The organism is Uniformispora flossi (assembly GCF_049534875.1).
GTDB lineage: Bacteria > Actinomycetota > Actinomycetes > Streptomycetales > Streptomycetaceae > Yinghuangia > Yinghuangia aomiensis.
Genome location: NZ_JBMULZ010000003.1, coordinates 170,060 through 225,449 on the forward strand (window position 1 = coordinate 170,060; position 55,390 = coordinate 225,449).

The 55,390-nt window shown below is 70.8% G+C and carries 55 protein-coding genes (1 of these 55 only partly in view); 24 read left to right on the forward strand and 31 right to left on the reverse strand.

Going from position 1 to position 55,390, the window contains the following annotated elements; all coding sequences use genetic code 11:
- The 4 genes from ACPA54_RS07910 to ACPA54_RS07925 form a co-directional block, all read left to right on the forward strand.
- Window positions 1-72, forward strand: partial view of an acyl-CoA dehydrogenase gene (locus ACPA54_RS07910; RefSeq protein ID WP_423527965.1) — the final stretch only. The gene continues 1,116 nt to the left of window position 1, outside the view; 72 of the gene's 1,188 nt are visible here — the last part of the coding sequence; the start codon falls outside the window, past its left edge; its stop codon occupies window positions 70-72.
- Window positions 72-1,058, forward strand: coding sequence for an acyl-CoA dehydrogenase family protein (locus tag ACPA54_RS07915; RefSeq protein WP_345678545.1), 987 nt, complete (start codon window positions 72-74; stop codon window positions 1,056-1,058). The genes ACPA54_RS07910 and ACPA54_RS07915 overlap by 1 nt, the downstream gene beginning before the upstream one ends.
- Before the next feature lie 251 nt (window positions 1,059-1,309).
- Window positions 1,310-3,397: an outer membrane protein assembly factor BamB family protein gene (locus tag ACPA54_RS07920; protein WP_423527966.1), complete on the forward strand. Its 2,088-nt coding sequence runs from the start codon at window positions 1,310-1,312 to the stop codon at window positions 3,395-3,397.
- Complete coding sequence (locus ACPA54_RS07925) at window positions 3,397-4,029, forward strand: LysE family translocator (protein WP_423527967.1); 633 nt, start codon at window positions 3,397-3,399, stop codon at window positions 4,027-4,029. Before ACPA54_RS07920 ends, ACPA54_RS07925 begins: the two co-directional genes overlap by 1 nt.
- 1 nt (window position 4,030) lies before the next feature.
- Here the strand turns inward: ACPA54_RS07925 and ACPA54_RS07930 are convergent, their stop codons facing one another.
- A complete protein-coding gene (locus tag ACPA54_RS07930; protein WP_423527968.1) occupies window positions 4,031-4,558 on the reverse strand; it encodes a hypothetical protein in 528 nt (175 codons plus the stop codon).
- Between the two features lie 203 nt (window positions 4,559-4,761).
- On the opposite strand from ACPA54_RS07930, the gene ACPA54_RS07935 reads away from it, so the two are divergent.
- Complete coding sequence (locus ACPA54_RS07935) at window positions 4,762-5,541, forward strand: SDR family oxidoreductase (protein WP_423527969.1); 780 nt, start codon at window positions 4,762-4,764, stop codon at window positions 5,539-5,541.
- A gap of 16 nt (window positions 5,542-5,557) precedes the next feature.
- On the opposite strand, the gene ACPA54_RS07940 is transcribed toward ACPA54_RS07935, so the two are convergent.
- The 7 genes from ACPA54_RS07940 to ACPA54_RS07970 all read right to left on the reverse strand — a co-directional run bounded on the left by ACPA54_RS07940 (window position 5,558) and on the right by ACPA54_RS07970 (window position 12,137).
- Window positions 5,558-5,908 (reverse strand): DUF6087 family protein, encoded by a 351-nt coding sequence (locus ACPA54_RS07940; RefSeq protein WP_345678540.1) that lies wholly within the window; start codon window positions 5,906-5,908, stop codon window positions 5,558-5,560.
- A 280-nt stretch (window positions 5,909-6,188) separates the two neighbouring features.
- A complete protein-coding gene (locus tag ACPA54_RS07945) occupies window positions 6,189-7,316 on the reverse strand; it encodes an acyl-CoA dehydrogenase family protein (protein WP_423527970.1) in 1,128 nt (375 codons plus the stop codon).
- 15 nt (window positions 7,317-7,331) lie between these two features.
- The gene (locus ACPA54_RS07950; RefSeq protein WP_345678538.1) at window positions 7,332-7,817 is read right to left on the reverse strand and encodes a hotdog family protein; all 486 of its coding nucleotides are present in this window, start codon (window positions 7,815-7,817) and stop codon (window positions 7,332-7,334) included.
- Complete coding sequence (locus tag ACPA54_RS07955; RefSeq protein WP_423527971.1) at window positions 7,814-8,353, reverse strand: FAS1-like dehydratase domain-containing protein; 540 nt, start codon at window positions 8,351-8,353, stop codon at window positions 7,814-7,816. The genes ACPA54_RS07950 and ACPA54_RS07955 overlap by 4 nt, the downstream gene beginning before the upstream one ends.
- Window positions 8,350-9,516: a CaiB/BaiF CoA transferase family protein gene (locus ACPA54_RS07960; RefSeq protein ID WP_423527972.1), complete on the reverse strand. Its 1,167-nt coding sequence runs from the start codon at window positions 9,514-9,516 to the stop codon at window positions 8,350-8,352. Before ACPA54_RS07960 ends, ACPA54_RS07955 begins: the two co-directional genes overlap by 4 nt.
- Before the next feature lie 11 nt (window positions 9,517-9,527).
- Window positions 9,528-10,715 (reverse strand): acyl-CoA dehydrogenase family protein, encoded by a 1,188-nt coding sequence (locus ACPA54_RS07965; protein ID WP_423527973.1) that lies wholly within the window; start codon window positions 10,713-10,715, stop codon window positions 9,528-9,530.
- Between the two features lie 495 nt (window positions 10,716-11,210).
- Window positions 11,211-12,137 (reverse strand): cyclase family protein, encoded by a 927-nt coding sequence (locus tag ACPA54_RS07970; protein WP_423527974.1) that lies wholly within the window; start codon window positions 12,135-12,137, stop codon window positions 11,211-11,213.
- 218 nt (window positions 12,138-12,355) lie between these two features.
- On the opposite strand from ACPA54_RS07970, the gene ACPA54_RS07975 reads away from it, so the two are divergent.
- Both ACPA54_RS07975 and ACPA54_RS07980 read left to right on the forward strand, forming a co-directional pair.
- Window positions 12,356-13,276, forward strand: coding sequence for an SDR family oxidoreductase (locus ACPA54_RS07975; RefSeq protein ID WP_345678533.1), 921 nt, complete (start codon window positions 12,356-12,358; stop codon window positions 13,274-13,276).
- A gap of 109 nt (window positions 13,277-13,385) precedes the next feature.
- On the forward strand, window positions 13,386-14,570 hold the full coding sequence (locus ACPA54_RS07980) for an acyl-CoA dehydrogenase family protein (RefSeq protein ID WP_423527975.1): 1,185 nt from the start codon (window positions 13,386-13,388) through the stop codon (window positions 14,568-14,570).
- Between the two features lie 30 nt (window positions 14,571-14,600).
- Here ACPA54_RS07980 and ACPA54_RS07985 read toward each other — a convergent pair whose 3' ends face one another.
- Window positions 14,601-15,806, reverse strand: coding sequence for an RNA-guided endonuclease InsQ/TnpB family protein (locus ACPA54_RS07985; protein WP_423527976.1), 1,206 nt, complete (start codon window positions 15,804-15,806; stop codon window positions 14,601-14,603).
- A gap of 140 nt (window positions 15,807-15,946) precedes the next feature.
- Between ACPA54_RS07985 and ACPA54_RS07990 the strand changes: the two genes are divergently transcribed.
- Window positions 15,947-16,723 carry an SDR family oxidoreductase gene (locus ACPA54_RS07990; RefSeq protein ID WP_423527977.1) on the forward strand — a complete coding sequence of 259 codons (777 nt, stop codon included), beginning with the start codon at window positions 15,947-15,949 and terminating at the stop codon, window positions 16,721-16,723.
- Between the two features lie 52 nt (window positions 16,724-16,775).
- Here the strand turns inward: ACPA54_RS07990 and ACPA54_RS07995 are convergent, their stop codons facing one another.
- Window positions 16,776-16,961 carry a DUF397 domain-containing protein gene (locus ACPA54_RS07995; RefSeq protein WP_423527978.1) on the reverse strand — a complete coding sequence of 62 codons (186 nt, stop codon included), beginning with the start codon at window positions 16,959-16,961 and terminating at the stop codon, window positions 16,776-16,778.
- On the reverse strand, window positions 16,958-17,794 hold the full coding sequence (locus ACPA54_RS08000; protein ID WP_423527979.1) for a helix-turn-helix domain-containing protein: 837 nt from the start codon (window positions 17,792-17,794) through the stop codon (window positions 16,958-16,960). Before ACPA54_RS08000 ends, ACPA54_RS07995 begins: the two co-directional genes overlap by 4 nt.
- Window positions 17,795-17,956: 162 nt before the next feature.
- On the opposite strand from ACPA54_RS08000, the gene ACPA54_RS08005 reads away from it, so the two are divergent.
- The 3 genes from ACPA54_RS08005 to ACPA54_RS08015 all read left to right on the forward strand — a co-directional run bounded on the left by ACPA54_RS08005 (window position 17,957) and on the right by ACPA54_RS08015 (window position 21,555).
- Window positions 17,957-18,412, forward strand: a complete 456-nt coding sequence (locus ACPA54_RS08005; RefSeq protein ID WP_423527980.1) for an ATP-binding protein — start codon at window positions 17,957-17,959, stop codon at window positions 18,410-18,412.
- Window positions 18,413-18,729: 317 nt separating this feature from the next.
- On the forward strand, window positions 18,730-19,797 hold the full coding sequence (locus ACPA54_RS08010) for a Zn-dependent alcohol dehydrogenase (protein ID WP_423527981.1): 1,068 nt from the start codon (window positions 18,730-18,732) through the stop codon (window positions 19,795-19,797).
- Window positions 19,798-20,124: 327 nt separating this feature from the next.
- A complete protein-coding gene (locus ACPA54_RS08015; RefSeq protein ID WP_423527982.1) occupies window positions 20,125-21,555 on the forward strand; it encodes a YVTN family beta-propeller repeat protein in 1,431 nt (476 codons plus the stop codon).
- Between the two features lie 100 nt (window positions 21,556-21,655).
- Here ACPA54_RS08015 and ACPA54_RS08020 read toward each other — a convergent pair whose 3' ends face one another.
- Entirely contained in the window at window positions 21,656-22,633 is a 978-nt protein-coding gene (locus ACPA54_RS08020) for an SCO4651 family lipoprotein (RefSeq protein ID WP_423527983.1), read from the reverse strand.
- A 180-nt stretch (window positions 22,634-22,813) separates the two neighbouring features.
- On the opposite strand from ACPA54_RS08020, the gene ACPA54_RS08025 reads away from it, so the two are divergent.
- A complete protein-coding gene (locus ACPA54_RS08025; protein WP_423527984.1) occupies window positions 22,814-23,857 on the forward strand; it encodes an SPFH domain-containing protein in 1,044 nt (347 codons plus the stop codon).
- A gap of 327 nt (window positions 23,858-24,184) precedes the next feature.
- Here the strand turns inward: ACPA54_RS08025 and ACPA54_RS08030 are convergent, their stop codons facing one another.
- The 4 genes from ACPA54_RS08030 to ACPA54_RS08045 all read right to left on the reverse strand — a co-directional run bounded on the left by ACPA54_RS08030 (window position 24,185) and on the right by ACPA54_RS08045 (window position 30,102).
- Window positions 24,185-24,691, reverse strand: coding sequence for a flavin reductase family protein (locus tag ACPA54_RS08030; protein WP_423527985.1), 507 nt, complete (start codon window positions 24,689-24,691; stop codon window positions 24,185-24,187).
- A gap of 364 nt (window positions 24,692-25,055) precedes the next feature.
- The gene (locus tag ACPA54_RS08035; RefSeq protein WP_345678523.1) at window positions 25,056-25,919 is read right to left on the reverse strand and encodes an enoyl-CoA hydratase/isomerase family protein; all 864 of its coding nucleotides are present in this window, start codon (window positions 25,917-25,919) and stop codon (window positions 25,056-25,058) included.
- A gap of 109 nt (window positions 25,920-26,028) precedes the next feature.
- Window positions 26,029-28,236 carry an acetate--CoA ligase family protein gene (locus ACPA54_RS08040; RefSeq protein ID WP_423527986.1) on the reverse strand — a complete coding sequence of 736 codons (2,208 nt, stop codon included), beginning with the start codon at window positions 28,234-28,236 and terminating at the stop codon, window positions 26,029-26,031.
- Between the two features lie 345 nt (window positions 28,237-28,581).
- Window positions 28,582-30,102 carry a class I adenylate-forming enzyme family protein gene (locus tag ACPA54_RS08045; protein ID WP_423527987.1) on the reverse strand — a complete coding sequence of 507 codons (1,521 nt, stop codon included), beginning with the start codon at window positions 30,100-30,102 and terminating at the stop codon, window positions 28,582-28,584.
- 188 nt (window positions 30,103-30,290) lie between these two features.
- Here ACPA54_RS08045 and ACPA54_RS08050 point away from each other — a divergent pair, with 188 nt between their 5' ends.
- Complete coding sequence (locus ACPA54_RS08050) at window positions 30,291-31,448, forward strand: acyl-CoA dehydrogenase family protein (RefSeq protein WP_423527988.1); 1,158 nt, start codon at window positions 30,291-30,293, stop codon at window positions 31,446-31,448.
- A 201-nt stretch (window positions 31,449-31,649) separates the two neighbouring features.
- Here the strand turns inward: ACPA54_RS08050 and ACPA54_RS08055 are convergent, their stop codons facing one another.
- Window positions 31,650-32,297, reverse strand: a complete 648-nt coding sequence (locus ACPA54_RS08055; RefSeq protein WP_423527989.1) for a TetR/AcrR family transcriptional regulator — start codon at window positions 32,295-32,297, stop codon at window positions 31,650-31,652.
- 4 nt (window positions 32,298-32,301) lie between these two features.
- Window positions 32,302-33,105, reverse strand: coding sequence for an SDR family oxidoreductase (locus ACPA54_RS08060; protein ID WP_423527990.1), 804 nt, complete (start codon window positions 33,103-33,105; stop codon window positions 32,302-32,304).
- A 263-nt stretch (window positions 33,106-33,368) separates the two neighbouring features.
- Between ACPA54_RS08060 and ACPA54_RS08065 the strand changes: the two genes are divergently transcribed.
- The 4 genes from ACPA54_RS08065 to ACPA54_RS08080 are packed head-to-tail and all read left to right on the forward strand — an operon-like array spanning window position 33,369 to window position 36,868.
- Window positions 33,369-34,127 (forward strand): enoyl-CoA hydratase family protein, encoded by a 759-nt coding sequence (locus ACPA54_RS08065; protein WP_345678517.1) that lies wholly within the window; start codon window positions 33,369-33,371, stop codon window positions 34,125-34,127.
- A gap of 22 nt (window positions 34,128-34,149) precedes the next feature.
- Window positions 34,150-35,022 (forward strand): CoA transferase subunit A, encoded by an 873-nt coding sequence (locus ACPA54_RS08070; RefSeq protein WP_423527991.1) that lies wholly within the window; start codon window positions 34,150-34,152, stop codon window positions 35,020-35,022.
- A complete protein-coding gene (locus tag ACPA54_RS08075) occupies window positions 35,019-35,798 on the forward strand; it encodes a CoA-transferase subunit beta (RefSeq protein ID WP_345678515.1) in 780 nt (259 codons plus the stop codon). The genes ACPA54_RS08070 and ACPA54_RS08075 overlap by 4 nt, the downstream gene beginning before the upstream one ends.
- Entirely contained in the window at window positions 35,795-36,868 is a 1,074-nt protein-coding gene (locus tag ACPA54_RS08080) for an NAD(P)H-dependent flavin oxidoreductase (RefSeq protein WP_345678514.1), read from the forward strand. Before ACPA54_RS08075 ends, ACPA54_RS08080 begins: the two co-directional genes overlap by 4 nt.
- Window positions 36,869-36,939: 71 nt before the next feature.
- Here ACPA54_RS08080 and ACPA54_RS08085 read toward each other — a convergent pair whose 3' ends face one another.
- The 3 genes from ACPA54_RS08085 to ACPA54_RS08095 are packed head-to-tail and all read right to left on the reverse strand — an operon-like array spanning window position 36,940 to window position 38,334.
- Window positions 36,940-37,581, reverse strand: a complete 642-nt coding sequence (locus tag ACPA54_RS08085) for an HhH-GPD-type base excision DNA repair protein (RefSeq protein WP_423527992.1) — start codon at window positions 37,579-37,581, stop codon at window positions 36,940-36,942.
- A gap of 49 nt (window positions 37,582-37,630) precedes the next feature.
- Window positions 37,631-37,954 carry a helix-turn-helix domain-containing protein gene (locus ACPA54_RS08090; protein ID WP_423527993.1) on the reverse strand — a complete coding sequence of 108 codons (324 nt, stop codon included), beginning with the start codon at window positions 37,952-37,954 and terminating at the stop codon, window positions 37,631-37,633.
- Window positions 37,951-38,334, reverse strand: coding sequence for a type II toxin-antitoxin system RelE/ParE family toxin (locus ACPA54_RS08095; protein ID WP_423527994.1), 384 nt, complete (start codon window positions 38,332-38,334; stop codon window positions 37,951-37,953). Before ACPA54_RS08095 ends, ACPA54_RS08090 begins: the two co-directional genes overlap by 4 nt.
- Before the next feature lie 266 nt (window positions 38,335-38,600).
- Between ACPA54_RS08095 and ACPA54_RS08100 the strand changes: the two genes are divergently transcribed.
- Window positions 38,601-39,362 carry an SDR family oxidoreductase gene (locus ACPA54_RS08100; RefSeq protein WP_345678510.1) on the forward strand — a complete coding sequence of 254 codons (762 nt, stop codon included), beginning with the start codon at window positions 38,601-38,603 and terminating at the stop codon, window positions 39,360-39,362.
- A 139-nt stretch (window positions 39,363-39,501) separates the two neighbouring features.
- Here ACPA54_RS08100 and ACPA54_RS08105 read toward each other — a convergent pair whose 3' ends face one another.
- From ACPA54_RS08105 to ACPA54_RS08125, 5 genes are all read right to left on the reverse strand, one after another.
- Complete coding sequence (locus ACPA54_RS08105; RefSeq protein ID WP_423528300.1) at window positions 39,502-39,873, reverse strand: hypothetical protein; 372 nt, start codon at window positions 39,871-39,873, stop codon at window positions 39,502-39,504.
- Window positions 39,874-40,007: 134 nt separating this feature from the next.
- Window positions 40,008-40,532, reverse strand: a complete 525-nt coding sequence (locus ACPA54_RS08110) for a roadblock/LC7 domain-containing protein (RefSeq protein ID WP_423527995.1) — start codon at window positions 40,530-40,532, stop codon at window positions 40,008-40,010.
- Between the two features lie 58 nt (window positions 40,533-40,590).
- A complete protein-coding gene (locus ACPA54_RS08115) occupies window positions 40,591-41,331 on the reverse strand; it encodes a transcriptional regulator (RefSeq protein WP_423527996.1) in 741 nt (246 codons plus the stop codon).
- A complete protein-coding gene (locus tag ACPA54_RS08120) occupies window positions 41,328-41,795 on the reverse strand; it encodes a roadblock/LC7 domain-containing protein (RefSeq protein WP_345678507.1) in 468 nt (155 codons plus the stop codon). The genes ACPA54_RS08115 and ACPA54_RS08120 overlap by 4 nt, the downstream gene beginning before the upstream one ends.
- Before the next feature lie 244 nt (window positions 41,796-42,039).
- The gene (locus ACPA54_RS08125) at window positions 42,040-43,203 is read right to left on the reverse strand and encodes an acetyl-CoA C-acetyltransferase (protein ID WP_423527997.1); all 1,164 of its coding nucleotides are present in this window, start codon (window positions 43,201-43,203) and stop codon (window positions 42,040-42,042) included.
- Window positions 43,204-43,376: 173 nt separating this feature from the next.
- Between ACPA54_RS08125 and ACPA54_RS08130 the strand changes: the two genes are divergently transcribed.
- The gene (locus ACPA54_RS08130; protein WP_423527998.1) at window positions 43,377-44,543 is read left to right on the forward strand and encodes an acyl-CoA dehydrogenase family protein; all 1,167 of its coding nucleotides are present in this window, start codon (window positions 43,377-43,379) and stop codon (window positions 44,541-44,543) included.
- A 33-nt stretch (window positions 44,544-44,576) separates the two neighbouring features.
- On the forward strand, window positions 44,577-45,620 hold the full coding sequence (locus ACPA54_RS08135) for an acyl-CoA dehydrogenase family protein (protein ID WP_423527999.1): 1,044 nt from the start codon (window positions 44,577-44,579) through the stop codon (window positions 45,618-45,620).
- Between the two features lie 108 nt (window positions 45,621-45,728).
- Here the strand turns inward: ACPA54_RS08135 and ACPA54_RS08140 are convergent, their stop codons facing one another.
- Entirely contained in the window at window positions 45,729-47,261 is a 1,533-nt protein-coding gene (locus ACPA54_RS08140; protein ID WP_423528000.1) for an MFS transporter, read from the reverse strand.
- 128 nt (window positions 47,262-47,389) lie between these two features.
- Between ACPA54_RS08140 and ACPA54_RS08145 the strand changes: the two genes are divergently transcribed.
- A complete protein-coding gene (locus tag ACPA54_RS08145) occupies window positions 47,390-48,118 on the forward strand; it encodes a TetR/AcrR family transcriptional regulator C-terminal domain-containing protein (protein WP_423528001.1) in 729 nt (242 codons plus the stop codon).
- Window positions 48,119-48,205: 87 nt separating this feature from the next.
- Here ACPA54_RS08145 and ACPA54_RS08150 read toward each other — a convergent pair whose 3' ends face one another.
- Entirely contained in the window at window positions 48,206-48,382 is a 177-nt protein-coding gene (locus ACPA54_RS08150; RefSeq protein WP_423528002.1) for a hypothetical protein, read from the reverse strand.
- A 140-nt stretch (window positions 48,383-48,522) separates the two neighbouring features.
- Window positions 48,523-49,299, reverse strand: a complete 777-nt coding sequence (locus ACPA54_RS08155; RefSeq protein WP_345678500.1) for an enoyl-CoA hydratase/isomerase family protein — start codon at window positions 49,297-49,299, stop codon at window positions 48,523-48,525.
- Window positions 49,300-49,486: 187 nt separating this feature from the next.
- Between ACPA54_RS08155 and ACPA54_RS08160 the strand changes: the two genes are divergently transcribed.
- Together ACPA54_RS08160 and ACPA54_RS08165 are read left to right on the forward strand one after the other, a co-directional pair.
- A complete protein-coding gene (locus ACPA54_RS08160) occupies window positions 49,487-51,112 on the forward strand; it encodes a FadD3 family acyl-CoA ligase (protein WP_423528003.1) in 1,626 nt (541 codons plus the stop codon).
- A 151-nt stretch (window positions 51,113-51,263) separates the two neighbouring features.
- Window positions 51,264-52,184 (forward strand): hypothetical protein, encoded by a 921-nt coding sequence (locus ACPA54_RS08165; RefSeq protein WP_423528004.1) that lies wholly within the window; start codon window positions 51,264-51,266, stop codon window positions 52,182-52,184.
- 103 nt (window positions 52,185-52,287) lie between these two features.
- Here the strand turns inward: ACPA54_RS08165 and ACPA54_RS08170 are convergent, their stop codons facing one another.
- Together ACPA54_RS08170 and ACPA54_RS08175 are read right to left on the reverse strand one after the other, a co-directional pair.
- A complete protein-coding gene (locus ACPA54_RS08170; RefSeq protein WP_423528005.1) occupies window positions 52,288-53,340 on the reverse strand; it encodes a serine/threonine-protein kinase in 1,053 nt (350 codons plus the stop codon).
- 76 nt (window positions 53,341-53,416) lie between these two features.
- Window positions 53,417-54,250 carry an enoyl-CoA hydratase/isomerase family protein gene (locus ACPA54_RS08175; protein ID WP_345678496.1) on the reverse strand — a complete coding sequence of 278 codons (834 nt, stop codon included), beginning with the start codon at window positions 54,248-54,250 and terminating at the stop codon, window positions 53,417-53,419.
- A gap of 106 nt (window positions 54,251-54,356) precedes the next feature.
- On the opposite strand from ACPA54_RS08175, the gene ACPA54_RS08180 reads away from it, so the two are divergent.
- Window positions 54,357-55,307 carry a TIGR03619 family F420-dependent LLM class oxidoreductase gene (locus ACPA54_RS08180; RefSeq protein WP_423528006.1) on the forward strand — a complete coding sequence of 317 codons (951 nt, stop codon included), beginning with the start codon at window positions 54,357-54,359 and terminating at the stop codon, window positions 55,305-55,307.
- Window positions 55,308-55,390: the final 83 nt, after the last annotated feature.

Below are 55,390 nucleotides of genomic sequence, written 5' to 3' on the forward strand. Positions count from 1 at the left end.
GCGGCGGGTACCTCCCAGATCCAGCGGAACATCGTCGGGGAGCGCATCCTCGGCCTGCCGAAGGAGCGCTGATGGACTTCCAGCTGAGCGAGGACCAGCGCGACCTGGCCACCGGCGTCCGCGACTTCTGCGAGGGCCGCTTCGACCGCGACCGGATGCGCAACCTCGTCGACAAGGCCCGGGTGCCGGGCATGGTCGACAAGGCGCTGTGGGCGGAACTGGCCGAGACCGGCTTCTTCTCGCTGCGCGTCCCGGAGGCGGACGGCGGCGTCGGCCTCGGCACCGCCGAAGCCGCGCTCGTCTACGAAGAGGCGGGGCGCGTGCTGCTCCCCGGCCCGCTGGTCGCCACCCACCTGGCCGCGTCCCTCGACGGCGACCTGGGCGCGGGCGCCGCGTCCGGCGAGCTGATCGTCGGGCTCGTGGACGGCGAGGCGACACCGCTGCTCGTCGAACACCTCGACGTGCTCGACGTGCTGCTCGTCCTCGACGCGGACGGCCTGCGCCGGGTCGACCCGGCGGCCGTGTCCGGCACAGCGATCGCGAACCCGGTGGACCCGTTCACGCCGCTGCACCATGTCGAGGCGCTGCCCGCCGGCGAGCCGGTCGGCGACGCGGAGACCGCGGCCCGGTTCCGGCGCGAGGGCGCGGTGCTCACCGCCGCCATCCAGCTCGGCATCGCCGGGAAGCTCACCGAACTCGCCACCCAGTACGCCAAGGAGCGCGAGCAGTTCGGCCGGATCATCGGCTCGTTCCAGGCGGTCAAGCACCTGTGCGCGGACATGCTGGTGCGCACCGAGATCGCCCGCGCCGCGGTCTACGCGGCGGCCGTCACGCTCGACGACCCGGTGGTCGGCGACGCGGCGGTGGCGGTGCCGACGGCGAAGCTGATGGCCGACGACGCGGCGACCCGCAACGCCAAGGACGCCACGCAGGTGCACGGCGGCATGGGCTTCACGTGGGAGGTCGACGTGCACCTCTACCTGAAGCGCGCGTGGGTCCACGCGACGCAGTTCGGCGGCGCGGAGGAGAACGAGGAAGCGCTGGCGCTGACGCTGTAGGCCGCTGTCGGCCACCGGATGCCGACGACCGGATGCCGGGTGCCGGAGCGGACTGCGAGCGCCGGTGGCCTCCCTACGCCGATCCGACTCCGCGGCGGTCCTCCCTGTACCGCCGCGGCCGTGGGAAGGCGGCGAGCGGGTTCGTCCTCGCGGACGGGCCCGCTCGCTGCCGTTTCCTGCGAGAATTCCCGCCGACCTGAGGATGGTCAGGCGTCGCACGCGCGCCTCGTACGGACGGGAGTCCGCCGCCCATGGAACCGCTCCAGCCCACGGATCCGCCCCAGGTGGGCAACTATCTGCTGCTCGGCCGCCTGGGCGGCGGCGGCATGGGACAGGTCTTCCTCGGCCGCTCGCCCGGCGGCCGCCCCGTCGCGGTCAAAGTCGTGCACGCCGCACTGGCGGTCGACCCCGACTTCCGGCGGCGCTTCGGCCTGGAGATCGAGGCCGCCCGCCGGGTCGGCGGGTTCTACACCGCGCCGGTGGTGGACGCGGACCCGGACGGGGACCCGCCCTGGCTGGTCACCGCCTACGTGCCCGGGCCTTCGCTGCACGACGCCGTGGTCCGGTCCGGCCCGTTCGCCGTCGACACCGTGCGCAGCCTGGGCGCGGGCCTCGCGGAGGGCCTCGCCGCCATCCACGCGTGCGGGCTGGTGCACCGGGACCTGAAGCCGGCGAACGTGATCCTCGCGGACGACGGGCCGCGGGTCATCGACTTCGGCATCGCCCGCGCGCTCGGCGGCTCCGAACTGACGCAGACCGGAGCAATGGTCGGCACCCCCGGCTTCATGTCGCCGGAGCAGGCGATGGGCGAGGCCGAGATCGGCCCGCCCAGCGACGTGTTCTCGCTCGGCTCGGTCCTGGCGTTCGCGGCCAGCGGCCAAGGCCCGTTCGGCGGCGGATCCGTCGCCGGGATCGTCTACCGGATCGTGGCCGGGCAGGCCGATCTGACCGGTGTCCCCGCCGAACTGCGCGACCTGGTCGAGGCCTGTCTGGCGACCGATCCGGCCCGGCGGCCGACGCTCGACGAGCTGACCGCGGGCCTGGTCGGCGGCCACGTGTCGACCGACATGTTCACCGCGGGCTGGCTGCCCGCCGCGGTCCCCGGTCTCGCCACGGTCGCGAACGAGGCGGCCACCGTGGTGGTTCCGCCGCACGACCGGACCCGGCCGGAGACCGTGCCCGACCCCCGGTCCGCGGCCCCCACCGAGCGGATACCCCCGCCGGTGGGCCCGACCGAGCAGATATCGCCGCCGCCCGGACCCGGCCGCCGCCGCTTCCTGCTGGGCGCCGCCGGGCTGGTCGGGGCGGCCGCCGCCGGCGCGGGCGCCTGGGCGCTGCTGCGGGACGACGGCTCCGGCGGCGCGAAGACGCGGGGGGACTCCCCGGGCAGCACCCCGCCCCCCGGCACGGTGAAGTGGCGGGTGGCGACGGCGGGCACGGTCCTCGCATCCCCCAAGCCGGCCGGCGACCTGGTCTACGCCGCGTCCAACGACGGGACCCTGTACGCGTTCGGCGCCAAGGACGGCGGCGAGCGCTGGACGTTCCACACCAACGCCGCGCTGGGCTCGGCGCCCGCGGTCGTCGGCGGCACGGTCTATCTGGGCAGCGACGACAAGAACCTCTATGCGGTCAACGCCGCCGACGGCAAACAGCGTTGGGTGTTCCCGACCGGCGGCATCGTGCACTCGCCCGCGTTCGCGGGCGGACTGGTGTTCGCGGGCAGTGCGGACGGCGCCCTCTACGCGGTCGACGCGGACGGCAAACAGCGCTGGCGCACGGTGATCGGCAACGACACCCACCACGCCGTGGTCGCCGGGGAGACCGTGTACGTCGGCAGCAGCGACACCAATCTGTACGCGATCGACGCCGCGTCCGGCGCCAAGAAGTGGGTGGCCCCGACCGGCGGCGCGGTCTCCGGTTTCCCGGTCGTGGACCGGGGCGTCGTGTACTTCACGAGCACCGACGGCGTGCTGTACGCGGTGGAAGCCGCCGCGGGCAAGCCGCTGTGGAAGTTCGCGGGCGTCGGCGCGAAGGCCGGGCCGGTGCCCGCCGGCGGGTCGGTCTACATCGGCGGCGGGACGAAGCTGTTCGCGCTCGACGCGGGGACCGGGGCCCAGCGCGCGGTGTTCGAGGCGGGCGGCGACGTGGGCGCTCCGACAGTCGCGGGGGCGGTCGCCTACGTCGGCAGCAGCGACCAGTTCCTCTACGCCGTGGACACGGCCACGATGCAGGCCCGCTGGAAATACCAGGCGTCCGGCGCCGTCCGGACCCCGGCGACCGGCGTCGACGCGGTGTACTTCGGCACGGCGGACAACACGTTCACGGCGGTGCAGCTGTAATGGACACCGCCACCGCCTTGTGGTCCTTCACCCTCGTCGTCGGTCTCCTCACCCTCACCCCGGGGCTGGACACCGCACTCATCCTGCGCACCGCGGCCTTGGGCGACCGCCGTCAGGCATGGGGTGCCGTACTCGGGATACAGACGGGCACGTTCGTCTGGGGCGTGCTGACGTCCCTCGGCATCACGGCGCTGCTGACGGCGTCGCATGCGGCGTACACGGCGCTGCGGTGGGCCGGTGCCGCGTATCTCGTGGTGATGGGTGCGCGGATGCTGTACGACACCTGGCGGCGCCGACCGGTCGCCGCGGTCTCCGCGGAACCGGCTTCGTCCGGCGGCACCTTCGCCTCTTGGCGGCGCGGGACGCTGACGAACCTGCTCAACCCGAAGGTGGGCGCGTTCTATGTCGCGCTGCTGCCGCAGTTCATTCCGCAGGGCGCCCCGCACGTCGCGTTCGGCGTCGCCCTGACGTCGATACACATCGCACTCGGACTGATCTGGTCGTCGGTACTGATCGGCTTTGCCCGGGTCCTGCGGTCGTGGCTGGCCAAGCCCGTGGCGCGGCGGGTGCTGGACCGGATCACGGGGACGCTGATCGCGGGCTTCGGGCTGCGGTTGGCGTGGGCGGAGTAGCTCAGGCGGGGGTGACGGCGCGCGTGCTGGGCGCGTGATGCCCGAAGTACCACCGTTCCTGGACGCACCGTCCCAGGCACTGGTGTCCGGCCCGCAGCTGGTGGAGTTCGTCGACGCGGGCGTGCAGGCGGCGCTCGCTTTTGACGGTCTGCGCGGGCGTGGCGAGACCCGGCGCGATGTCGACGCGCTTGCCGTCGGTGAGGGTGGCCACCGCGCAGTGCATGGTCACGCTGTTGCCGTTGCCGCTTCCCTTGACCTGCCCGACGCGGAGGTCGGCGACGTGGCACCACGGCACGAAGCGGGAGCTGCCGATGGTGTGCATCGCGAAGCCGTGGTGGTTGGCGGCGGTCGCGGCGCGCGGGCCGCGCAGTCCGAGGACCAGCCCCAAGGGCACGAGGACGGCCGCCATCACGATCGTCGCGCGATCCGGTGACATGACTACCGCGACGAGCGGCCCGCCGGCGAACACGAGCCCGAGGACGGCGCAGACGACCAGCGACCAAGTCTGCCGATACCAAACGGAATGCACAGGTCCCCCAAGATCCCACGTGATCGGTGCGCGGAGCGTACTGATCACAGGCGCAACTGCCCAGAGAGATTGTCGGACTACTGCCGTCACACTTCCGGCGCGCGCTCCGTCAGTGCGGTGTCCCCGGGAAACGGGGCGGCCGGGAGCCGGGCGGTAAGGACTGCACGGACTCCCGGGACGCGGCGAGTCTCACGGAGGCGGTCATGGCGACATCCCTTCTGGTCACCGGCGGTACCGGCACCCTGGGCGGGCACGTGCTGCCTCGCCTGCGCGCGGCCGGGCGCGACGTGCGCGTGCTGAGCCGCCGGGCGCGCGATCCGGAGCCCGGCGTGGAGTACGCCGCGGGCGATCTGCTGGCCGGCGACGGCCTGGACGCGGCGCTGGACGGCATCGACACCGTGCTGCACCTGGCGGGGGGTCCCAAGGGCGACGACGTGGTGGCGGCGAACCTGGTCGCGGCGGCGTCCCGGGCGGGCGTGCGGCACATCGTCTACATCTCCGTCATCGGCGCGGACACCGTCCCGCTCGGCTACTTCCGGGCCAAGTACGCCGCGGAGCGCGCGATCGCCGAGTCCGGCATCCCGTTCACCACGCTGCGTGCCGCGCAGTTCCACGATCTGACGCTCAAGGTCGCGACCATCATGGCCAAGCTGCCGGTGCTGCCCGCCCCGGGCGGCCTGCGGTGGCAGCCGGTCGACTCCCGCGACGTCGCCGACCGCCTCGTCGAACTGACCCTGGGGGCGCCGTCCGGCCGCGTTGCCGACCTGGCCGGCCCCGAGGTCGCCACGCTGGCCGACCTGTCCCGCGCCTACCTCCGGGTGCGCGGCAAGCGCCGTCTCACCCTCCCGGTCCGGATGCCCGGCAAGGTCGGCCGCGCCTACCGCGACGGCGACAACCTGAACCTGGACACGGCGGCGCGGGGGACCCGGACGTGGGCGGACTTCCTCGCGGAGCGCAAGGCCGAGCCCGTCGCGGCCGAGTAGGCGGCCGCGGGGGGCGCTACTCGGCGGCCGGCTGCGGCGGCTGCTCGTCCGGCGACGGCTTGCGGTGCTTGCCGGTGCCCTTGCGGTGGATGGGGCGCGGAGTGAGCGCGGCGGCCTGCTCGGCGGCTTCATGCGCGACGGCGGTGGCGTTGGGGTCGAGGTAGCGGCAGGCGGAGGCGTAGTCGCCGAGGAGGGTGACCGGCAGCCACTGGTAGCCGTCCCACTCCTCGATGGCGCGGGGCTCGTCGGGGAACAGGTGCGCGGCGGTGGCGACCGGGCGGCCGACGATGACGGCTCGGAGCGCGCCGGCCGGCCGCAGCCGACGGCTCCGCCGCGCGGCCCATTCGTCGAGCGGTTCGTCCTCCATCAGCGCTCCCTTCGCCGGGCAGACAGACTACGGCGAAATGCTTTGACGACTGGGAAAGTTCACTCGAATTGGTCGGCGAATCGGGGTTGACCGCGGCCATCGGGGCCTGATCGTTTGCTTTCGTTCGGGCATGCGGAAATCACCGCGCGGGGCGGTCGTAAATGATCAATTGACGATCGAAAAGCGCGGTAATTCGGAGAAGGGGGTGGCGGGTAATCGGAGAATTTCTGTCAGCACCTGCGGCCCGGCGCGGTCGGCAACCCCGCGCCGGGCGCAGTGATCACGCGTCGAGGATCTCCGCGGCGATCAGCTCCTCCAAGTAGCGGTCGTCCCACCAGGAAAGCTGCAGGGCCTTCGCGCGGCGGAAGAACAGCTGGACGTCGCACTCGACGGTGAAGCCCATCCCGCCGTGCACGTGCACCGCCAGGTCGCTCACCTCCCGGTAGGTCCGGGCGGCGAACAGCTTGGCCATCGGGGCGAGTTTGGTCGTCGGGCGGCCGGTGTCCCGGGCCCAGGCGGCTTCCCAGGCCAGCGTCTCCGCGCCGTCGACGGCGGTCACCGCGTCGGACAGGTCGTGGGCGATCGCCTGGAACGCGCCCAGCGGCTTGTCGAACTGCTTGCGGGTCTTGGCGTAGTCGACGGTGATCTCGAGCACCCGCCGTGCCCCGCCCGCGGCTTGCGCGGCGAGCAGGACGATGCCGTCGCGGAGCGTGTCCGCCCACGGCGCCCAGCCGCCGTTGACGTTGCCCACCACCGCGTCCGGGCCGACCCGGACGCCCGCCAGGTCCACCCGGTGCTGCACGTCGGACGCGATCGTGCGCTGGGCGGTGAGTGTGACGCCCGCCGCGGCCGGGTCGACGAGGAACAGCGTGACGTCCTCGGCGCCCGATCCGGTGCGCGCGAGCACCAGGATGCGATCGGCCGAATTGGCGTACGGCACATGGCGCTTGGTGCCGGTGAGCGTCCACCCGTCGCCGTCCCGCGCGGCGGCGAGCGCGATGCCCTTCGGCCCATATCCGCGGTCCGGCTCCAGCCAGCCCGTGGTCACCACGGCCTCGCCGGAGGCGATCTTCGGCAGCCACTCCTGGCGCTGCTCGTCGGTGCCCGCCGCGGTCAGCACGCCGCCCGCCACGACCGAGCTGGCGAAGTGCGGGGACGGCGAGAGCGCGCGGCCGAGTTCGCCGTACACGACCGCCGCGTCGAGGAGGGTCATCTCCGACCCGCCCCACTTCTCGGGGATGGTCAGGCCGATCAGCCCGGCCTCCCCGAGCTTGGCCCAGAAGTCCGCGGAGTAGCCCACCGCGTCCTCTTCCATGGCCCGCACGACCGCCAGGCCGGCGTACCGCCCGCACAGGCCGCGCACCGTCTCGCGGAGGGTCTCCTGCTCGTCGCTGAACTGCAGATCCATCGGATATCCCTCGCGTTACGGGATCCAGCGCTCGCCGCGCCGGGCCCACGGGTTGTCGTCGGCGGAGGTGGGGACGGCGACGCGCGCCTCGCAGGTCGTCTTGACCGCGCCGTCCACGGTGAGCGACACGTCGAGCGTCACCCAGCCGCAGCCGGCGTCGTCGGTCGCGACGTCCTTGACGGTCGCGTTGAACGTCATCGGCGCGCCGGGGAACACCGGCGAGGTCATCCGGAACACCACGCGCCCGATCCGCGCGGCCGGCCCGGCCCAGTCGGTGATGTAGCGCTCGAACCAGGCGGCCTGGTTCGGGGTGTTGAGGAAGATGTCCGGGACGCCCTGGCGTTCCACCGCGAACTTGGAGTCGTGGTGCATCGGCCGCCAGTCGCGGGTGGCCATCGCGCCGAGGATGACGGTGGTGGCCGTGACGTCGTGGGTGAGTTCGGGCAGTGTGTCGCCGACGGAGACCCGGTCGAGGGTCAGCGTCGCGGTGGCGGCGGTCATGCGGACGCCTCCCTGCGGTAGCCGTAACCGGTGTAGGACTCGGTGCCGAGCAGTTCGCCGTTCTGGTTGTGGTACTCCACGTCGATCACCCAGAACCGGCCGACGCCCAGCTTGGTGCGCTTTTCGCCACTGACCGACTTGAGGACCTGGCGGGACGTCACCACGTCGCCGATGCGCAGCGGCTCGTAGAAGACGTTGGTGTTGTCCGTCATGATCGCCTCGGGCAGCCCGAACCGCTTCTTCAGGTCGAAGTGCACCTGGAGGGACAGCTGTTCGCCCTCCGCGCCGGGTGCCCAGTAGTGCGGGCGGGCGTATGCGGACAGCAGGCTCGGCGGCGAGATCGGTCCGCCGGTGATGTCTTCGGCGGCCTTCGGGTCCCAGTAGATGGGGTTGCCGTTGAAGACCGAGGCGCACGACGTCCACACGTAGCTCTGCTCGACGGGGAAGTCCGCGGTCTTCTCGTACTGGTACGTGCCGATCTGCGCGGCGACGTCCTCGGGGAGGGTGTCGTCCAGCGGCGTGTTGGTTGCGGTCATGCCACCACTCCCGATTCGCGTAGTTCGGTGATGCGCGCGGGGTCGAGCCCCGCTCCGGCGAGGAGTTCGTCGGTGTCGGTCACGCCGGACTCCCGCACCAGGTACGGGTCTTCCTGCGCGACCATGCCCGCCAGCACCGCTCCGGTCTGCCGGAAGGTGCCGTGCGCGGGGTGCTTCGCGGTCGCGAACGCGCCGCGGGCCAGGAACTGTTCGTCGTCGACGAGCTCGCCGACCGACAGGACGCCGGACACGCAGGTGTCGGCGGGCGCGAGTTCGGCGACCCACGTGTCCCGGTCCTTGGTGCGGAAGACCCGCGCCATGTCCCGGCGGATGTCGTCCTGCACCGCGTCGTCGTTCTGGTGCTTGGTCCACTGCGGCAGGCCGAGCAGCGTGCACAGGTTGGCCCAGAACCGCGGCTCGATCGCCGCGACGGCCAGCCACTTGCCGTCGCCCGCCTGGTACGTGTCGTAGCACGCGTACCGGCCGAGCAGCAGGTTGGAGCCGGTCTCGACGGTGGCCCCGGTCGCCAGGAACTCGTCGACGGACAAGGCCATGAGCGCCAGCACGCCGTCCGCGACGGAGACGTCCAAGTGGCGTCCCCGGCCGTCGGCTTGCCGGTGCAGCAGGGCCGCGAGGATCGCGATGACGGCGTGCATGCCGCCGCCCGCGCTGTCCGCGACCGTGGCGCCCGGGATCGGCGGCTTGCCGTCCGGGCCGGCCCCGGTGAGGGCGAGGAACCCGCCGGTGCCCAGGTAGTTCAGGTCGTGCCCGGCCTGCTGAGACTTGGGGCCAGTCTGGCCGAACCCGGACGTCGAGCAGTAGACGATGCCCGGGTTCGCCGCGGCGACCGCGTCGTACCCGATGCCGAGCCGGTCGACCACGCCGGGCCGGAAGCTCTCGACGACCACGTCGGCCTTCGCCGCCAGGGCGAGGAACGCGTCGCGGCCTTCGGGGGCCTTGATGTCGAGCAGGACCCGCTTCATGCGGCGGTGTGCGCTGTACGAGAAGAAGGGAGGTGCGATCTGCACGCCGCTCTTCGCCGGGACGGGGCCTACCTTCACCACGTCCGCGCCGTAGTCGGCGAGCCAGCGCGAGGCACGGGCCGCGGGGCCCACGCTCGCGAGATCCAGCACGGTGATGCCCTCGAGAAGCTCGCTCCCCATCAGCGGACTCGTCAGAAGTTCTTCGGGAGTCCGAGCTTGCGACGGGAGATGATGTTCTTCTGCACCTCGGATGTGCCGCCGCCGATGGTGTCGAGCACCGTGTAGCGGTACGTCGACTCGGCGCGGCCCTTCATGGGGGCTTCCTCGGTGCCGACCTTGAGCTGGGTGCCCGGCCCGCCGAGGTCCATCGACGCGTTGGCGAGGCGCTTGGACAGCTCGGTGGCGTAGAGCTTGTACTCGGACGCCTCGGTCGTGGGCGGCGGCCCCGGTTTGGTGGCCGCGTCCACGACGCGCAGGCCGAGCAGACGGGCCACCTCGGCCTCGGTGGCGAGGGTGGCCATCTTCTGCCGGACCACCGGGTCGGCGGCGAGCGGCTCGTCGTCGCGGGTGGCCGTCTTGACGTAGTCCGTCAGCAGGTCGAGGCGCTGCGCGATGGGCGCGAACGAGAACATCGTGAAGCGTTCCAGGTCGAGGGCCTGGGATATGTACTGGAAGCCCTTGTTCAGCTCGCCCACGACGTAGTCGTCGGACACGAAGACGTCGTCGAAGAAGACGTCGTTCGTGCGCTCGTCGCCCATCGTCCAGATGCCGCGCACCGTGACGTTCGGGTGGTCGAGCGGCACCAGGAACAGCGTGATGCCGAAGTGCTTGGGGGCGTCCCAGTCGGTGCGCGCGCCGACCCAGTACCACTCGGCGAAGTGCGCCGAGGTGGTCCAGGTCTTCTGGCCGTTGAGGACCCAGCCGCCGCGCGCGTCGTCGCGGGTGGCGCGCAGCTTCATCGACGCGGCGTCCGAACCGGCCTCCGGTTCGGAGTAGCCGACCGCGAACTCCACTTCGTTGCGCAGGATCTTGGGCAGGAACTCGGCCTTGAGCTTCTCGCTTCCGACCGCGAGGAGCGTCTTGCCGATGATGCCCACGCCCTTGCCGATCTGCGGGCCGCCGCGGCCGGCGAGGGCTTCGTTGAGGACGTACTCGTAGATCCCGTCGCCGTTCTGGCCGCCCCATTCCTCGGGCCAGGTGATGCCGAGCCATCCGCGGTCGGCGATCTTGCGCATGAAAGCGCGGCGGGCGGGGGTGTCGACGATCTGGGCCATGTTCTCCCGGGTGACGTCGAAGACCTCGGGATCTTGGTTCTCGTTGAGGAAGCGCTCTACTTCGTCGGCGAAAGAGCGCTGGTCGGCAGTCAGTTCAAAGTCCACGGCAACGCTCCTGAGGGCGCACGTGCAGGGACCGACGAGTGGTGCACGTACGCCGGTCACCACGGAAACCTGACGGACAGTCAGGTCAACGTAGCACCGGCCCAAGATCAAATACAGCATCGCCGCATCGATCTTGGAAGAAAGATCGAAATCGCTCTGCGGAAGCCCGTATTCCGTCGGGAGAACAATTCCGGACGCGGCAAGTCTGCGGGGCAAGCCATCCGGGTATGAGCTTTTGATGGCCGGAAATCGGGACCGCCGTTCCGGGCGGACGATGCCGATCCGTGATCGCCGCCAGGTGTTGACCGCTCGTCGAACGGTGATCACCCTGAGTGTGGCGGCCTTCGAGCGAGGGGACGCCGAGGCGCCCCGGGTGCTCGGAGGATCCGGGGCCTCCTCGGCGAAGCGGGCCGCACAAACGCCGACCGCCCGGCGCCTCCGAGGAGGCACCGGGCGGGCTGCGGGTCTTGCCGTGCGGCTGTGGGCCGCGCGCTGCTACTTGATCGCGATCGGGTTCACCGGGGTGCCCACGCCGCCCTTGAACGGCTGCGGCGAGGCGTCCAGCAAGAACTCGTAGACGCCGTCCGCCTTGCAGTCCGCGGCCAGCTCCTCGAGGTTCCAGTTCTGGCCCTGGAGCATGCCCATCTCGACGAGGTGGAGGGCGTGCACCGCCATGAAGCCGTCCTCCAGCTCCGGCGGGAAGACCTCGAACGTCACCGTGTCGTTGGCGACCGCGGCCACGTCGCGGGCGTGGAACCACTCGGGGCAGCGCACCGACAGGCCGGGGCCGTAGAAGTACATGTCCTTCTCGCCGGCGAAGTACTTGGTGATCTGGCCGGTGCGGACCAGCACGACGTCGCCCGCGCGGACCTTGACGTTGCCGAATTCCTCGGCGGCCTCCAGGTCGGCGGGGGTGACCGCGTACTCCGGGTCGAGGACGTCGACGCCCTTGGCGCCCGCGACGTCGAGCAGGACGCCACGTGTCACCAGCGTCTTGATGTGCTCGATGCCCAGGTTGACGGCGCCCTCTTCGGCGGTGACCGACTCCTTGGCGGAGAAGCCGTTGTAGAGGCGGTCCTCGTACGTGGCGTGCGTGAAGCCGTCCCAGTGGGTGCCCGCCTGGATACCCATCACGACCGAGTCGTCGCTGGTCGCGACGGTGCCCGGGCCGAAGACCTCGTGGTTGACGAGGAAGGTGGTGCGCTTGGGGTTGTCGCGGCCCGGGATCATGCCGTTCTGGATGCCGTCCTCGCGCAGCTCGACGGCGAGCGAGAAGCGCTTGCCGGTCTTGACGCAGGCGGCGGCGGCCTTGACGACCTCGTCGGTGATGAGGTTCATCGTCCCGAGCTGGTCTTCTTTGCCCCAACGCCCCCAGTTGTTGACGCGCTTGGCCAGTTCGTAGAACTCGGCGGGCAGTGGCATCGCGGACCTCCTGGGCGGGCCTGGCTGTGGGGTGCGGCACTCTACCCGTAGAAACTAACGTACCGTCAGATACTGTCGGGAGAGGCAGTTCTCACACGGGTCGATCACGGCGTCTGACCGTGGCGTCGATCTTGATACGGCGACCATGCTAAAGACCAACGAGGTCGTTGCACAGACCGCGCGGCGGACTGGGGCCGACCGGACCGAAGGGGCAGAACATGGGTGACTTCCTGACCGGCAAGGTCATCGCGGTGACCGGCGCGGGCCGCGGCATCGGCCGCGCGGTGGCGCTGGCGGCCGCCGCGCACGGCGCCAAGGTCGTCGTGAACGACTACGGCGTCGCGATGGACGGTTCCGAGCCGACCAGCGAGGTCGCCGACGCGGTCGTCAAGGAGATCGAGGCGCTCGGCGGCGAGGCCGTCGCGGTCGCCGACTCCGTCTCCTCCATGGAGGGCGGCGCGCGCATCGTCAACGCCGCGGTCGAGAACTGGGGCCGCATCGACGGCGTCGTCACCGTCGCGGGCAACCTGCGCGAGCGCATGCTGTTCAACATGACCGAGGACGAGTGGGACAGCGTCATCGCGACCCACCTCAAGGGCACCTTCACCGTCGTGCAGGCGGCGTCCAAGGTCATGAAGGCGCAGGGCTTCGGCTCGATCGTCGGCTTCACTTCGGGCGTGTACGCGCTCGGCTCGGTCGCGCAGGCGAACTACGCCGCGGCCAAGGGCGGCATCGTGTCGTTCATCCGCTCCGCCGCGCTGGGCCTCAACAAGTACGGCGTCAACGCGAACTGCGTCGCGCCGGTCGCCCGCACCCGCATGTCCGAGAACGTCCCGATGACCCTCAAGGAGATCGGCGACCCCGAGGACGTCGCGGAGCTGGTGGTCTTCCTGCTCTCCGACCACGCCAAGGAGATCACCGGCCAGGTGTACACCACCGCCGGCCCGAAGATCGCCCTGTGGGACCAGCCGCACGAGATCAAGTCGATGTACAGCGACGAGAAGTGGACGGCCGAGTCCATCGCCGCCACGCTGCCCACCGCGATCGGCCAGGACCCGATGCCGGTGCTCGCGCAGCTCAAGGAGTACGCCGCCGCGGCCGCCGCGAAGAAGGCCGCCGAGGCCGCCGCGCAGGGCTGACCCGCACTCCCGTAACGCGGATTCCGCGCCCGGTCGCCCCGGCCCCGGTCCTGGGGCCGGGGCGGCCGGGCGGACCCGCGTATCCGCATCGTCAGAAGGTGTGACAACCGTGGACTTTCGCTACAGCGACGAGGATGAGGAGTTCCGGGCGGAAGTCCGCGAGTGGCTCCGCGAGAACCTCGCCGGCGAGTTCGCCGCCGCCGTCGGCACCGGCGGCCCGGGCAGCGAGCACGAGCACTTCGAGATCCGCCGCGCGTGGGAACGCCGCATGGGCGAAGGCGGCTGGATCGGCCTCGACTGGCCCAAGGAGTACGGCGGCCGCGAGGCCACCCTCATGCAGCAGGTGATCTTCGGCGAGGAGTACGCCCGCGCGAAGGCCCCCGGCCGCGTCAACCACATGGGCGAGAACCTCCTCGGCCCCACCGTCCTCGCCTTCGGCACCGATGAGCAGAAGGCCCGCTTCCTGCCGCCCATCGCCCGCGGCGAGGAACTGTGGTGCCAGGGCTACTCGGAGCCCGGCGCCGGGTCCGACCTGGCCGGGCTGCGCACCTCCGCCGTGCAGGATGCGGAGACCGGCGACTGGCTGATCAGCGGTCAGAAGGTGTGGACGTCGCTGGCCCACGAAGCCGACTGGATCTTCGTCCTGGCGCGCACCGAGGCCGGCTCGTCGCGGCACAAGGGCATCAGCTTCTTCCTCGCGCCGATGGACCAGCCGGGCATCGAGGTCCGCCCGATCGTCCAGCTCACCGGCACCAGCGAGTTCAACGAGGTGTTCTTCGACGGCGCCCGCGCCAAGAACGAGCACGTCGTCGGACAGCTCGGCCAGGGCTGGGGCGTCGCGATGGGCCTCCTGGCCTTCGAGCGCGGCGTCTCCACGCTCGCCCAGCAGATCGGCTTCGAACTCGAACTGCAGACGGTGATCGACGTCGCCAAGTCCAACGGTGCCATCGAGGACCCGGACCTGCGGGAACGCCTGCTCCAGGCCTGGATCGACCTCAAGGTGCTGCGCTGCAACGCGCTGCGCACCCTCGGCTCCCCGGACCCCGGCGCTCCGTCGGTCGCCAAGCTCGTGTGGGGCAACTGGCACCAGCGCCTCGGCACCCTCGCCATGGACGTGGGCGGCGCCGACGCCACGCTGGCCGCCGAGCTGCCGTACGAACTGACCGACGCGCAGCGCCTGTTCCTCTTCACCAAGTCCGACACCATCTACGGCGGGTCGAACGAGGTCCAGCGCAACATCATCGCCGAGCGCGTCCTCGGCATGCCCCGCGAACCCAAGGGAGAGTCGAATTGAATGCTCCCCGCTGACGCGGGGATTCCTGGCTCAGGCCGCCTGGCTGTCGGGCGGACAGCCAGGTCTTGTGCCCTCGGTGCCAGCCGGGTTCAGACCTGCCCGGGCCAGTATCACGCGTGCGGCGTTCTTGTCCCTCGGCGACGAGGTGCCGCATGCGTGGCAGACGTAGGTTCGTTCGGAAAGGGGCAGTGCGTGCTTGGCTCTTGCTCCGCACTGCGCGCAGTCCATGGTGGTGTGCGCGGGGTGTACGAGACGGACGTCTCGGCCGTACTTGCGGCCCATTTCGATCAAGGCTTGTTTGGTGGCGCTGATCGCCGCGTCGGCAGCCTTGCGAGCCATGGTGGTTTTGGCAAGGAACCCCGGGCGGAAGTCCTCGACAGCGATGACGTCGTGGTCGGACACGACGCGTCTGGCCCACTTGCGGCCGGTGTCCTGCCGCTGCCGCGCGGATTTGGCGTGGAGTTTCGCTACTTGCCGTCGAGCGGCTTGGTATCCACGCGAGCCGGCTTGCCCCTTCGGAGGCTTTCGACGGGCCATCATGCGTTGGTAGTGGGCCAGCCGCACGGCGGACCTCCTGCCGGGTTCGCTGTGCGGCAGGTCGTAGGCATCGTCGGTCGTGGTTGCGGTCTCGGCCACCCCCCAATCGATGCCGATCGCCTTGCCGGTCACGGGCAGCGCTCGGGCTTGCGACGGGATGACGAACGACGCGTACCAGTGCCCGAGGGTGTCGCGATATACCCGCACGCTCGACGGTTCGGCCGGGAGGGGGCGCGACCAGACCACAGTCAGGCCGATGCCACCGGCCAGCCGCAGTCGGCCGTCTTTGAGGCGGAACCCGCGGCGCGTGTAGTTGAGTGTCGGAGCAGCCGTGTTCCGCTTCTTCCACTGCGGCATTCCCGCGCGGCGGTGAACCGGCAGTCGGTTCCGGAGGTCCTTGCGGGCCTTCGCCAGGGATGTGCTGAAGTTGCGAACTGTCTGCTGCTGAGGCACCGAGGCTCCGTCACGGAGCCACGAGGTGGCCGTGCGCGCATCGGTCAGCATCCGGCAGAGCGCGGCCGGATCGAGTCTTTCGTCGGTAGCGTGGGCCTTCTTCGAGCGGGCCACACACTCGTTCCAGACCCACCTGCAGCGAGCCCACTCGGCCAGCAGGCTCGCGAGCGCGCTCGACGAAACGCGCAACCGGTAGGTGTACCGGGCGAACCCAGAACCTGCCGTGAGGTCCAGCGCCTTCGTCATGGCCGTAACGGTATGGCAGCAGTCCGACACGTGCGGCTATTTTCGGTGGCTCGTCCAGTGAAGCTGCTCTGCCCTGCGTGCTTGTCAGCCAATTCCCTTTTCGCCCGGGCTCAAGGCCGGGGCATCGTTCGGAGGTTCACGTGACCGCGCCTGCTTACGTTCCCGGCCACGGCCTGCTGGCCGGCAAGACCGTGCTGATCACCGCCGCGGCGGGCACCGGCATCGGGTTCGCCGCCGCGAAGAAGGCCGCCGAAGAGGGCGCCACGATCGCCATCAGCGACAAGCACGAACGCCGCCTCGGCGAGGCCGCCGACGAGCTGGCCAAGCTCACCGGCGCCCGCCCGCTCGCGGTGCCGTGCGACGTGACGGTCGAGGCGGACGTTCAGAACCTGGTGGACACCGCGGCCGCCGAGCTGGGCGGCATCGACATCCTCATCAACAACGCCGGCCTGGGCGGCCAGGTCGACCTGGTCGACATGACCGACGACCAGTGGAACCTCGTCCTGGACGTGACCCTCAACGGCACGTTCCGGATGACCCGCGCCGCCCTGCGCCACATGCAGCCGCGCGGCAAGGGCGTCATCGTCAACAACGCCTCGGTGCTGGGTTGGCGCGCGCAGAAGGGCCAGGCGCACTACGCCGCCGCGAAGGCCGGCGTCATGGCGCTGACCCGCTGCTCGGCCGTCGAGGCCGCGGAGTTCGGCGTCCGGATCAACGCCGTCGCCCCGAGCATCGCCATGCACGCGTTCCTGGCGAAGGCCTCCTCGGAGGAGCTCCTCTCCTCCCTGAGCAGCGCCGAGGCCTTCGGCCGCGCCGCCGAGCCGTGGGAGGTCGCGAACGTGATGATCTTCCTGGCGTCGGACTACTCGTCGTACATGACCGGCGAGGTCGTCTCGGTGAGCAGCCAGCGCGCGTAGCCTTTGACGGGTGAACGCTCGGCCGGGGATCTCCCCAGCCGAGCGTTCGTCGTTACTGGCGGAGTGTGCCGAGGAACGCGGACCAGGCGACGGGGGAGGCTTCGAGGTGACCGCGGTCGCGAGCTTTGGTGTCGCGGACGCCGGTAACCGCTTCCAGCGGAGCGACTTCGACACACTCCGAGGACTGGGCGTCGCCAGAGTACGAGGACTTGCGCCAAGCAGCGTCGTTGATGCTCACAGTTCTTTCAGCCTCGCTTGAAACAGGGAACGGGTGTTTTCCGGCGACAGGGACTGCGACTTCAGGTGGTCGAAGTCCCGCTTGAGGCGCCGGACATCATGGGGCGGGTGGTAGGAGTTCGTGCCTCCGACGTGCTCGCTGTAGGCCACGCCGGCGGTATCCGCCTCGAAGTCGTAAATGACGAGCCCTCCGACGAGGACACCTGCCTCGGCGGCAAGTGGCAGCACGTGAATGGTGACGTTCGGGCGTTCACCCAACGCCATGACGTGTTCGAGCTGCCGACGGAGAACCTGTGGTCCGCCGGTTTGGCGGAGGAGTAGTTCTTCGCCCAGCACGGCGTGAAGTTCGGTGTCCTCATCGAGGATCCGCTGGCGCCTGATCCGAAGTTCGACGAGCGCTTCCACATCGTCGGGGTCGGGGACCTTGGCGGCTCGCGCGAACACAGCGCGGGCGTAGTCGGGTGACTGGAGCAGTCCGGGGAACGCGGAGGTGCTCGCGGCGTGAATCGCCGCCGCCTGTGCTTCCAGGGACATCAACTCGTCCAGTACGGAGGAGACGAGCGCGCCGTATTTGTGCCACCACTGGCCCTCTTCGGTCCGCTCCAGCAGCACGACGAGGTTTTCGCGCTCGGCATCCGTGGCCCGGTAGAGACGTGCCAGCAGGTCCAGGTCATGTGCGGTCAGCGTGACCTGCCCGCCCTCGATTCGGGCGACCTTGGCGCGGCTCCATGCGTTGGCGTCGGCGACCTTCGGCTGCGTCAGTTTGGCGGCCTCGCGAAGGCGCTGTAACTCCTTGCCCAGTTCACGCCTCGCATGCGTCGGCGTTACGCCCACTTTGGCCTCCCTTCGTGCTCGAACTGCCGTGATGCGCTTGGCGGCAGCGTAAGGGATCAGTACGTGGCAGGGGACATTTCCCGTTGTGTGGCGCGATACGTAACGCGTGCCGTATCTTCATCTGCGTGAAGGGTTGATTACTCTCCGTGTGGGGGGGTTGGTATGTCTGTGTCAGGTGCCGGCTTACCGCTTGATCCGCGGGGGGCTCGTTGCCTGATTGACCATCAGGTGGAGCCCGGTCCGGGTGTGGCTCGGGATCTGCGAAGGGTCATTCGGGAGCGGCTTGGGGCGGAGGCCGCCGTTTCCGAGTCCGTCGCGGGCGACGCGGTGCTGATGATGCATGAGCTGATGGCGAACGTCGTCCTGCACGCGCGGGCCCGGTCGATGCGGGTGACGGTCGTGTTGCTCGACGCGGTCGGGGTGCTCATGGGGGTGGTGCAGGATGACGGGGTCGGGAACGTCGTCCTTCCGGATGGCTCCGAACTCCGCGACGAGCCGGGGGAGTCCGGGCGCGGTCTGGCCATCGTCGCCGCCCTTGCGGATACCTGCACCGTAACGCCGTACCGCGACGGAAAAGCCGTCTGCTGGGCCCTCGCCCTAACCCCCACCCACCCGTGAACTCGCTTTCCCCAAAGCTGCTTTCCGAATAGCGATTTCCCGAAGCGGCACGCGACCGCACGCAGGCGGCGGCTTCCCCCTTGGGGCTCCACCCCCGCCCGGAGCGCATACGACACGTGTCACCTGCCGACGACCTCCGCACCCGACCTGATCTGCGGGAACGCGCCCCCACCCCACCCCCGTCATGAGCACTGTCACAATCGAATGACTCATCGTCAGATGGGCGCTAGGTTGGGACAGAATCCCGCCGGACCGCCGTCGAAGAACGAAGCACCGGTCCGCACGAGGTGAATCAGCCCCACCACGGAGGAGAACTGGTGAAAGGCGTTCTGTTCGACGGCAAGGAAGCCCTGATTGTCGACGACCTCGAGGTCCGCGACCCGGGCCCGAACGAGGTGCTGGTGAAGATCGGCGCCGCCGGTCTCTGCCACAGCGACATCAGCGTCATCAACGGCACCATCCCCTTCCCGCCCCCGGTCGTCCTCGGCCACGAAGGCGCGGGTGTCGTCGAGGCGGTCGGCGAGCTGATCACGCACGTCGCGCCCGGCGACCACGTCGCGCTGTCGACGCTCGCCTCCTGCGGAGCCTGCCGTCAGTGCGACCGCGGCCGTCCCACCATGTGCGCCAAGAGCTTCGGCGCGCTCAACCAGCCCTTCACCCGGGGCGGCAAGCCGGTCTACAACTTCGCCGGCCTCTCGGTCTTCACCGAGAAGATCGTCGTCAAGGGCGTCCAGGCGGTGAAGATCCCCAAGGACATCCCGCTGGCCTCCGCCGCGCTGATCGGCTGCGGCGTGCTCACCGGCGTCGGCGCCGTCCTCAACCGTGCCAAGGTGCAGCCGGGCGACACCGTCGCGGTCATCGGCACCGGCGGCATCGGCCTCAACGTGATCCAGGGCGCCAAGCTGGCCGGCGCGGTCAAGATCGTCGCGGTGGACGCGAACCCGGCCAAGGAAGCCGTGGCCCGCGAGTTCGGCGCCACCGACTTCGTCGACGCCAAGGCCGTGGACAGCTCGGTCGACGCCGTCAAGGCACTCGTGCCGGGCGGCGTGGACCACGCCTTCGAGTGCGTCGGCCACGTCGCCGTCATCCGCAACGCCATCGACATGCTCGGCTGGGCCGGCCAGGCGGTCATCCTGGGCGTCGCGCCGTCCGACGCCGAGGCGTCGTTCCACGTCTCCTCGATGTTCCTGGACAAGTCGATCATGGGCTGCCGCTACGGGTCGTCGCGCCCGCAGTACGACATCGCCCGGTACGCGGACCTGTACCAGACCGGCGCGCTCAAGCTCGACGAGCTGGTCACCCAGACCTACGCGCTGGACGACTTCCACCACGCGGTCGAGGACGCCGAAGCCGGCAAGATCGCCCGCGGCGTCTTCGTGTTCTGAGGCGTTCGGCAGCAATCTCGGCAGATCCCGCAGGGCGGTGGGCGCGCACGCACCCACCGCCCTGCGGCGTTTGCGGACCGGGGCTTGGCGATGATCGCCCGGCCCCCGACCGATCATCGCCAAGCCCCGCCCGATCCGATCATCCGACGGATCGCCGGGCGCCTCCGCTTGCCCGCCGGATGACCGAGTTCCACCGACTTGCCGGAACTCCGCACGCCTCCTCCGCTCCCGCTGCCACGCTCGTTCGCGCCGTTCGCGCCGTCATGGCGGCCGGGACCGCCCGGCCGCCCGCGAGTCGCCGCATCCGCGGCAGACGAGGAGTTCGCCGTGCCCCAACGCCCCGAGGAGCGCCGCCCGTCGGCCGGACGCCGGGCCGGACGCCCGCGCTGGACCGCCGCCGTGGCCGCGGCCCTGCTCGCCGCCGCCCCGCTCACCGGCCTCACCGGCGGCACCGCGCAGGCCGCCGGAGGCATAGCCGACCGGGCCTATATCGCGGACAGCTCCGACGACACCGTGGCCGTCGTCGACACCACCTCGCACAGCGTCGTCGGCTCGGTCCCCGTCGGACACACCCCGGGCGCCGTCGCCGTCGACCCCACGGGCACGCGGGTGTACGTCGCCAACCTGCTCGGCGACTCGGTGTCCGTCGTGGACGCCGCGAACCGCACGGTCACCGCCACCGTGCCCGTCGGCGCGTTCCCCAACTCCCTTGCCGTCAACGCCTCGGGCACCCGCGTGTACGTGGTCGGCAGCAACGCGAACACGCTGTCGGTCATCGACACCGGCACCAATACGGTCACCGCGACCGTGCCCGTCGGCGTGTGGCCGAGCGCGGTCGCGCTGGACCCGGCGGGGACGCGCGCGTACGTCACGAACTACGCCGACGCGACCGTCTCCGTCGTCGACACCGCCACCAACACCGTGACGGGCACCGTGCGGGTCGGCGCGGGCCCCTACGCGGCCGCCGTGCGCCCCGGCAGCGGTAGTGAAGGGGCCCGCCTGTACATCGCCAACGCCGACGACTCCACGGTGTCCGTCGTCGACACCGCCACCCTCGCCGTGACGGCCTCTCCGGCGGTCGGCCAACTCCCGCACGCGATCGCGGTGAACCGCGCCGGAACCCGCGTCTACGCGGCGAACTACGCCGACAGCACGCTTTCGGTGCTCGACACCGCCACCAACGCGGTCACCGCCACGGTGCCCACCGTCGCCTCGCCGAGCGCGCTCGACGTCCACCCGTCCGGGAGCTTCCTCTGCGTCGTGTCGGCCTCCGCCAACACCCTCGCCGTGGTGGATGCTTCGACCTACGCGACCACCGCGACCGGGCCTGCGGGCGGCACCCCGGCCGCCGTCGCGTTCGTCCCCGTGCTGCCGAAGGCCGACGTCGCCGTGGGGCTGACCGCGCAGGCGCCGGGGCTCATCCCGACCTACGTCGCGTACACCCTCACCGCGCGCAACAACGGCCCGTCCACCGCGAACGGCACCACGGTGCGAACCGCCTTGCCCGTCGGCGCGACCGCCACGAACCTGAGCACCGGCTGCACCGCGGCCGCCAACGTGGTCACCTGCACCTACCCGGCGCTGGCCAACGGCGCGACCGCCACATCGTCCTTCCGGGTCCCGCTCAACCTGCTGAGCCTCGGCCCGGTGAAAGCCACCGCGACCCGCACCGCTTCCTCGCCGACGGACCCGAACGCGGCGAACGACAGCGCGAGCGCGTCGTGCACGGTGGTGTCGGTGGTGTTGGCGTTCTGCTGACCGCAGCGCCGACACAGGTCTGACCCGGCATCAGAAAGCCGCGACCGAGGGGGAGCTCCCCCTCGGCCGCGGCTCTCCGGCGTCGGCTTGTGCGTGCCGGTCAGAACTTCCCGGCGGCCATGTCCGCGGTCACATCACGCGTCTGCGAGGCCGGCGGCGGCGTGGTGTCCACCTTCGTGCCCCACTTCGAGAAGGTCGACGTCATCTCCATGTCGGCCTTCTCGCCGTCGGCCTCCACGTGCATGACGATCTTCTGCTTGACCGGCAGGTTGTCGGCGCCGATCCACATGTCCATGTTCATGTCGCCCATGCCGAGCTTGTCGTACTGCTTGACCAGCTTGTCGTACTCCTTCGGCGAAAGGCCCATGCTGTCCGCCGAGTTCTTCTGCAGCGTGGCCAGGTTCACGGTGCCGCTGTAGTGCGTCGTCTGCACACCGCCGACGGTCTCCTTGCCGACCTCGCGGATGTCGCCGGACTGCTGGAGCAGGGCGAGCTGCGACGCGGGGTCGGACTGGTTGTCCTGCGCCTGGTCGAACATCTTCTGCAGCTTCGCGCCCTGACCGGACTTGTCGGCCTTCGCGAGCGCGGCGATGTCGATCTTCGCCCACGGCTTGCCGCCGTTCTCGGCGGCCATCTTCGGACCCATGTTCATGTACATGACGTCCGGCGTCATCAGGTACTGCATGCTCGGCATGTCCGACGGGTCGCCGCCGGACTGCTCGATGAACGACGGCTCGAACTTCATCGTCATCCGGATCGCCAGCTCCGGCTTGTACTGCATCTGCGACGTCACGGTCATCATCGCTTGGCCGTCGATCTTCGTCGTCATCGTCGTCTGGAACGAGTTCGACGCGGAGAGCTTGGTGCGCGATTCGCCGAGCACCCCGGACAGCGCCTTGGCGGCGGGTCCGCGTCCGGTGCCGTCCGCCTTGGCGTCGCCCGACGCCGACGGGGCTGCCGACGGAGACGCGTCCTTCGCCGCATCGGCCGACTTCGAAGCACTGCCGCTGGAGCAGCCCGTGGCCACGACGGCGAGGCAAACGGCGCCTATGGCAGTTCCGACGGTGCGGTTGCGCATGTTCCGATCCCCCAAGGGAGCTGAGTAATGACTTGGTAAACCTAACAGGCGGGACGGGACGGGGATTCATGGACTTCCCTCCGAAAAACCTGAGGGAAAAGCCCCGTACCCGGGTGGTTGCGCTCCGCGATCCTGAGCGGGAAATCGACGCGATCGACACCGATCCACACGGGAGCAACGATGCCTTCCATCTCCGTACCCGGACTGTTCCGGGGACGCAAAGCCTGGGCCTGGCTGGCCGCCGGAATCGTCCTGCTGATCGTCCTCATCAATGCGATGTCCGCCATCTTCGGCGGCATGGCGCGCACCAACGCCGGCGAGATCGGCGTGGTCCGCAACGGCGGACCGCTCGACAACAACAACATCCGCCAGGTGATGGACCCGAGCAGCGGGCTGACCTGGACCGGCCTGTACTCGAATGTGCACAAGTACCCGGCGCAGCAGCGGTTTTACACGATCACCGCGCAGGGCAGCGGTGACAAGCCGGGCGTCGACATCGTGCACGTGCCGTCGAGCGACGGCGTCGACATGGGCATCGAGGGGACGCTGTATTTCAACCTGAACCTCAAGCACGACGTCATCAAGCGCTTCGACGACAAGTTCGGAACGCGCAAGTTCACCCTCGGGAACGACACTTACTACCCGTGGGAAGGCGACAAAGGCTGGTCGGCGTTCCTCGACCAGATCATCCGCCCGGTGATCGACAACGACCTGCGCGTCCAGATCGGCAACTTCCGCTGCGCGGACCTGGTCAGCAGCTGCGCCCTCGTGCAGAACTCCGCGGCGGTGCCCGGCCAGACCCCGGCCGCCGCCCCGCAGGCCAACGGCACCGCGAACAACAACAACATCAGCAAGATCCAGGACGCGATCAACACGAGCCTCGCCGCCGACCTGAAGGAAACCCTCGGCGACGAGTTCATCGTGAACCTGCGCTTCAACCTGGTCCGCATCACCATGCCGCAGAACGTCCAGGACGCGGTCAACAAGGCCCAGGCCGCCTACGCCCAGGTCTCCGAAATGCAGGCCAAGGCCGCCCAGTCCCAGGCCCTCGTCGCCCAGGCCCAGGCCGAAGCCCAGGCCAACGAGGCCCGCCAGAAGGGCTACACCGCCTGCCCGGCGTGCGCCCAGATCGACATCATGCGAGCCATCCCCCCGAACGTGACGACCTTTGCGCCGGGCCAAGGCTTCTCGATCACCGCTCCGCAGACACCCGCCAAGCCGTAGACCCCGCAAGACGGCAGGACGGCCCGCCCCGGCTCGCTCGGGGCGGGCTGCGGCGTGTATCGACCGGCCGGCACACCCCGGTCGCCCCCGATGCACCCCCGCAACGCGCCCCGGGCGCGCCCCTGCGCCGTGCTCCCCGCGCGCCGCACCCCACCCGCGCATGCCGGCCCCCGCACCGTGCGCACCCGCGCAGTCCCGAACAGTCCCGAACAGTCCCCAGCAGTCCCGACCCCCAGCAGCCCCGAACAGTCCCCGAGCGCGCATAGGCCCCGGAGCGTCGGGCGCGTCCGGGGCCTACGGGATGGTGGGAGCGTAGCGCTCCCGGTTTCAGGCGTTCTGGGCGGGGTGCCCGAACTTGCCCTTGTAGAAGAGGAGGGGGCCGGCGTCGTCGCGCGGGGCTTCCAGGGCCTGGACGCGGCCGACGACGATCTCGTGGTCGCCGCCGTCCACGACCTGCTCCAAGGTGCAGTCGATGTAGGCGAGCGTGCCTTCGAGCAGCGGGGAGCCGGTGACCGGGGCGGGCTTGTGGGCGACGCCGGCGAACTTGTCGGCGCCGCTGACCGCGAAGCCGCGGCACAGCTGCTCCTGGTCGTCGGCCAGCACGTTGACGCAGAACTTGCCGCCCGGCTGGATGCGCGGCCACGTGGTGGACGTCTTCGCGACGAAGAAGGTGACCAGCGGCGGGTCGAGCGAGAGCGACGAGAACGACTGGCAGGCGAAGCCCACCGGGGCGTCCCCGTCGTTCGCGGTGATGATGGTGACACCGCTGCAGAAGTGCCCGAGCACGTGCCGGAAAGCGGCGGGGTCGACGGCAGGTGCGTCGAGCTGGCCCATGGGGTCCTCGCAGGGGGTTCGTCGGCGACGCTGGGGAAATTGTCGGGAGAGATCCCGGAATGCCTCATACGTCGAAGTCGTCGTCTGGCGGTGCGACGACGCTATGCCAGCCAAAAACGGTGCGTCAATCAATCCGCGACAGGGCGTGCGTCACACCTGACACGCAGTCAGTTGACTTGCGCGGAAAGGGAATACGCGTTTCCCTGGGGAAATTCGACGAGCCATTGTGGCGGTCGTCACGTGTCGATCGGGGCCAGGCCCGCGCCGCGGACGGCGCGGGCCTCGCTCGATGCGGGCCGCAAGGCCCGACGGGGTCCGGAAGGCGCCTGAAGGCTCTCCAGGCCCCCGGAAACCACCCGGGGGACTACCAGCCGTAGTACTCCGGCTTCCGGCGCTCCATGAGGCTCGCCACGCCCTCGTTCGCGTCGCGGGTGGTCATGTTCAGCTCGACCGAGTCCGCTTCCTCGCCGAAAGCGGTCGCCCGGTCGCTGTCCAGCGAGCGGTTGACCAGGCGCTTGGTGATCGCGTACGCCCGGGTCGGGCCGTTCGCCAGCCGCTCCGCCCACTCCTTGACGGTGGCCTGCAGCTCGTCGCCCGCGACGATCTTGTTGACCAGGCCGAGGCGCAGCGCCTCGTCGGCCGGCAGGTCGTCGGCGAAGAACATCAGTTCCTTGGCCTTCTGCGGCCCGATGAGGCGCGGCAGGATGTACGCCGTGCCGCCGTCCGGGATGAGGCCGCGGCGCGTGAAGATCTGGATGAACTTCGCCGTGTCGGCGGCCACGACCAGGTCGCAGGCCAGCGCGAGCGCCATGCCGTAGCCGGCCGTGGTGCCGTTGACCGCCGCGATGACCGGCTTCTCGCAGTCCAGGATCGCGGTGGTGAGGCGCAGCACGCCGGTCTTCATCATGCGCGACGCGTAGCCGGTCGGCCGGGCGGGCGGCTTCGGGGTGCCGTCGTCGGTCTCCTCGGCGGCGGCGAGGAGCGACTTGGTGCCGGGCGAGCTGCGCAGGTCCATGCCGGTGCAGAAGTGCTTCTCGCCCGCCGCGCCGAGGACGACCGCGCGGACCGACTCGTTCGCCGACGCCTCGCCGAGCAGCGTGATGATCGTTTCGCGCTGGTCCCAGGTGATCGCGTTGCTCGCCTTGGGGCGGTTCAGCGTGATCCACAGGACGCCGTTCTCGACGCGGTGCAGGAGTTCGGGCTCGGTGGCTTCAGGCGTGGTGCTCAAGGAAGCGTTCCTCTCGGACGGGTGGGGCGGGTCGCTGTCCAGGCTCGGGATCAGCGCGGTCGGGATCGGGGCGGTCGGGATCGGGGCCGCTCGGGGCCGCCGGAGCGCGTCAGCGGGGGATCGCCAGCGCGTCCAGGGCGACCGTGCCGCCGCCGCGCGGCATGACCATCAGCGGGTTGATGTCGAGTTCGGCGAGGTCGTCGCCGAGTTCCAGGGCCATGCGCTGGACCCGCATGACCACGTCGACGAGCGCGTCGAGGTCGGCGGGCGGCTGGCCGCGCATGCCTTGCAAGCACTTGAGGCCGCGCAGTTCGCCGAGCATACGGCGGACCTCGTGGGGGCCGAAGGGCGGCACACCGATGGCGATGTCGTCGAACACCTCGACGAAGATGCCGCCGAGCCCCACCGTGACGGTGGGGCCGAACAGCTCGTCGTGGGAGATCCCGACGACCATCTCGACGCCCTTGTCGACCTGCTGGCAGACCAGCACGCCTTCCAGTCGCCCGGCGCCGTTGTCGCGGGCCGCGTCGACGATCTCGCGGTACGCGTCGCGGACCTGGCTGGCCGAGCGCAGGCCGAGCTTGACCAGGCCGAGGTCGCTCTTGTGCGGCAGTTGCGGAGCGCACGCCTTCATGACCACCGGGTAGCCGATGAGCCCGGCGGCGCGGACCGCGGCGGCCGCCGAGGTGACGAGCTGTTCGCGCGGGACACGGATGCCGTAGGTGCGCAGCAGCTGCTTCGCGGAGTGCTCGGAGAGCGGCTTCCCGGCGGTGAGCAGGCGCCGCGCCTTGGCCGCCGCGGGGGAGGCGGTACGGGCGACGTCGTCGAACGGGGAGTCGTAGTTGTCGCGGAACCGGTGGTAGTCGAAGTACGCCTTGAGCGCGGTGACGCAGTTGCCGAAGGTGCGGAAGACAACGATCCGGTTTGATTTGAGCAGGATGTCACGGTAGGCCGATTCGTCGCCGACCGGCGATCCCCAGATCACGCATACGACCTTGTCCGTCGCCTCCGCCGCGTCGACCAGGTCCTGCGCGAGCTTGTCGCTCATGGGCGGGAAAGCCCCGGTGATCGGACAGACGAGCACGCCGATATTCGGGTCGGCGAGGATGGCGTCGATGATCTTGCGGCCGCGCTCGTCGCCGGCCGGGTGGCCGCCGTTGTCGACCGGGTTCGAGATGGTGAGGTACCCGGGGATCCACTCGCGCAGCGACTCCTGCGTGGTGGCGGCGAGTTGCGGCAGTTCGAGGCCTGCGGCGGCGGACAGGTCGGCCATGTGCGCGCCGGTGCCGCCGGAAATCGAGTACACGCAGACGCCGTTCGCCCTCGGCCGGTCGGCGCGGGCGAACAGCTGCGACGTGTCGATGAGTTCGTCGAGTCCGTCGACGCGTGTCACACCGAACTGGCGGAACACCGCGGACGCGACGCGGTCCTGGCCGGTGAGCTTGCCGGTGTGCGACGCGGCCATCTGTGCGCCGGCCTCGCTGCGGCCGACCTTGACCATCACGATCGGCTTGCGCTGCTGGGCGGCGTAGTCGGCGGCGAGGGCGAACGTGCGTCCGTCCTTGAAGCCTTCGATGTACGCGGCGATCACGCCGACCTCGGGCTGGTCGGCGAAGTACCGGATGAAGTCCGCGGTTTCCAGGTCGGCTTCGTTGCCGACCGGGGCCCAGTGCGAGACCCGGATGCCGATGTCCTGCGCCGCGAAGACCGGGCGGCCCTGGTGCCCGCTCTGCGTGATGAGCGCGATGGAGCGGCCTTCCAGGTCCTCGCGGAACTCCTCGAAGGCGTTGAGGTTGGTGTTCGGCCCGAGGAGCCGCAGCGGGCCGCCCGAGGTGAGCTCGGCGAGCCGCTGCTGGGCCTCGGCGCCGGCCGCGCCGGATTCGGCGAAGCCGGCCGCGAACACCACCGCGAAGGAGACTCCCGCTGCGGCGAGGTCGGCGAGCACCTCCTGCGGGTCGCCCACCAAGATGACCGCCAGATCGACCACTTCGGGGACCGACGCGATATCGGGGTGGCATGCCTGGCCGCCGATGGTCGCGTGCTTCGGGTTCACCGGGAACATCCGCGCGCCCACGCGCTCGGACCAGGCCCGCAGTTGGGCGGTGATACGGGCGCCGGGGCGCCCCTCGGTGTCGGAGGCGCCGATCACGGCGACGGTACGCGGCCGGAAGAACCGGTCGAGGTCGGCGGGGCGCAGTTGCAGCGGCCTGCCGGTGAGGTCGACCGGGAGGGTCTGGTCGACGGAGCGTATCGGGGTGGTTGCGGAACCGGTACGGGCGTGTCCCGGAGCGTGCTGTTCCCTGCTGTCACGAAGCATCGTCTGGCCCGTCCCTCGTCTTTCGATCCATCAGTGAATCATCTGACCTGACGGTCAGTCAGTTAGCTTGCTGATGGGACGTCAGGACTGTCTAGCGTCTCATCCCCCCGTGGTCGCGTATTTCTGTCCGATCATGGGGATTTCTGCTGACTTGGTCAATGTTTCTCGGAGAAACCGCCGGTCAGCGGGGTGATCCCGACCGAACGGTAGGTACGCCGTTTGGTGGGCCCCATGGTGCGGGGTGGTGCGGGGTGGTGCCGTCTTGCCACGTGCCGTGCCGTGCCGTGCTTTGCCGTGCTTTGCCATGCGGTGTTGTGCTGCCGGGCGGTCCGTGCCGGGTCCGGCTCAGACGTCGCCGGCGGTGCGCTCGCGTGCGGCCAGCGCCTTGCGGTCGATCTTGTCCATGCCGGTGAGCGGCAGCTCGTCGACGATCCGCAGCGCCTCGGGCAGCTTGTAGGCGGCGAGGCGCGGGCCCGCGAACTCCCGCAGGTCCTCCAGCGTCGGCGTGGGCGTGCCCGCGCGGGGCACCACGACCGCCACGCCGATCTCGCCCATCACCGCGCTGGGCCGCGGGGTCACCGCGACGGACGCGACGGACGGGTGGGCGAGCAGGACGGACTCGACTTCCAGCGGGAAGACGTTGTACCCGCCGCGGATGTACATGTCGGAGATGCGGCCGGTGATCCGCAGGCAGCCGTCCTCGCCGATCCGGCCCAGGTCGCCGGTGCGCAGCCAGCGGTCCGGGTCGAGCGCCTTGACGGTGTCCTCGGGGTTGCGCCAGTAACCGGCCATCACGGACGGTGCCCGCAGGCAGATCTGCCCGGCCTCGCCCTGGGTCAGCACCGCGCCCGTCTCCGGGTCGCGGATCTCCAGCTCGGTGCCCGGCCGCGGCCGGCCCACCGTGTGCAGGGCTTCCTCCTCGGGCGCGTCGAAAGCGGTCAGCGTGCCCAGCCCGCCCGACTCGGTCATCGAGTACCGGATCGAGTAACCCGCGCCGAACCGCTCGCGGGCCTCGCGCACCACCGGCGCGGGGGAGGGGCCCGCGCCCACGATGAGGCCCTTGACGTGCGAGAAGTCGTACGTGTCGAACTCCGGCCGGCGCAGCAGCAGCGACACCTGCGCGGCCACTCCGCCGATGTACGGGATCCGCTCGCGCGCGACGATCCGCAGCGCGTCTTCCGCCCGCCAGCGCCCCAGCAGGTGCATCGTGGCGCCGAGCTTGAGGTAGCCGGCCAGCTTGGTCATGAAGCCGACGTGCGGCAGCCCGGTGGCGACCAGCTGCGGGCCGCCTTCGCCCCACCGGCCGCCGGTGTCCATCTCGGTGATCGCCGCGATCTGCCGCGACGTGAACAGCGCCCCCTTGGGGGTGCCGGTGGTCCCGGACGTGAACACCACCGTCTCCGGCAGGTCGGGGTCGTCGACCCCGGTGACCCGCGGCACCGGCGGGATCGCGTCGGTGCGCAAGTCGCGCCACACCTCGGCGGCTTCCTTGGCCGGCGTGCACAGCAGGAGTTCCGGGCCCGACGGCACGCCCTCGGCCAATTCCTCGGTGGCGATGACGAGTTCGGGCTGCGCTTGGGTGAGCACCTTGGCGCGTTCGGCGGCCATGTACCGCGGGCCGACGCCGGTCGTGACGGCGCCCAGCCGGGCGAGCGCGAGGTACGCGACCACGTACTCGGGCCCGGTCGGCAGCACGAGGGCCGCCAGGTCGCCCGCCCGCACGCCGCGCTGCGCGAGCCCGGCGGCGACCTGGTCGGTCAGCGCGTCGAGCCCCGCGTACGTGAAGGCGGTGCCGCCCTGGACCAGCGCACGCCGCTCCGGAAAGCGTCGTGCGGCCTCCCGCAGGACTGCGGCGACTACGGTCATCAGGACCCTCCTGCCTGGCTTCGCCTTCGAGGACAGCACGGATCGGGTGCGGCGCACCACGGTCCGAGAGTGTGACGAAGGCGATGTTCGCATGATTTGACGGTGTGTCAGATACTGGTCCTCCGACCGCGGATCGGCAATGGGGCCGGTCGCGAGCCGCAGTCCGGACTCAGGCAGGGAGCAGGGCAATGGACGTCGAGTTCAGCGAGGAGCAGCAGGAGATCCGCAGGGCTCTCCGCGACGCACTCGACAAGCAGAGCGACTCTCCGGCCGTCCGTGCCGCGATGGCGACCGAGCACGGCTACGACGCCAAGGTGTGGCGCCGGCTGTGCGACCAGACCGGGCTCGCCGGCCTCGGCATCCCCGAGGAGTACGGCGGCGTCGGCTTCGGCTTCACCGAGGTCGTGATCGCGCTGGAGGAGATGGGCCGGGCGCTGTTCCCGTCGCCGTTCCTCGCGTCGTCGGTGATGGCCGCGTCCGCGCTGCTGCACGGCGCCGACGAGGAGGCCCGCACCGAGTACCTGCCGGGGATCGCCGAGGGCTCGCTGCTCGCCGCTCTCGCGCTCGCCGAGCCGGGCACCCGTGACCTGGCCGCCATCGCCCTGCCCGCCACCGCGACGGCGGACGGCGGCTACCGGCTGGACGGCGTCAAGACGCACGTGGTCGACGGGGCGCTCGCCGGGCTGATCCTGGTCGCCGCGCGCCTCGACGGCGAGACGGCGCTCTTCGCGGTGGACGCGGACGCCGCCGGACTGACCCGCACCGCGCTGCCGGTGCTCGACCAGACGCGCCGTCAGGCCCGGCTGGACTTCGCGGACACCCCGGCGCGGCTGCTCGGCACGCCGGGTGCGGCGACCGAGAAGGCGCTGGAGCGGGTGCGGCAGCTGACCGAGGTGGCGATCGCCGCGGAGTCGGTCGGCGGCGCCGCGCGGTGCCTCGACATGACCGTCGAGTACAGCAAGATCCGTGTGCAGTTCGGCCGCGCGATCGGTTCGTTCCAGGCGCTCAAGCACCGCTGCGCGGACCTGTACGTGGCGCTGGAGACCTCCCGCTCCGCGCTCTACTACGCCGCCTGGGCGGCCGCCGAAGCGGAGGCCGCGGGCCTCGACGTCGACCCGGCCGCGCCCGGCGCCGGCGAACTGGCGCTGATGGCCCCGCTCGCGATGACGCAGGCCACCGCCGCCTACCGGCACCTGGCCGAGGAGACCATCCAGCTGCACGGCGGCGTCGGCTTCACCTGGGAGCACGACGTCCACCTGTACCTGAAGCGCGCCACCACGTCGGCGTTGCTGTTCGGTCCGCGGACCCGCCAGCGGGAGCGCATCGCCGCCCTGGCCGGGATCTGACGCCGGGAAATCCACACGGGTCCAAAAACGGACGAACCGGGTGGTTTCACATGAAACCACCCGGATGGCGGGGGAGTGGAGTGCTGCCCTCCCGCCGCTTGCGTGCCACCCGCCCGAGGACGGTCCGGTGGTGTGCCGGATCCTCGCGGGCTCGCCCCGGTCATGCGGACCTCGTCGGTGCTGCCGACCGGGGCGGCGGGATCAGCGCGGCGGCTTCTTGCCCGTGATGCCCATGTAGACGAGCGTGGACAGTGCCGGACGCACGTCCTTCATCTTGATCTTCCAGGTCTCGAAGCCCTTCTGGTGGCCGGAGACGGCCGCCAGCATGGCCACGAGCGTGCCCGCCATGGCGTTGGGGGCGACTTCCTCGCCCGACTTGCCCTTGGTGTGCACCTCTTCGATGGCCTCGGTCAGACCCGTGGTCACCGCGTTGAGGATCGACTGGCGGACCTTGTAGAAGCGCTTGTCGCCCTCCGCGGACGCGAGGTCCACGACGCGGAGGATCGGCTCGTACTCCCGCCAGAAGTCCAGGAATCCGTCCACCAGGGCCTCGGCCGCGGCATAGCCGCCCTTGCCGGTCCAGCCCTGGTCCTCGGTGAGCGCCTTGAGGCGCGCGCCGTCCTTCGCCATGTCGTTGGCGATCTCGAGGATCGCGCTCTCGACGTCCTGGAAGTACTGGTAGAAGGTTGCGGGCGAGGTGCCTGCCATCCGGGCGACGTCGATGACCTTGACGTCACGGTACGGCGACGTGTCGAGCATCTCGCGCAGGCAGTCCAGCAGTTTCTGCCGGGTGGCCTGGCCGCGTCGCCCGGCGACGCGGCCGTCGACGGTGCGAACTTGTCCTGTCATGCCGTCAGTTTACGGGCGCATGATCGGGCTCGCTGTTCGCGGCACCGAGGAACGCGGGCTTTTCGCCGCCTCCGTGCAGAAGGATTTCGGCACCGCTGACGTAGCGCGACATCGGCGACCCGAGGAAAAGGCAGGCATCTGCCACGTCGTCAGGTTCAGCCATTCGGCCGAGGGGAATCGTCGCCCCCACCGCGGCGATGCCGGCGTCGTCGCCGTAGTGCAGGTGGGCCTGCTCGGTCTTCACCAAGCCGACCACGATCGAATTGACCCGGACTTTCGGGCCCCATTCGACGGCGAGCGTCTTGGTCAGCGAATTCATACCGGCCTTGGCGGCACCGTACGCGGCGGTCCCCGGCGACGGCCGGACTCCCGAGACGCTGCTGATATTGACGATCGAGCCGCCTTCTTCCTGACCGTTCATCAGACGGAAGGCGGCCTGCGCGAAGTACAGCGGGCCGAGGAGATTCAGCTCGATGATCGCCTTGCTGAACCGCGGCGACACGGTGGCCGCGTCGGAGAACGGCGCCCCGCCCGCGTTGTTCACCAGCACGTCGAGCCGGCCGAACTTCTCCTCGATGAACGCCACCGTGGCGAACGCGGTGTCCGGGTCGCGCACGTCGGCCGGGTGGTAGACCGCGGTGCGACCGCCCGCACTCGGCAGCGACTCGGGTTCCGAGCGCGAGCACACCACGACGTCCGCGCCGGCGGCGAGGAAGCGCTCGGTGATACCGCGGCCGATGCCCTTGGCGCCGCCGGTGACGAGCACGACCTTGCCGGTCAGGTCCAGGGGGTTGGCGGGTGCCGTCATCGCACGCTCCGGATGGGGTTCAAGGTGTCGTCGGCCACGGCCGCCCCGTCTGGCGCGGCCCGTCAAGAGTCAACTATGGTGGCAGAAATCTGACGATCAGTCAGATCGGAGGGTGAGGTACCACACTTCGGCCCGTCGGATTCTCCGGCAGACCGGAGCAGACCGGACATCATGCCCTGCTCCCGAGCGACGCCCGGGGACAGGCAGCCGGTACGGGGCGCCCCGCTCCCGACTGACGCCGCGGCCGAATGGATCCGATTGCCATGGCTATCCGCTACGAGGTGCGCGACGGCATCGCCGAGGTGGTGCTCGACGCTCCCCCGGTGAACGCCCTCGACGTCGCCGGCTGGTTCGAGCTGGCCGACACGATGCGCCGCGCGAGCCGCGACCCGCAGGTGCGGGTCGTCGTGCTGCGCGCCGAGGGACGCGGCTTCAACGCCGGCGTCGACATCAAGGAGATGCAGAACACCACGGGCTACGACGCCCTCGTCGGCGCCAACCGCGGCTGCTACGAGGCGTTCGCCGCGGTGTACGAGTGCGAGGTCCCGGTCGTCGCCGCGGTGCACGGCTTCTGCGTCGGCGGCGGCATCGGCCTGGTCGGCAACGCGGACATCATCGTCGCCAGCCACGACGCCTTCTTCGGTCTTCCCGAGGTGGACCGCGGCGCGCTCGGCGCGGCCACCCACCTGGCCCGCCTCGTGCCGCAGCACCGCATGCGCCAGATGGTCTACACGAGCGAGAACGCCCCCGCGTCCGAGCTGCACGCCTACGGGTCGATCTACAAGCTCGTCGACCGCGACAAGCTCGTGGACACCGCGTTCGAGGTCGCGCGCAGCATCGCCGCGAAGTCGCCGACCGTCATCCGTGCCGCGAAGGCCTCGCTGAACGGCATCGACCCGGTCGACGTCAAGCGCAGCTACCGCTACGAGCAGGGCTTCACGTTCGAGCTGAACCTCACCGGCGTGTCCGACGAGCTGCGCGACGCGTTCGTCGAGAACCGCGACGCGGACACCTCCAAGTAGCGGAAGTAGGGCAGAGGAATCCATGGCTGACAAGCGCATGACGCCCGATGAGGTCGTCGCCCAACTCGAAGACGGCATGACCGTCGGCATCGGCGGCTGGGGCTCCCGGCGCAAGCCGATGGCCCTGGTCCGCGCCATCCTGCGGTCCGACCTGAAGGACCTGACCGTCGTCTCGTACGGCGGCCCGGACGTCGGTCTGCTCGCCCGCGCGGGCAAGGCCAAGAAGCTCGTGTACGCGTTCGTGTCGCTCGACTCGATCGCGCTGGAGCCGAACTTCCGGTACGTGCGCGAGAACGCGCTCGTCGAGGCGGTCGAGTACGACGAGGGCATGTTCCTCACCGGCCTGCGCGCGGCCGCGCAGCGCCTGCCGTTCCTGCCCACCCGCGCGGGCCTGGGCTCGGACATCCTCAAGGTGTCGCCGCACCTGAAGACCGTCGCCTCCCCGTACGGGGACGGCGAAGAGCTGGTCGCGATGCCGGCGCTGAACCTGGACGTCGCCCTCGTGCACGCCAACGTCGCGGACGAGAAGGGCAACGCCGCGCTCACCGGCCCCGACCAGTTCATGGACGACCTCTTCTGCCTGGCCGCCGACAAGGCGTACGTCTCGGCGGAGCGCGTCGTGTCCAGCGAGGACCTGCTCAAGGAAGCCGGCTGCTTCCACACGCTCGTCCTGCACCGCTACATGACGCACGGCGTCGTGGAGACCCCGAACGGCGCGCACTTCACCGAGTGCCCGCCGGAGTACAACCGCGACGAGGCGTTCCAGAAGGCGTACGCGGCCGCCGCGGGCGACCCGGAGACGTGGGCCGCGTTCGAGCAGCGGTTCCTGAAGGTCGCCGACGAGGCCGCCTACCAGGCCGAGGTCGCCAAGTTCCGTGAGGAGAACTCCAAGTGACCGACACCCTGACGGAGATCACCCGCGCCGACGTGTGCGTCGCCGCGGTCGCCGACTGCTTCCGCGGCGACGGCGAGATCATCGGCTCGCCGATGGGCACCATCCCCACGATCGGCGCCCGGGTGGCCCGCGCCACCTTCGAGCCGGATCTGGTGCTGTCGAACGGCGAATCGCTGTTCTTCGAGGGCACCCACCGCCTCGGCGCCAAGCCGGACGAGTTCGCGGCCGTCGGCTGGATCCCCTACCGCCAGGTCCTCGACGTGCTCGCCTCCGGGCGCCGGCACGTCATGATGGGCCCGGTCCAGATCGACAAGCACGGCAACGCCAACATCTCGGCGATCGGCGACTGGGCCAAGCCCAAGCGCCAGGTCCTCGGCTCGCGCGGCGGCCCCGGCAACACCATCAACCACACGACGAGCTACTGGATCCCCAAGCACTCGTCGCGCGTGCTGACGGCGAAGGTCGACATGGTCTCGTGCGTCGGCTACGACCGCGCCGCCGAGGTGGGCGCGGCCGGCCGCTTCCACGAGGTGCGCCGGGTCGTCACCAACCTCGCGGTCCTCGACTTCGTGTCGGTCGACGGCGCCCCGGCGGTCATGCGCCTGGCGTCCGTGCACCCGGGCGTCACGGTCGACGAGGTCGTCGCCAACACCGGCTTCGAGCTGGTCGTCCCGGCGGACGTGCCGGAGACCCGGCTGCCCACCGAGGAAGAGCTGCGGCTCATCCGCGAGGTCGTCGACCCGCGCGGCATGCGCCTGCGCGAGGTCCCGGCATGACGGCGCTGCACCCGGCCCTGAAGAACGGGTTCACCGAGAAGTTCGGCGTCCAGTACCCGATCGTGCAGACCGGCATGGGCTACGTCTCGTACCCCAAGCTGGTCGCGGCGACCGCGGAGGCCGGCGGTCTCGGCATCCTCGCGTCGGCCACCATGACGTACGACGAGCTGGTCAACGCGATCGCCACGGTGAAGAAGGCCACGGACAAGCCGTTCGCGGTCAACCTGCGCGCCGACGCGCCCGACGCGGCCGACCGCATCGAGCTGATGGGCCGCGAAGGCATCAAGGTCGCGTCGTTCGCGCAGGCCCCCAAGAAGGACCTGATCAAGCGCGCGCACGACCTGGGCATGCTGGTCGTCCCGTCGATCGGCGCCAAGCGGCACGCGCAGAAGGTCGCCGAGTGGGGCGTCGACGGCGTGATCGTGCAGGGCGGCGAGGGCGGCGGGCACACCGGCTCGATCCCGACCACGCTGCTGCTGCCGCAGGTCACCGACGTGCTCAAGGGCACCGACGTGACGGTTATCGCGGCGGGCGGCTTCTTCGACGGGCGCGGCCTGGTCGCCGCGCTCGCCTACGGCGCCGACGCGATCGCGATGGGGACGCGCTTCCTGCTGACCAGCGACAGCCCGGTGGCGGTCGCGGTCAAGGAGGTCTACCTCAAGACCGACGTCAACGGCACCGTCGTGTCGAAGGAGGTCGACGGCGTCCCGCACCGCGTGCTCGCCACCGACTTCGTCAAGAAGCTGGAGCAGCGCTCGGTCGTCGCCCGCTACCCGCGCGCGATCGCCAACGGCCTGCGCTTCCAGAAGCTGTCCGGGATCCCGGTCAAGGACATGGTCCGCGAGGGCCTGGCCATGAAGAAGTCCCAGGGGCTTTCCTGGCCGCAGGTGCTCATGGCCGCGAACACCCCGATGCTGCTCAAGGCGGCGATGGTCGACGGGCGTCCGGACCTCGGCGTGATGGCGTCCGGCCAGGTCGTCGGCGTCATCGAGGACCTGCCGAGCTGCCGGGAGCTGATCGACCGGATCACCGCGCAGGCGAGCGAGATCCTGCGGGAGCTCGAAGGCTGAACCGCTTGCGGTGCCGTTCACCGCGAAGGGCCGGTACGGATGTCCGTACCGGCCCTTCGCGTGCGGGTGCTCTACTTCGTCTTGGCGGTCTTGGCGGTCTTGGCGGTCTTGGCGGTCTTGGCCGTTTTGGCCGTTTTGGCTTCCTTGGCCGCGCGCTTCATCTCCTGCTTGTGCGCGCGCACCTTCTGCAGCGAATCGGGGCCGGTGATGTCGGCGACCGACATGCACGAGCCGTCCGCGCCGTACGCGCCGGCGGCCTCGCGCCAGCCCTTGGGCTGCACGCCGTACTGCTTGCCGAGCAGCGCGGTGAAGATCTTGGCCTTCTGCTCGCCGTATCCGGGCAGGTCGGTGAGGCGCTTGAACAGCTCGGCGCCGGTCTTCGCGTCCTTCCACACGGCCGCGGCGTCCCCGTCGTAATGCTCGACGAGGTACTGGCACAGCTGCTGGATCCGCTTGGCCATCGACCCCGGGTAGCGGTGCACCGCGGGCTTGTCCGACAGGATCGCGGCGAAGGCCTCGGGCTCGTACGCGGCGATCACGTGCGCGTCGAGATCGTCCGACCCCATCCGCTGCGCGATCGTGTACGGCCCGGCGAACGCCCATTCCATGGGGATCTGCTGGTCCAACAGCATCCCCACCAACGCGGCAAGCGGACTGCGCCCGAGCAGTTCGTCCGCCTCGGGCTGCTGGGCCAGGTGGATCGTCGTGGTCATGCCCACCAGTTTCCCGCCTGACCGCCGGACACCGCACCCGGACGGATGGTCAGCCGACTTGCCGCAGTTCTCCGTCGTCGAAGATGGCCGCGGTGATGAGGTGTCCGCCCAAGGCCTCGACGTAGCGCGCGATGACTTCCTGGCCGGAGACCTGTCCGTTCTCGATCTGGGAGATGCGGCCCTTGGTCACGCCCATGCGCTCGGCGACCTGGGCCTGGGTGAGGTCCCGATCCTTCCGCAGTTCGGCGAGCCGCCATCCGCGGGCCTCGTCGAGCATGCGGCGCGAGGCTTCCTTGAACGCCTCGATGCCGCCGGCGGCCTCGACGGTCTTCTTGTACGCCTCGGTGTCCCGCCAGCGGGTGTACCCCTTCACGGGCGCTCCTCCTGTTCGCGTTCTTTCACGTACACGGCATAGAGCCGCTCGGCCTCGGGGATGGCCTGCCGGTACCAGCGGTCCCATTGGCCGGACTTGTCACCGGCGACAAGCAGGATTGCGGAACGCCACGGGTCGAAGACAAAGAGAATGCGGATTTCGCTTCGACCTGAGGAGCCTGGTCGAAGCTCCTTCATGTTGGCGATCAGTGAGCCCAGGATGCTGTCGACCAACGGACGGCCCAGAGCCGGGCCCAATGCTGCGAGGATGTCCAGTGCAGCCTGTACGAGATTGCTGGTCTTCCGATCGGTGGACCGAAGGTCATGCAGCCAATCGCGCACCGGGTCGGTGACGTGGATCTCCCATTCGTCCTCCTGCATCCGCGCTCCCCAAGGCAACAAAAGTTTAGCGATTGCTAGATGTTCTAGCTAGCGTCGACTGCCTGCGGGATGCTGCTGATTGTTACTGATTCACTCCTTTCGGTGATCGGCGTGGCCGTCCTTGCTGCGCGGGCCCGTCGGCCTGTGCCCTCCACCAGCGGAGAATGTGGCGGAATCGCTGTCCGTTTGACGGCGTCGTCCCTACTGTCGGGCGGGCAAGGAGCCGAACAGGTCGTACGGGGGATCTATGGGGAGGGGCAGTCCACGTGAGCGTTTTTCGCGACGGCATCCTCGACGGGCGGGTCGCCCTGGTCACCGGCGGAGCGACCGGGCTCGGTCTGGAGATCGCCCGGACGCTCGGGCGGCACGGTGCCAAGGTGGCCATCTGCAGCCGGAAGGAGGACAACCTCCGTCCCGCGGTGGACGAACTCGTGTCGCAGGGCATCGAGGCGCGTTACGGCGTGTGCGACGTGCGGGACATGGCGCAGGTGGAGCGCGTCGTCGCCGAGACGGTGGAGGCGTACGGGCGGCTCGACGTGGTGGTGAACAACGCGGCGGGGAACTTCCCGGCGCCGCTGACCGGCCTGAGCCCCAACGGGTTCAAGGCCGTGGTGGACATCGACCTGCTCGGCACCTTCAACGTTTCGCGGGCGGCCTACGACGCATGGCTCGGCGCGCACGGCGGGTCGATCGTCAACATCTCCGCGACCATCCAGTACACCGGGATGGCGCTGCAGGCCCACGTCGCGTCGGCGAAGGCCGCCGTGGACGCGCTCACCCGCACGAGCGCGATCGAGTGGGGCAAGAACGGCGTGCGCGTCAACGTCGTCGCGCCGGGCGGGATGACCGGCACCGAGGGGTACAGCCGCATCACCGCGGTGACCGGGACGAAGACGCACAGCCCGCTCGGGCGGCACGGGACGCGCCACGAAGTGGCCGACGCGGTGCTGTTCCTGGCGTCGGACGCCGCGTCGTACATCACCGGCGCGACGCTCGCGGTGGACGGCGGCGCGCACTTGGCGCGCTGAAGACCGCCGCTTCGGGCAAACAGGCGGGCCGGGTACGGGAGTTGCATTCCGTACCCGGCCCGGCCTTCCCCCCGCGGCCGCTTCCCCTGCCGGCCGCCTTCGGGCGGGTCTTCGGGCCGGCGGTGCCGGCCGCGCGGGATCAGATCTCGAGTTCGGCTTCCACGCGCTTGAGCTGGTGGCGGGCCATCGCCAGGTTGGCGCGGTTCTTGTCGAGCGCCAGATACAGGAACAGCCCGCTCTTTCCACGGCCCTTGAGCATCCGGATCAGGTGGTACTGGCCGCTGAGGGTGATGAGGATGTCCTCGATCTCGTCTTTCAGGCCCAGCATTTCCATGGTGCGGACTTTGGCCCGCACCACATCGGTATTGCCGGCCGCGGCCACGGTGAGATCGAGGTCTTTTCCGCCGCCGAGCGTGCCCAGCGCCATACCGCTCGTGTAGTCGACGAGGGCGACGCCGATCGTGCCCTCGATCGTGGTCATGGCTTCCTTGAGCGCGGTCTCGGTGTTCATGCCGGCCATGGCGGGTTTTCCTTTCCTCGGTGACTGCGAAGGTGACTGCGAAGGTGAAGGTGACTGCGAAGGTGGAGGTGACTGCGAAGGTGAAGGTGAAGGTGATCGGTTCGGTGCCGACCGGCGTGCGGCCATCAGAAGCCGCCTCCGGGCCGTTCGCCGGTCGGGGGCGGGAGTGACCGCGGGATGCGGCGCGGCATGGGATCGTCCGTGCCGTGTTCCGCCGAGTCGCGGGCGTAGTGCCGCCCGACGAGTTCGGCGATCCGGGCGCCGGACTGGCGGGATTCCAGGTGCAGGCGGCCGACGTTGACGCGCGGTTCGGCGAGCACCGTCAGCACGGCGAGCGGGCCGGCGGCGTAGGTCGCCACGTAGCCGTCCACGCCGCGCACCAGCAGTTCGCGGAACTCGCCGCGGCCGGTGGCCGCGGCCATCCGCACCGCGACGGCGAGGGAGGCGGCGGTCAGTGCGGCGACCGCGTCGGCCTCCGAGCCGTCCGCGTCCTGCGCGATGACGAGGCCGTCCACGGCGGCCGCGAGGGCACCGGTGACCTGGGGCAGCCGAGTGCGCAACCGGCGCAGCTCGTCGAGGACTTCGGCGTCCGCCGCGGGCACAGTTCGTCCTTTCCTTTTTCCGGCGCGCTGCCAGAGCGCGCGCTTCATGACCGGATCGCGGGGGCCTGGGGCCCGCGAGATTCGCGGGGCCCGCGGTGCGGCGCCCTCACCAGGCCGCCAGGGCGTCGCGGAGCCGGATCAGCAGGGCCACGTCGGGCGGTGCGGTGGGGGCAGCCGCGGCCGTGAGCCACGGGGGCGGTGCGAGCGGCTCCGGATCGGGCTCCGGGGGGCGGACGTCGACGAGCCCGGCGGCCGCCAAGCGGCGGACCTCGACGAGCACATGGAACGCGGGGCAGCCCAGCGCCAGCGCGATCGCGCTCGGGGTGCGCACGCCGTCCGCGAGCTGCAGGACGGCGCGCTGGCGGCGGGTGACCCGGGCCGCGGGGCGGGCGTGGCGCCGGACGGGTGCGCTGTCCAGCCGGGGGTTGGGGTAGACCCGGTCGAGCATCGCCCGGCGGCGGTGCGATTCGCGGGCGACCGTGGCGGCGGCGACCGGGTGTCCGGGGCCGGACCGGTGGGCGGCGCCGGGCCGGAAGCGGGCGGGGCCGGAGTCCGGGCCGAGGACGAAGAACGCCGCGTCGAACAGCGCTTCGAGCCGGCAGATCTCCAGGACCCCGGGGGCGACGTGTGCGGTGCCGTCGAGCAGCACGTCGAGCGACGGGGCGTCCGGGCTCTCGGCGTGCACCACGGCCCCGTCGCGCAGGTAGACGGTGCCGTGGGCGCCGAACAGCGCGCCGCCGGCCCGCGCGGCGGAGAGGCGCAGGAGGGCGTCGGCGACCCCGTCCTCGGGCATGTCGGGGACCGCGGTGCGGGCGGGTGGCGCGGCTTCCGGGGCGATGGCGGTCACCGCAGCGCCAGTCGCTCGGCCAGGTCGCGCAGCCGTAGGCGGGCGAGGGCGAGGTTGCCGTCCGCCCGGTCGAGCCAGAGGTGCAGGAAGACGCCGCTGTCGAAGGGGGTGTCGACGAAGTGCAGCAGGTGGTGGCCGGTGCGGGTGGTGACGATGATGTCCTCGACGGGGGTGCCGATCCGGACGGTGTCGCCGTCCGCGCCGGGTGGGAGCGGGGCGTCATCGGCGAAGTCGGCATACGGCGAGAACGGCGCGGCGGGGGACGCCGGGTCGTGGGCGAAGGCGGCGTATTCCGAGGCGAGTCGGGCGATTTCGGCGGTCTCCGCGGCCGTGACCTCGTGGTCGTCGTTGGGTGAGGCGCCGACCGCGCCCAGGGCGAGCCCGCTGATCCACTCGACCACCGCGGCTCCCCTGGCCCCCGGCAAGGCCATGACCTCGTCCAGGCATTCGTCGATCCCGGGCACGCCGGCTCCCCTTCCTGCGCGGCAACAGTGACCGAGAAGCTACGCAGGGCGATGCCGCGAAGGAGTGAAATTCGGGGTTTTCCAGCGGATGGGGTGGGGGGCGGGTATAAGGTGCGCGCGGTCAATTCCCCAAGTCGCCGATCTCCCGGGGCCGTTCGTCCCCGAAACGCCATGAGGGCGGCCGGCGTGGGGCCGGCCGCCCTCGGGCGGAGCGTGGGTGCCGGGGGAGGGCCCGGCGGGTGGGTCAGAGGCGTTCGATGATGGTCACGTTCGCCAGGCCGCCGCCCTCGCACATGGTCTGGAGGCCGTAGCGGCCGCCGGTGCGCTCCAGGCGGTGCAGCATCGTGGTCATCAGGCGCGCGCCGGTGGCGCCCAGCGGGTGGCCGAGGGCGATGGCGCCGCCGTCCGGGTTGACCTTGGCGTGGTCGGCCTTGATGTCCTTCATCCAGGACAGGACGACCGGTGCGAAGGCCTCGTTGATTTCGACGGTGTCGATGTCGTCGATGGTGAGGCCGGTCTTCTCCAGCGCGTACTGGGTCGCCGGGATCGGCGCGGACAGCATCTCGATCGGGGAGGCGCCGCGCACGCTCAGGTGGTGGATGCGGGCCCGCGGGGTGAGGCCGTACTGCTGCAGTGCGCGCTCGGAGACGATGAGCAGCGCGGCCGACGCGTCCGAGATCTGCGACGCGACGGCGGCGGTCATCGTGCCGTTCTCCATGAGCACCTGGAGGCCGGCCATCTTCTCCAGCGTCGTGCCGCGGCGCGGCGGCTCGTCGGTGTCGACGATCGTGCCGTCGACCTCGATCGGGGCGATCTCCTTGGTGAAGTAGCCGTTGTCGATCGCGTGCAGGGCGCGCTCGTGGGACGCGAGGGCGAACTCCTCCATCTCCAGGCGGGTGAGGCCCCAGCGCTTGGCGATCAGTTCGGCGCCGTAGAACTGGTCGACCGGCTCGTCGCCGTAGCGCGCGACCCAGCCGTGCGAGCCGGAGAACGGGTCCTCGAAGCCGAACTGCTTGGCCGAGGTCATGGCCGCGGAGATCGGGATCTGGTTCATGTTCTGCACGCCGCCCGCGATGACCACGTCGTTCGTGCCCGACATGACCGCCTGCGCGGCGAAGTGGATGGCCTGCTGGGACGAGCCGCACTGGCGGTCGATCGTCACGCCCGGGACGGCTTCGGAGTAGCCCGCGGCGAGCCACGCCGTGCGCGCGATGTTGCCGGCCTGCGGGCCGATCGCGTCGACGCAGCCGAACATCACGTCCTCGACCACGTCCGGGTCGATGCCGCTGCGCTCCACGACCGCCTTCAGCGCGTGCGCGCCCAGGTCGGCGGCGTGCACGCTCGCCAGCGACCCTTTCTTGCGGCCCACGGGCGTGCGGACCGCCTCGACGATGTATGCCTCGGGCATGTGCTCTCCCCTGCGTGATCCGTGTGATCTTGAGGTGCAGGTCACCCCCGGTATCGGGTGTGACCTGCGCGATCTTGCGGTCTGGGCGTGAACCGCTAACCTGACGGTCCGTCAGTTATGCTAACCGTGCCCGCCGCATCGCCCAAGACGCGCGCAGTGTGAGGAGTGTCCCGGTGGATCTGGAGTTCTCACCGAAGGAGCAGGAGTTCCGGCAGGAGGTCCGCTCCTGGCTGGAGGCCAATGTTCCGGCGACGCCTCTGCCGTCGATGGACACCGAGGAAGGCTTCCGGCTCCACCAGGAGTGGGAGAAGAAGCTCTTCGACGCCCGCTGGGCGGTCGTGTCCTGGCCGAAGGCGTACGGCGGCCGCGAGGCCGGCCTGACCGAGTGGCTGATCTTCGAAGAGGAGTACTACCGCGCGGGCGCGCCCGGCCGGGTGAGCCAGAACGGCATCTTCCTCTTCGCCCCGACGGTATTCGAGTTCGGCTCCCAGGAACAGCAGGACCGCTACCTCCCCAAGATGGCCTCCGGCGAGGAGATCTGGGTGCAGGGCTGGTCCGAGCCCGAGGCGGGCTCCGACCTGGCCAACGTGCGCTCGCGCGCGGACCGCGACGACGAGCGCGGCGGCTGGGTGCTCAACGGCCAGAAGATCTGGAGCTCGCGCGGCACCTACGGGCACCGCCTCTTCGGTCTCTTCCGCACCGACCCGGAGTCCAAGCGCCACCACGGCCTGACGTACTTCATGGTCGACCTGGCCAGCGCGGGCGTCACCGTCCGCCCGATCCCGCAGCTCGACGGCGAGCCGGGCTTCGCCGAGGTGTTCCTCGACGACGTCTTCGTGCCCGACGCCGACGTGCTCGGCGGCCCCGGCGAGGGCTGGAAGATCATGATCGCCACCACCGGCAGCGAGCGCGGCCTCAACCTGCGCAGCCCGGGCCGCTTCCTGGCCCCGGCCGACCGGCTGCTCGCGCTGTACCGGGAGCGCGGCAACGGCGACCAGGTGCTGCGCGACGCCGCGGTGCAGGCGTGGATGGACGCCGAGGCGTACCGCCTGTTCACCTTCGGCACCGTCACCAAGCTGCTGGACGGCGGCCAGATCGGCGCCGACTCGTCGATCAACAAGGTCTTCTGGTCGCAGATGGACGTCGAGCTGCACGCCACCGCGCTCAAGCTCCTCGGCGGCTACGGCGAACTCGACGAGGGCTCCCCGGACGCCGTCGACGGCGCACGCTGGCTCGACGGCTTCCTCTTCGCGCTCGGCGGCCCGATCTACGCGGGCACCAACGAGATCCAGCGCAACACCATCGCGGAACGCATCCTCGGCCTGCCCCGGGCCAAGTGAGCGCACGGGCCTAGCGAGCAAAGGAAACTGACGATGCGTCTGGCATACACCGAAGACCAGCAGCTGTTCCGCGAGACGGTGCGCGACTTCCTGGAAGGCGCCTGCACCACGGACAAGCTCCGCGAAGCGTGGGCCGCGGACACCGCGATCACCGGGCGCTGGACCGAGCTGGCCAAGATCGGCGTCACCGGCCTGGTGGTGCCCGAGGAGCAGGACGGCCTCGGCCTGACCGACGAGGAACTCGCCGCGGTCCTGGAGTCGGCCGGCTACGCCGCGCTGCCCGAGCCGCTGCTGGAATCCGCGGTGGCCGCGGGGCTGCTGGCCGAGTTCGCCCCCGGCGCGGGCTGGCTGGAGCGCATCGCCTCCGGCGAGGCCACGGCGGCGGTGCTGCTGCCCGGGCAGCCGTTCGCGATCGAGGCCGCGCAGGCCGACGTGCTGGTCGTCGGCACCATGAACAACGGGGTCACCGAGATCCACGTGCTGAACCCGGCCGACTGCACGCTCACCGCGCAGCGCTCGGTCGACCGCAGCCGCAAGCTCTACAAGGTCGAGTTCGCGGCTTCGCCGGAGACCCTCGTGGCGTCCGGCGACGCGGCCGCGAAGGCCCTCGCCCGGGCTGCCGACCGCGGCGCGCTCGGTGCGGCGGCGCTGCTGCTCGGCCTCACCAAGCGCATGCTCGACATGGCCGTGGACTACGCCAAGCAGCGCGTGCAGCGCGGTGTACTCATCGGCACCCACCAGTCGGTGCAGCATCACCTCGCGAACGTGCTGATCAAGCTGGAGTTCGCCCGCCCGGTCGTGATGCGCGCGGCGTACTCGCTCGCCCGCGACCTGCCGTCGGCGGCGCGCGACGTGTCGATGGCGAAGATCTACGCGGGCGAGGCCGCGGACCTGGCCGCCCGCAACGCGCTCCAGGTGCACGGCGCGATCGGCTACACCGAGGAGCACGACCTCCAGCTGTTCATGAAGCGCGCGTGGGCGCTCGGCGCGGCGTGGGGCGACGCGGGCCACCACCGCGACCGGGTGGCCGCGGACCTGCTGGGCGGGGCTCCGGCGCAGCTGACGCCGACGTTCTGACGGCGTCGCGGTCGCTGCCGCTGTTGTGCAACCAGAAAGGCCGGTGTCCTTGAGGACACCGGCCTTTCTGCGCCGGTCGTGTGCTTGCGCCGCCGACGTCAGCCCACGTCAGCCCACGTTCGCCCGAGCCTCGGCCACGGTCCGCTCGGCGTCCGCGGGTTCCGCCGAACCGGCCTTCGCCGCCTCGGACTTCCCGTCCCGCATCACGACCGCCGCGAGGAGTGCCGCGGCGACCACGCCGATCGCCGAGACCAGGAATGTGGTCGACATCGCGGTGGTGAACGCTTCGCGGGCGGCGTGGACCAGGCCCTGGTCGCCGTTCGCCGCCGCCAGCGCTTCGCCGATCGAGTGCCTGGCCTCGGCGGGCGCCTCGGAGGGCATTTCGTTCTTGTAGCCGCCGGCCAGCATCGAGCCGAGGATCGCGATGCCGAGCGCGGTGCCCGCCTGCTGGATGGTGTCGTTCAGCGCCGAGCCGACCCCGGCCTTCTCCGCAGGAATGGTGCCCATCAGCGCGCCGATGGCCGCGGGCATCGCGAGGCCCGCGCCCAGACCGAGGAGGCCGAGGGCGACCGCCGGGACCGCGAAGCCGCTGTCCGCGCCCACGGTGGAGAGCAGGGCGAACGAGGCCGCCATCACCAGCATGCCGACCAGCACCAGCACCCGGTTGCCGATCCGCGCCGCGAGTCCGGCACCCGCCACATTGCCCGCCAGCGCGGTGACGGCGAGCGGCAGGAACGCCATGCCGGCCTTGACGGGCGAGTAGCCCAGCACGAACTGCAGGTACTGGGTGAGGACCAGCAGCAGTCCGCCGTTGCCGATCTGCACGAGCGTCAGGGACAGCGAACCGCCGCTGAAGTTGCGGTGCTTGAAGAGCGCCAGCGGCACCATCGGCGACGCGGTCCGGCGCTCCCACACCACGAACCCGGCCAGGCCGGCGACCGCGGCGGCCAGGATCGGCAGCGAAGTGCCGCCGAACGCGCCCCGCTGCGGGATCTCGATGATCCACCCGACCAGCGCGGTCATGCCCACCGCGGACAGCACCGCGCCCAGCGGGTCCGGCTTCTGCCACGGGCCCCGGGACTCCGGCATGAGCGCGAGCCCGGCGGCGACGGCCAGCACCACGACGGGGACGTTCACCAGGAAGATCGCGTGCCACGAGAAATGGTCGATGAGCACGCCGCCGAGCACCGGGCTGCCGACCAGGCCGAGCATCGACACCGAACTCCACGCGGCCATCGCCTTCGGGCGCTCGTCCTCGTAGAACACGGTGATCAGGATCGACAGGGTGGAGGGCATGATCAGCGCGCCGCCGACGCCCATCGCGACCCGGACCGCGATCACCTCGCCCGGGTTCGCGGCGAACAGCGCGGCCAGTGACGCCACCCCGAACAGCACCAGCCCGATGAGCATCACCCGGCGCCGTCCGAACCGGTCGCCCAGGCTTCCCGAGGTCAGCAGCAGGCCGGCGAAGACCAGCACGTAGGAGTCGAGGATCCACTGGGTCTGCTGCGCGCTCGCCCCGAGGTCCTCGGTCATCGCGGGGACCGCGACGGTCAGCGCCATGCTGTCGACCACCAGGACCATGGTGCTGAGGCACAGCACGATCAGGATCCACCAGCGGCGGGGATTGCGGGCTTCCATCGGGTCTCCCTGGTCGGGTGCGCACACTGTTCCGGTGTCGCGCACACTGTACGCAGCGCGGAACAGCGTGCGCAAGAAGCCGCCCCTGTACGCTGGGCGCGAACGGTGTACGCGTGTGAAGGAGTGTCATGGCCGCCGGCAGCAAGCAGAAGCCGCTTCCGTCCGTCTGGGCCCGGCCGCAGTCCGGTGCCGAACAGCCCGCGCTGAACCGGGGGTCGATCGTCCGTGAGGCGATCGCGATGCTCGACGCGGACGGGATCGAGGCGCTCAGCATGCGCAAGCTCGGCGCCCGGCTGAACGCGGGCGCCACGTCGCTCTACCGGCACGTGGCGACGAAGGACGAGCTGATGGAGCTGGCGGTGGACGCGATCGTCGCGGAGCTGCCGATTCCGCGCGCGGACGCGGACTGGCGGGGCGCCGCGGAGGAGGCCGCGCACGCGTTCCGCGGCTGGCTGCTGCGGCATCCGTGGACGATGTCGGTGCTCGGCCAGATGGGGCTGGCCTACCTGGGCCCGAACCTCATGGCGTACATGGCGGGCCTTGCGGAGCTGTTCGCCGAGGCGGGCTTCGCGGACCCGGCCATCGCGACGGACGCGGTGCTGTCGTACGTGGTGGGCATGGCCACGACCGAGACGGCGTGGCTGGCCACGGTGGCGCGTTCGGGGGAGCCGGAGGTCGACTTCATCGCGCGCCTGATGCCGGCCGCGCGGGAGGCGGCGGCGGGGCACCGGGTGCTGGCGGAGGCGTACGAACGGACGCGGGACCTGGCGGTGGACCCGGCCGCGCAGCGGGAGGAGAAGTTCGCAAACGCCCTCGCGGTCGTCCTCGACGGCTTGGCGCTGCGGCTGCCCGGCTGACCGCCGGAGGCGGGCTCGGCGCGCGCGGACCCGCCCGCGCGCGGGCTTGCCGCGGCCTCAGTGCGCGCGGCCTCAGTGCGCGCGGCCTCAGTGCGCGCGGGCCCGGTGGCGCGCGGGATGCGTGCCGCCGCCCACGGCCGCCCGCCGCCGGGCGGCCTGCCGCAGCCGGCCCGAGGCCCACATTTCGAGTGCCCAGGCTCCGGCGAGCACGATCAGGACGGGCCACAGGCCGACGGATTGGGCGACTCCGACGAATGCGCTCACGAGGCGGCTCCCGGTGCGGGGAATGCGTTCCTGTCCACACTCCGAGTCAACCGCCGCGGGGCGGTCCGCCGACATGGTGGAACCGCCCCGATCGGGGTGGGGCTAGCCCCACCCCCCGCCGCGCGTCGTCGGGGCGGGGTTCAGCGCACCCGGTAGTCCTTGCTGCGCTGCTGGAACAGGCCCGCCTGCTCGGACCACGGCAGGTTGCCGAGCGTGATCATCGACGGGGCCATGGTGAGCGCCTGCGTGCGGGTCATGTCGCGCGCGGCCCAGATCGACCGCACCGAGCCCTCGACGCCGTGCGGCGGGTAGGACGCGATGGTCTCGGCCGCCCACTTCGCCGTTTCGTGCAGCTCGTCCGCCGGGACGACCTGGGAGACCAGGCCGGTCTCGTAGGCGCGTTGCGCGCTCATCCGCTCCGCGTTGCCGAGCAGCGTGAGCCGCATGACCTCGCCGAGCGGCATGCGCTGCGCGAGGTGCATCGACTCGAAGCCGGACACCATGCCGTAGGTGGTGTGCGGGTCGAAGAAGGTGGCGTTCTCGCTCGCGATGATGAACTCGCACTCGCCGAGCAGGTAGAACGCGCCGCCGCAGGCCATGCCGTTGACCGCGACGATGACCGGCTTCCACAGGTCGGAGAACTTCGGGCCGATCTTGAGCATCGGGTCGTCCATCATGAACGGGGACGACGGCTGGGGGATGTCCACCGAGCGGTCGATACCGGTGCAGAACGCCTTGTCGCCGGAACCGGTGAGGACGATCACACGCACGTCGTCGTCGTGCCGCAGCTCACGCCAAAGACCGTGCAGCTCCTCGATCATCACGATGTCGACGGCGTTGTGCCGGTCGGGCCGATTGAGGGTCACCCAGGCGACGCCGTCGGCCTGTTCGTATCCGAGCGTCTCGAACTTGCGCATGGTGCCCAACCTCCGTTGCTGCGGCCCTCGGGTAAGCGGTCTTTGGTGCGGTGTCCTGCGGGCGTGGTCGCGATCTCCCGGTCGGCAGCTTCCCTCGCCGCCCTGATCTGACGTACCGTCAGGTCAGATTAGCAACGGCACCGACGGGCTCTGTCGTACCTCGTCATCGGACCTCTCAGGAGCGATCATGCAGGGTGATCTGGAGTGGGGCACCATCCCCGCTCTCGTGGACAGCGCGGCGGAGCGGTTCGGCGACCGCGAGGCCGTCGTCGACGGAGCCGCGCGCATCACCTTCGCCGAGCTGCGCGACCGCGTGCGTGCGGCGGCGGCGTCGGTCGTCGCCGCGGGCGTCGAGCGCGGCGACCGGGTCGCGGTGTGGGCCCCCAACTCGAAGGACTGGATCGTCGCCGGGCTGGGCGCGCTGGCCGCCGGCGCGACCATCGTCCCGATGAACACCCGGTACAAGGGCGCCGAGGCGCAGTACGTGCTGGAGAAGACCCGCGCCAAGCTGCTGTTCGTCTCCGGGACCTTCCTCGGCGCGTCGTACGTCGCCATGCTGCGCTCGTCGGCCGGCGAGGGCCGCCCCGGACAGCCGTTCGCCGCGCTGCCGGACCTGACCACCGCCGTCGTGCTCGCCGACAGCGCGCCCGAGACCTGTGTGTCGTGGCCGGACTTCCTGGCGTCCGGCGCCGACGTCCCGGCCGCGGACACCGCCGCCCGGGCCGCCTCGATCACCCCCGAGGACATCGGCGACATCATCTTCACCTCGGGCACCACCGGCCGCCCCAAGGGCGTCATGACCACGCACGCCCAGTCGCTGCGGGTCTTCGAGACGTGGGCGAGCACCGTCGGCCTCGCGGAGGGCGACCGCTACCTGATCGTCAACCCGTTCTTCCACACCTTCGGCTACAAGTCGGGCATCCTCGCGAGCCTCATCAAGGGCGCCACGATGATCCCGCAGGCCGTCTTCGACGTGGACGCGACCTGCACGCTGATCCAGACCGAGAAGGTCTCCGTGCTGCCGGGCGCGCCGACCATCTACACCTCGCTCCTGGACTCCGGACAGCGCGGCAAGTACGACCTGTCGTCGCTGCGGCTGGCCGTGACCGGGGCCGCGTCGGTGCCGATCTCGCTGGTCAAGCGCATGAGTTCGGACCTGGGCTTCGGCACGGTGCTGACCGCGTACGGCCTGACCGAGTCGTGCGGCACCGCGACGATGTGTCGCCAGGGCGACCCGGTGGAGATCATCGCCGCGACGTCCGGCCGCGCCATCGACGGCGTCGAACTGATCACCGCCGACGAGTCCGGCAAGCCGACCGCGCCGGGCGAGCCGGGCGAGGTCCTGGTGCGCGGCTACAACGTCATGAAGGGCTACTTCGAGGACCCCGAGGAGACCGCGAAGGCGGTCGACGCGGACGGCTGGCTGCACACCGGCGACGTCGGCGTCCTCGACGAGCAGGGCAACCTGCGGATCACCGACCGCATCAAGGACATGTACATCGTCGGCGGCTTCAACGCCTACCCGGCGGAGATCGAGTCCACCCTGGCCGGACACCCCGCGGTGTCCGAGGCCGCCGTCATCGGCGTCCCCGACGCCCGCATGGGCGAGGTCGGCAAGGCCTACCTGATCCTCCGCGCCGGCGCGTCCGTGACCCCGGACGAGATCGTCGACTTCTGCCGCAAGGAGATGGCGAACTACAAGGTCCCGCGCTACGTCGAAATCGTCACCGAGCTCCCGCGCAACCCCACGGGCAAGGTCATGAAGTTCGAACTGCGGGCCCAGGCGGCGGAGGAATTCGCCGCGCAGCAGTAGACCCGGCTTGCGTGTGCGGCCCGTCTCCCGAGGTATCGGGAGACGGGCCGCACGTCGTTCGGGGCACGATGCCCCCGGTCGGCCCGTATCCGGCGGCGACGCGTCCGATTCGTTCAAGACCCGGAGGGCGGGCGGCGCCTAGCGTCGGGGCATGGAGCTGAACGACGACATGCGGGCCAAGGCCGACCGGTTTCTGTGGACGAGCGGGCGGGTGCTGGAGCAGCGGCGCTACGCCTGGCACTTCCGGGGCGAGGGCGGGCCCGAGGGCGTGCTGGCGGTGCTGGCGGGCTACCGGGCGGACGAAGGCGGCTACGCGTACGGCCTGGAGCCCGACGTCCGGGGGCCTGCGCCGCAGCCCGCCACCCTGCGCACGGCGGTGCCGATCCTGGCGGAGACGGGTGCGCTCGCCGGACCGCTGGGCACGGCGCTGTGCGACTGGCTGGCCGGGGTCTCCGCGGCCGACGGCGGGGTGCCGGCCGCGCTGCCGAGTCTGCGGCCGTACCCGCGCCCGCCGTGGGTGCAGATCCCGGATGCCCCGGCCGGGGGACTGTTGCCGACCGGCTGGATCGTCGGGCCGATGCTCGCCGCCGGGCTCGACCACCCGTGGGTCGCCGGCGCGGACGCGTTCTGCCGGTCGGCGGTCGAGGCGCTGACGGGGGAGACGCACCCCTACGAGGTCCACGCCGCGGTCGCCTACCTCGACGGCGTCGCGGCCGGCGTCCCCGGCCGCCGTGTGTGGGCCGAGGCGGAGGCAGCCCGCCTCGGGAAGCTCGTGCGCGACCGGGGCCTTGTCCCGCTCGACCCGGCGCACCCGGAGGACACCGTGATCCCGCCCGGCTACGCCCCCGCCGAGTACCACTACCCCCACGACTACGCCACGCGCCCCGAAAGCCTCGCCCGCCGCTGGTTCACCGAGGAGGAAATGGCGACGAGCCTCACCGCCCTCGCCGCCGAGCAGGAGGACGACGGCGGCTGGCCGATCCGCTGGGCCCAGTGGTCCCCGACCATCCGCGTCGAAGCCCGGCCGATCGTGACCGTGGAGGCCCTGCTGATCCTGCGGGCCTACAGCTGACCGCGACGCCGCTCGGCCCTCCGCCAAGCACGCTGCGGCAGGAAAGCGGCAGGAAAGGGGAGCGACGGGCTCGGCGCTCGTCCGGGAGCCCGCGGCGGCCGGGTCACCCGAAGCCGTTGTCCCGCGGCTCCCGCACCGCTCCGCGCCTCGGCGGCGGCGGCGCGCGGTCGTGTTCGGGCGTGGGCTGGTGGGTGCGGGGGCCCGGCGGCGTCCCGTCCCTCCCGGCGGCGGGTGCACGGCCCAGGCGGGTGAAGCCCTGCACGGCGAGTTTCGCCGACCGCGCCCTCGTCGCCTCGCGCTCGGCCGCACGGCGCAGATCGGGGAGCATGCCCTCCAGACGCGATACGACTTCGCCCGCGTGCAGCGGGCGTTCGCGCGGATTGACGCTCATCAGCTGGTCCACCAACGTGCTCAGCGGCCTGGGCAGGTCGGGGCGGATCTCGGCCAAGGGGCGTACATCGCCGTCGATTTGCCGGATCACGGTGGCACGCCGGGGCTCCGTGGGCGGAAAGGTGCGCTCGCCGGTGAGCATGTCGCGCATGATGACGCCCACTGCGTAGAGGTCCGATTGGAACGTCCCCGCGCTGTTGCCGGGGATGAGACGCTCGGGCGCGGTGTAGCCGGGGGTCCCTGTGGCGAACCGGTCCCCCTCCGGCTCCCGGGGTGTTCCCAGGGTCACCGCGTTGCCGAAGTCGAGGATGCCGATCCGGCCGTCCGGACGCACGACGAGGTTCTCCGGCTTGATGTCGCGGTGCACGACGTCGGCGAAGTGCACGTTCTGCAGCGCCTTGGCGATGCCGATGCCGAGCACGGCCGCACGGTCCGGTGGTTCCGCGGTCTGCTCGTCCCTCGCCGCATGCAGGTTCTCGCCCGTGATGCGTTCCATGGCGAGGTAGGGGACCGGCCCCTGGACGTCGATGTCGTGGACGACCGGCACGCCGTCGCCGCGCGCCTTGCGGGTCATCCGCGCTTCGTGCGCGAGCGCCGCCCGGTCGGCGGGTTCGTGCGACGTGGGCACCTTCACCACGACTTCGCGCCCGAGGTCGCCGTCGTGTGCCCGCCACAAGTCCGCCGTGCCCCCGCGCGCCAGACGACCGACGACCGTGTAGCGATCCGGGAGCGGCGGTGCGCCGGGAGGGGGCTGCGTCGTGTCCACAGGCTCTCCGCTGCTGTCCTGGCGAGGACGGAAAGCCTAATCGCCCGACGAGAACACGCGCAGCCCTCCTGTGGCGCTACTTCCCCTCGAACAGCGCCGACCGCTTCGCGGCCTTGGCGCTGTAGCCCTCGGTGATGTCCTCGGAAGCCAGCGTCACGGCCGCGGTCAGGGCGGTCTGGGCGAGGGCCGTGTCCAAGGCGGCGTCGGCGTAGGAGTCCACGGAGCGCTTGATGCCCTGGACGGCGAGCGGGGCGTTGGCGGCGATGTCCGCGGCGATCGACCGGGCGGTCTTGTCGAGGTCGTCGACCGGGACCAGCTGCTGGACGAGGTTGAGGCGTTCCGCGGTGGCGGCGTCGATGCGGCGGCCGGTCAGGGCGAGGTACTTCGCCCAGCCCGCGCCCGCCTCGCGGGCGATGCGCATGTCGCCGCCCGCGTCGACGGCGACGCCGAGCTGGGCTTCCGGAAGGGCGAAGACCGCATTGTCCGCGGCGATGCGGATGTCGGCGAGCAGGGCCAGCTCGAAGCCGAAGCCGAGCGCGTAGCCCTGGACGGCGGCCACCACCGGCTGGGGGAGGCGGGCGAAGTTGCGGAAGCGCTCGTGCATCCAGCGCAGGCCCTCGTAGTAGTTGCGGGTGCGCTCGGCGCCGGAGCGGCCGCTGATGTTGCCGCCGGGGGCGGTGACGTCGATTCCGGCGCAGAAGGCGCGGCCCTCGGCACGCAGCAGGACGACGCGGATGGCGTCGTCGAAGCGGATCCGCTCGGCCATGATGCCGAGCTGGCGGGACGACTCCCAGCTCCAGCCGTTGAGTTTGTCGGGGCGGCACAGGGTGAGCACGCCGATTCCGTCCTCGACGTCGAGCCGCATCCGCTCCTCGCCGGGTGCGATGGTCGGGTCGGTGGTGTTGATCACGTCGTATCCCCTCGTCGGCCGCCCCATCGGTCTTGTCTGACGGTGCGTTAGATCGGAGTATGTGACCGGTCTTGAGATGACACAAGGTGAGACGAGGGAGTCCCCGATGGCCGCGATCCTGCCCCCCGGAGTCCTGCACTACGGGATGCAGCTCCCGATCCAGTCGCAGAGCAAGCTCTACGCGGAGTCCTGGGAGGAGACCGCCGGCCCCGACGAGCTGGCCGCCATCGCCCGCGCGTGCGACCGCGGCGGATTCGCCTACATCGCGGTCTGCGACCACACCGCGATCCCGCGCAGCCACGCCCCGATGATGGGCACCGAGTGGTGGGACACCATGACCACCCTCGGCTGGCTCGCCGCCGTCACGGACAACGTGCGCCTCGTCAGCCACGTGGCCGTGCTCGCGTACCGCCACCCGATGATGACCGCGAAGGCGTTCGCGACCCTGGACGTCATCTCGAAGGGCCGCGCGATCATCGGTGCGGGCGCCGGGCACGTCGAGGCCGAGTTCGAGATGTTCGGCCTGGACTTCAAGGACCGCGGCGCCGCCCTCAACGAGGCGCTGGAGCTGCTCGACCTCGCGCTGCGCGAAGAGTTCACCACCTTCGAGGGCAAGCGCTACAACGTGCAGGACATGGGCCAGCGCCCCCGTCCCGTGCAGGGCCCCCGCCCGCCGATCTGGATCGGCGGCTCGGCCGGCGCCGCGCTCAAGCGCGTCGCGAAGTACGCCGACGGCTGGCTCCCGCAGGGCAGCCCCCGCGAGACGTTCCCGGTCCAGGTCGCCGAGCTGCGCCGGCTGCGCGAGGAGTGCGGCCGCGGCGACGAGCCCATGGACATCGGCGCCATCACCGAGACGCTGTACGTCGGCACCCCGGACTGGGAGGTCGGCAAGAACACCCTCGCGGGCGGCCCGGAACAGCTCGCCGAGTCGCTGCGTTGGTACGGGGACCAGGGCGCCAACCAGATCCAGATCCGCTTCCGCAGCCGGAACCCGAACGAGCTGACCGACCAGATCGAGGCGTTCTCCACGCAGGTCGCCCCGCTGCTGAACAAGTAGCCCGAACGCACTACCGCCACCGCGCCGTGTACCGCCCGTCCGGTCGACACGTGACGACCGGACGGGCGGGTTCCGGGGTGCAC

Bases quoted from the DNA above. Each gene is read 5' to 3' on its own strand.
- ACPA54_RS08165 (WP_423528004.1), top strand. From the start codon at position 51,264: ATGGAGCTGAACGACGACATGCGGGCCAAGGCCGACCGGTTTCTGTGG.
- ACPA54_RS07920 (WP_423527966.1), top strand. From the start codon at position 1,310: ATGGAACCGCTCCAGCCCACGGATCCGCCCCAGGTGGGCAACTATCTG.
- ACPA54_RS08060 (WP_423527990.1), bottom strand. From the start codon at position 33,105: ATGACGGCACCCGCCAACCCCCTGGACCTGACCGGCAAGGTCGTGCTC.
- ACPA54_RS07975 (WP_345678533.1), top strand. From the start codon at position 12,356: ATGGGTGACTTCCTGACCGGCAAGGTCATCGCGGTGACCGGCGCGGGC.
- ACPA54_RS08110 (WP_423527995.1), bottom strand. From the start codon at position 40,532: ATGAAGCGCGCGCTCTGGCAGCGCGCCGGAAAAAGGAAAGGACGAACT.
- ACPA54_RS07915 (WP_345678545.1), top strand. From the start codon at position 72: ATGGACTTCCAGCTGAGCGAGGACCAGCGCGACCTGGCCACCGGCGTC.
- ACPA54_RS08160 (WP_423528003.1), top strand. From the start codon at position 49,487: ATGCAGGGTGATCTGGAGTGGGGCACCATCCCCGCTCTCGTGGACAGC.
- ACPA54_RS08070 (WP_423527991.1), top strand. From the start codon at position 34,150: ATGGCTGACAAGCGCATGACGCCCGATGAGGTCGTCGCCCAACTCGAA.
- ACPA54_RS08105 (WP_423528300.1), bottom strand. From the start codon at position 39,873: ATGAACACCGAGACCGCGCTCAAGGAAGCCATGACCACGATCGAGGGC.
- ACPA54_RS07970 (WP_423527974.1), bottom strand. From the start codon at position 12,137: ATGCCACTGCCCGCCGAGTTCTACGAACTGGCCAAGCGCGTCAACAAC.
- ACPA54_RS08030 (WP_423527985.1), bottom strand. From the start codon at position 24,691: ATGGGCCAGCTCGACGCACCTGCCGTCGACCCCGCCGCTTTCCGGCAC.
- ACPA54_RS08040 (WP_423527986.1), bottom strand. From the start codon at position 28,236: ATGCTTCGTGACAGCAGGGAACAGCACGCTCCGGGACACGCCCGTACC.
- ACPA54_RS08055 (WP_423527989.1), bottom strand. From the start codon at position 32,297: ATGACAGGACAAGTTCGCACCGTCGACGGCCGCGTCGCCGGGCGACGC.
- ACPA54_RS08005 (WP_423527980.1), top strand. From the start codon at position 17,957: ATGTCTGTGTCAGGTGCCGGCTTACCGCTTGATCCGCGGGGGGCTCGT.
- ACPA54_RS07950 (WP_345678538.1), bottom strand. From the start codon at position 7,817: ATGACCGCCGCCACCGCGACGCTGACCCTCGACCGGGTCTCCGTCGGC.
- ACPA54_RS08095 (WP_423527994.1), bottom strand. From the start codon at position 38,334: ATGCAGGAGGACGAATGGGAGATCCACGTCACCGACCCGGTGCGCGAT.
- ACPA54_RS07985 (WP_423527976.1), bottom strand. From the start codon at position 15,806: ATGACGAAGGCGCTGGACCTCACGGCAGGTTCTGGGTTCGCCCGGTAC.
- ACPA54_RS07945 (WP_423527970.1), bottom strand. From the start codon at position 7,316: ATGGATCTGCAGTTCAGCGACGAGCAGGAGACCCTCCGCGAGACGGTG.
- ACPA54_RS07955 (WP_423527971.1), bottom strand. From the start codon at position 8,353: ATGACCGCAACCAACACGCCGCTGGACGACACCCTCCCCGAGGACGTC.
- ACPA54_RS08020 (WP_423527983.1), bottom strand. From the start codon at position 22,633: ATGCGCAACCGCACCGTCGGAACTGCCATAGGCGCCGTTTGCCTCGCC.
- ACPA54_RS08050 (WP_423527988.1), top strand. From the start codon at position 30,291: ATGGACGTCGAGTTCAGCGAGGAGCAGCAGGAGATCCGCAGGGCTCTC.
- ACPA54_RS07935 (WP_423527969.1), top strand. From the start codon at position 4,762: ATGGCGACATCCCTTCTGGTCACCGGCGGTACCGGCACCCTGGGCGGG.
- ACPA54_RS08140 (WP_423528000.1), bottom strand. From the start codon at position 47,261: ATGGAAGCCCGCAATCCCCGCCGCTGGTGGATCCTGATCGTGCTGTGC.
- ACPA54_RS08045 (WP_423527987.1), bottom strand. From the start codon at position 30,102: ATGACCGTAGTCGCCGCAGTCCTGCGGGAGGCCGCACGACGCTTTCCG.
- ACPA54_RS08025 (WP_423527984.1), top strand. From the start codon at position 22,814: ATGCCTTCCATCTCCGTACCCGGACTGTTCCGGGGACGCAAAGCCTGG.
- ACPA54_RS08085 (WP_423527992.1), bottom strand. From the start codon at position 37,581: ATGACCACGACGATCCACCTGGCCCAGCAGCCCGAGGCGGACGAACTG.
- ACPA54_RS08145 (WP_423528001.1), top strand. From the start codon at position 47,390: ATGGCCGCCGGCAGCAAGCAGAAGCCGCTTCCGTCCGTCTGGGCCCGG.
- ACPA54_RS07940 (WP_345678540.1), bottom strand. From the start codon at position 5,908: ATGGAGGACGAACCGCTCGACGAATGGGCCGCGCGGCGGAGCCGTCGG.
- ACPA54_RS08080 (WP_345678514.1), top strand. From the start codon at position 35,795: ATGACGGCGCTGCACCCGGCCCTGAAGAACGGGTTCACCGAGAAGTTC.
- ACPA54_RS07925 (WP_423527967.1), top strand. From the start codon at position 3,397: ATGGACACCGCCACCGCCTTGTGGTCCTTCACCCTCGTCGTCGGTCTC.
- ACPA54_RS07960 (WP_423527972.1), bottom strand. From the start codon at position 9,516: ATGGGGAGCGAGCTTCTCGAGGGCATCACCGTGCTGGATCTCGCGAGC.
- ACPA54_RS08180 (WP_423528006.1), top strand. From the start codon at position 54,357: ATGGCCGCGATCCTGCCCCCCGGAGTCCTGCACTACGGGATGCAGCTC.
- ACPA54_RS08155 (WP_345678500.1), bottom strand. From the start codon at position 49,299: ATGCGCAAGTTCGAGACGCTCGGATACGAACAGGCCGACGGCGTCGCC.
- ACPA54_RS08125 (WP_423527997.1), bottom strand. From the start codon at position 43,203: ATGCCCGAGGCATACATCGTCGAGGCGGTCCGCACGCCCGTGGGCCGC.
- ACPA54_RS08135 (WP_423527999.1), top strand. From the start codon at position 44,577: ATGCGTCTGGCATACACCGAAGACCAGCAGCTGTTCCGCGAGACGGTG.
- ACPA54_RS08065 (WP_345678517.1), top strand. From the start codon at position 33,369: ATGGCTATCCGCTACGAGGTGCGCGACGGCATCGCCGAGGTGGTGCTC.